This is a genomic window from Phormidium sp. FACHB-592 (assembly GCF_014695795.1).
In the GTDB taxonomy this organism is placed as follows: domain Bacteria; phylum Cyanobacteriota; class Cyanobacteriia; order Leptolyngbyales; family Leptolyngbyaceae; genus Stenomitos.
The window spans coordinates 57,672-115,342 of sequence record NZ_JACJOZ010000011.1 but is presented as its reverse complement, the minus strand read 5'-3'; the positions used below and the strand labels follow the sequence as shown (position 1 = coordinate 115,342).

The window sequence follows — 57,671 nt, the reverse complement described above, 5'->3', positions numbered from 1 at the left end:
GGGCAATCTGGGGGCACTGAAGGCAGAGTTAAACAACTGCCCACAAGTTGAAGGCATAGAAGTTTTGGCAGATGCCCAGAGCCTTTGTGTTCACTTTTCTGGTGATGTACAGGAATCGGCTGCGCTGCTGCGATCGCTCATCACCGCCGGCATTCCTCTCACTGATTTTCACCGCACGCAAGAAAGCCTGGAAAGTATCTTTCTCAAAATGGGGCATCAGCAAACGTCGTAACAGTGCTTTTAGCAGTCAGAAGTTAGTAGAACCTTCAATCTCAACTCGAAACGTTCTTCTTTGTCCTTTTATCTTTTACATCAATGCTGTCTCACTGGCTGACGCAACTGAGCGATCGCAACCCCCAACTTCTGCGAGAAATCAAAGGGCGTGTCACACGGCGTCAGGTGCTGGTGACGTTGGCGCTATCGCTAGTAACGCAGCTTCTGATTATGGGCTACAACTGGCGACGTCTTGGCTCAGCTTATGCTGAAACGAGCGAGAGTAACATGATGTGGCGCCTTTGGTGGTTCGACATTTGCAATACAACGACTTGGATTGCACTACTGCTCCTACTGTTCTTGGGCAGCTACTTGTTAGTGAATGACATTGCACAGGAAGAGCGGCGAGGCACACTAGACTTTGTGCGCTTAAGCCCAGAGTCTGCTCAAAGTGTTCTGCTGGGTAAGCTGCTGGGTGTGCCGATCTTATTGTACGGGGCGATCGCTTCTGCCCTTCCTTTGCACCTCTGGGCAGCAAACAATGCAGGATTATCGCTGTTACTGATCGCTAGCGTCTACCTACTGGCAGTCGCTTCTTGTAGCTTTGTCTTTAGTTTCACCTTGCTTCATAGTTTGGGTTGGGGTGCTCAGGCGCAATTCTGGTATGTCTTACCTGTTCCCTGCATCATCTACTTTTTGCTCTCGCTACTAAGCGTTTATGGAAGTTTCAAGTATCAGTATCATGCACACAGTCAATTTATGGCTGCAACGGGTTACTTCAACCTAGGAAGCGGCTTTTTCATTGCTGTCAGCGTTCTAGTGACAGCAATGGTGGTGCTGACGTTCAGCATGTGGTGGGAGAGTATAAAGCGCTTTCATCACCCACCGCTACGCCGCTGAATTTTACCGCTTTTGACATTTATTGCTTCATCTAACTGTCTTTACTTAAACCTCAAAGCTCAAAACTTTCTCTTACCCTCATTGCCTTTTAACCTGGAGCATTCATCGTATGACACTTAACTGGCTGCATAAATTCAGCGATTGGAATCCCCAGGTCTTCCGGGAACTCAAAGGACGCTTGAAGCGCCGTAATGTTCTTCTCACTGTTCTAGGATCACTGACAACTCAGATCTTCGTGCTGCTATGTTTTTGGAGCACGCTGCCTGTTGCACGACCAGCCGTGATAGGGGATGACCACCACAACGCGTACTGCACAGGCAAGGGGAGCTATCGCTGGTTTGAATGTCTTTACGATTCACTGGGTAATCCCATAGTGAATTGGCAACGCTGGTGGTTCGATGTGTTTCAGGCAATCTCCTGGGTCTTGCCCTTTGTGCTGCTGATTGCAGGGGTGTATTTGCTCATTGGTGACTTAGGGAAGGAAGAGCGCCGCGGCACGCTGAACTTCATTCGCTTAAGCCCACAAACTAGCCAGAAGATTCTGCTTGGCAAGCTATTGGGAGTGCCCGCTGTACCTTATTTGGCGGTGTTGTTGGCGTTGCCGCTGCATGGGCTGGCTGCGATCGCAGCCGGAATGCCAATTAGCGATGTTCTCAGCTTCTACCTTTTAACGACGGCTGTTTGCGCCTTTTGCTACACAGCCGCCTTGCTGTATGCGCTGATGGGTGGCGTGCAGGGTTGGACAGGAGCAGTGGTGATTTGGATGAGCTACACGCTCTTCTATCAACTGTGGCACTCTTGGGCATCGTGGGAATCTTCTTGGTCAAATCCGACTCTGCGCCTGCAATGGTTTTACTTCTTAATTAACGGCAGCCGTACCACTGCGCTTGCCTTTGCATTGCTGACGTTGGGAACTGGCACCTACGGGCTGTGGCAAGCGGTCAACCGTCGCTTCCGTCATCCTGAGCTGACGCTGTTAAGCAAAAGACAGAGTTACGGCATGACACTTTGCTTAGAAGTTTGGCTGATTGGGTTTGTCTTCCAGAATTTTACAAACTACGATCGCCCTTTTGAGTATTTAATCTGGTTGGGCTTTTGCAATCTGCTGTGGTTTATGGTGCTTTTTGCAGCACTTACCCCGCAGCGGCAGATGCTAATCGATTGGGCGCGGTATCGGCGGGAGCGAGTTACCAGCGCCAAGCAGTTTTGGAGTCGCTCGATTGTCAAAGACTTGCTGTGGAATGAGAAGAGCCCAGCGCTGGTGGCGATCGCACTCAACCTGCTGATTGCGGCTGTAGTGGTCGTACCCTGGATACTTAGTTGGCAACGTTATAGCAGTCCACGACAAGGGCTAGCGACCATTGTCCTGGGTAGTACGTTCACGCTTATTTGTGCTGCGATCGCTCAACTAATGATGTTTATGAAGTCGCCGAAACGGGCAGTCTGGGCAGCAAGCACGGTTACCGCTGTAGTGATTCTGCCGCCAGTCGCGCTTACTGTCTTGCAGTTTTCCTACACCGAAGTACCGCTAGCATGGCTGTTCTCCATCGGTGCCTTTACAGTGTTTCAGCAAGGTGTCTCAATAACGACTGCCTTCACTGCCTTCCTGGGTCATCTTGGCATCTTGAGTTTGCTGTCTTTGCGCCTCACTCGTCAGCTAAAGCGGGCAGGCGAGTCAGAGATGAAGGCATTACTAGCAGCAAGTAGGGGCTAGCTCCAAAGTAAGTAGCTGGGCGTAATGATTGATAAGCTGCATTTCGACCCCGCGTTCGACTGAGCGCTCACGCCGAAGTCTCAATGCTCTTAGCCCTATATGTCAGCGAGTTGAGCGCAGTCGAAACCCGGTCCCTCAGTAGTGCTTAATTTAGCCCTCCTACTTATCTAAACTCAAAACGTTCTTGTCCTTCAATCCTTGACATCAATGCTGTCTCACTGGCTGACGCAACTGAGCGATCGCAATCCCCAATTCCTGCGGGAAATCAAAGGACGTGTAAAGCGGCGTAATATGCTGGTGACGCTGGCTCTATCGCTAGTAACTCAGCTTCTGATCGTGGGCTACAACTGGCGACGTCTTGGCTCAGCTTATGCTGAAACGAGCGAGAGTAACATGATGTGGCGCAGTTGGTGGTTTGACATTTTCAATACGACGACCTGGATTGCACTACTGCTCCTATTGTTCTTGGGCAGCTACCTATTGGTGGGGGATATTGCCAAGGAGGAACGGCGAGGTACTCTAGCCTTTGTGCGCTTGAGTCCAGAGTCTGCTCAAAGTGTTCTGCTGGGTAAGCTGCTGGGTGTGCCAATCTTGTTGTACGCAGCGATCGCGCTTGCCATCCCTCTTCATTTTTGGGCAGCTATTAATGCAGGGCTGTCGCTGTGGACGATCGCTAATGTATACGCACTTGTAGCCACTTCTTGTAGCTTTGTCTATGCTTTTGCAACTTTTCATGCCTTAGGTTGGGGAGCCAAAGCGCAAATCTCTTACATCTTACCCATTCCCTGCTTCATTTACTTTTTGCTCTGGCTGTTTAGCTTCTACGGAAGGTACTTCAATCTACACGAAAATGTTCCTCAAGATAGCGTCTTCATCGCGTCCTTCGAGCCATGTTTTTTCTTCAACTTTTTGTTGGTTACGTTTGCCTTACTGTCGTTTGGTTTGTGGTCGGGCTGCATTCACCGCTTTCACCTGCCACCGCTGCGTCGTTAAACATAAAACTTTTTAATCCAAGCTGTCACACCTACGTCAGTAACAGTCTCCTTAAAACATCCCCTAGCACATGGACAGTTCTAATGATATGAAGCCCGTTTCATAAACAGTTTTCTCTACCGATAGCTCAAGACCGTGCTATTTCTCTGAAACCAACTGTCGTACCTTCTAGACCCTCGCCTTTTAACCTGGAGCATTCATTTGTATGGCACTTAACTGGCTACATAAATTCAGCGATTGGAATCCCCAGGTCTTCCGAGAACTCAAAGGACGCTTGAAGCGCCATCATGTTCTTCTCACGGTTCTGGGATCACTTATAACTCAGCTCTTCGTGCTGCTGTTTTTTTGGAGCGTACTGCCTGTTGCACGGTCGTCAAATCTCAACACTTATACAGATGACTTGTATGTTGATCACAACGCGTACTGTACAGGCGAAGGGAGCTACCGTTCGCTCAAGTGTCTTTACGATTCACTGGGTAATCCCCTAGTGAATTGGCAACGCTGGTGGTTCGATGTGTTTCAGGCAATCTCCTGGGTCTTGCCGTTTGTGCTGTTGATTGCAGGGGTGTATTTGCTCATTGGTGACTTAGGGAAGGAAGAGCGCCGCGGCACGCTGAACTTCATTCGCTTAAGCCCACAAACTAGCCAGAAGATCCTGCTTGGCAAGCTTTTGGGCGTACCTGCTGTACCTTATTTGGCGGTGTTGTTGGCGTTGCCGCTGCATGGGCTGGCTGCGATCGCAGCCGGAATGCCAATTAGCGATGTTCTCAGCTTCTACCTTTTAACGACGGCTGTTTGCGCCTTTTGCTACACTGCCGCCTTGCTGTATGCGCTGATGGGTGGCGTGCAGGGTTGGACAGGAGCAGTGGTGGTTTGGATGAGCTACACGCTCTTCTACCAACTGTGGCACTCCTGGTCAGACTCCAGTCTGCGCCTACAATGGTTTTACTTTTTAATTAACGGCAGCCGTACTACTGCGCTTACCTTTGCATTGCTGACGTTGGGAACTGGCACCTACGGGCTGTGGCAGGCAGTCAACCGTCGCTTCCGTAATCCTGATTTGACGCTGTTAAGCAAAAGACAGAGTTACGGTATGACGCTTTGCTTTGAGGTCTGGCTGATCGGGTTTGTCTTCCGGGATCTTCAAACCTACGAGCACCCCTTTTACGATTTGATCGGGCTGGGCTTTTTCAATCTGCTGTGGTATATGGTGCTTTTTGCAGCACTTACCCCGCAGCGGCAGATGTTAATCGATTGGGCGCGGTACCGACGGGAGCGGGTTACCAGCGCCAAGCAGTTTTGGAGCCGCTCGATTGTCAAAGACTTGCTGTGGAGTGAGAAGAGTCCAGCATTGGTGGCGATCACGCTTAACCTGCTGATCACAGCCATTGTTGTCACTCCTTGGGTGCTTAGTTGGAGCCGTCCTAACAGTTCCCCACGGGAAGGGTTAGTAACAATTATTCTGGGTAGTACGTTCACACTTATTTGTGCCGCGATCGCTCAACTAATGATGTTTATGAAGTCGCCGAAACGGGCAGTCTGGGCAGCAGGTACGGTTGCTGCTGTGGGAATTCTGCCACCAGTAATGTTTGCCATCTTGGGAGTTTCCTACAGTAAAGTGCCGCTAACGTGGCTATTCCCATTTGGTGCCTTTGCAACGTTTCAGCAGGGTGTCTCAATGACGACTGCCTTCACTGCCTTCCTGGGTCATCTTGGCATCTTGAGTTTGCTGTCTTTGCGCCTCACTCGTCAGCTAAAACGGGCAGGCGAGTCGGAGATGAAAGCATTGCTAGCAGCAAGTAGAGGCTAGCTCCAAAGTAGAAAGCTCTAAGGTATAAAGGCTGAAGGATAGAATCCATCTTCTACCCTTCAGCCTTTATACTTTCAATTTCAGCTTTTTCTCGTGGTTAGCTTCAGCGCTTTCTTCACCAGATCAGGAATTTGCCAGGGAAGATCAGCGACCGGAATTTTGGCACGCCGAAAGGCATTGATTTTGCTATCGGCTGTACCTGTTTCAGGACCTAGTTCAGAAACCTGGGCGTTAATAATGGCTCCAGCGTGCCCCATACGTCTACCTTTGGGCGCAGTACGTCCAGCAACATAAGCAATTACAGGTTTGTCGATCGCCTCAGCAATATAGTGTGCAGCAGCTTCTTCGCTGTCGCCACCAATTTCGCCTACCAGCACAATCACTTCTGTATTTTCATCTTCGTCCAAAATCTGGAGCCACTGTGGAAAAGATGAGCCGACGATCGCATCGCCGCCAATACAAACGCCGATCGACTGCCCTAAGCCTGCTTGCGTTAGCTCTAGCGCAATTTCATACGTTAGTGTACCGCTACGACTAATCAAACCAACAGGTCCAGGTGTATAAAACTCGCCCGGATGAAGCCCCATTAACAGTTGACCCGGAATAATGATGCCAGGACTGTTGGGACCAACAATCAATGTTTCTGTGGCTTCGGCTTTGCACAGCAAGCTAACCATATCCAGCGGCGGAATGCCTTCTGTAATCAGCACAATTTGACGAATGCCAGCCGCGATCGCTTCTAGTGCTGCGTCTAGTGCTGCATACGGCGGCACAAAAATGACGGTCGAATCAACCGGACCGACGATCGCCAGCGCTTGCTCGACCATGTCGAACACACGAATGTCTTGCTGCACTGTGCCGCCATAACCTGGGCTAACCCCTGCAACTACATTGGTGCCGTACGCCCGCATAAGTGGCGCATACGTCGCACCCAATGGTTCGACAACACCCTGTATCAAGACTTTGCTGTCTGGTAAGAAATTCATAACCGATGATCACTGAAACGATCGCAGCACAAGAAAACTAATACTAGCCAGAATGCAAGAGAAAAGCGAATGTTGCTGCTACTCAAGTAACAGTACAGCAATTTTGCTGAGGGGAAATCACTTGGGAAGGAAGGGGCAGGGGTAAGGAGGGAGAGGTTTAAGGATACAAGTTTTGAGTAGCGCTACGTCCTTTAGATTCGCTTCGCGTTTCTGATCTGCCAAAAGCGTTAAGTGCCATTAGAGCGTTTAAGTTAATTCTGCCTTTTGTCTTTTATGAATTGCGTACTGCCGCTTTCGACAGCGTTACAGCTTGAGTAACAGCCTCGTTAAGGCTTTCAACTAACGGAATTTGCACTGCTTCTAGACGTGCTTGTGCACGATCGCGATCGCGCCCCACCAGTCGTACAACCAGTTGAGGAAAGCGCACGGTGTGAGCAATCAGCGCTTCGGGACTGATCTCGCTTATGCTGCGGGGCTTCCGTACTCGGCTCAGCAACGATTGAGCAATAACGGCCGCAATCTCATCACAGGGAATCAAACCACTGACCAGATTAATCAATAATACCCGCACCTGTTTCGTCTGAAGCATCTGCTCTAGACCATGTTCTAACTGTTCACGCAGGGTCGTAGGCGACGCATCCCATTGGGTTTCACCACCAATGTTAAGAAAGATAGCTGGTTTGCCACCGGCTTGAGCTACTGCATCCATCGTTGCCATTGTTAGCCCTGCCCCATTACACAAAAGCCCAATCTGACCATCTGGTTCGATCGTGACTGGCGATCGACTCAGATGACCAGGCTGGTTACCGTCTGACTTAGCAATAAGAGCCGCTAAGGCTGGATGTCGCGCCAGTGCATCATCATTCACAGTAATTTTGCCGTCTAGTGCCATCACATCACCAGTGGCAGTCACACCAAGCGGATTAATCTCTACTAGATCTAAGTCATGCTGCACAAAAAGCCGATACATCTTTTCGAGCATGGCGCTCACTGATTCAATGAGTGCACCCTGCAAGCCCATCTTGAGCGCTAAGCGGCGGGCATAAAAGGGCGAAAAATCTTGATCGACAACAACATGCTGCATTTGCTCCAGCGCTGTCTGCACATCAATGCCGCCTTGCTGAGAACCTAATAAGACCGGACGACAAATCGATCGATTCAAGACAACCGCTAGATAAAACTCGCGCTCCGAATCATACTTTGCTTCGGCTAGCAGCACCTTTGGGTACTCGCCCATAATCGGCAGGTTGAAAATAGTTTGCGCGGCAGCGACAGCATCGATCGTGTTTTCTACAAAACGCACGCCGCCGACTCGCCCACGCCCACCAATATAAACCTGCGACTTCAGCACTACGGGATAAGGAATCGTCAGACCTTTGAGATCTTTAGGGCGATCGATACGCTGAGAGGGCAGTACTGGGATACCCATCTCGCGAAACAATTCCTTTGCTTGATACTCCAACAAGTCCATGCTGACACCTTTCTTTTGAACAAAGCCCTGACTCAAAGATAAACCGTTGTCTCGATTTCTCTCTATTGTGCTGACAATTCAGTGCTTGTGAGGGCGATTGGTCAGCATCTGCCAAGGCAATGAGCCACTCTCGTTAGCCAAACGCGATCTCTGCCCCTCAGGCACAACAAAACAGATAGATGGACAAAGTGACTAACTTTTCACTATCAGGCTGCATGACTCACAATCCAGATTTACCTCCTCCGAAATAGGCGGTGTTTCTCCATTAGCAGGATGAGCTTCATTCGGCTTAATTCTAATGTGGACGGAGTAGGTAAAAGAGGTTACGTCATGAATAACGATTCCAAGGTGAACGACAACGATACGGGCATTAACCAGCCTATGACTCCTGAAGAAGTTGATCCCGCTCAAAAACGGGCACAGCAAGAAATACTAGATAAAAGCGAAGCGCCACTAACAGTGAATCCGGGCGATCGCATTGATGAATCTAAAACATTAGAGGAGAAAGCGCAGCAGGTCGCGGTTGATGCACCTGATATTACGGGTGATCATATCGTTGTCCCAACATACTTTGTGGTTGACGAGCCTGATGGCACTCAAAAAGCGCTGCATCACGTCAAGGATGCTGAGGAAATCTCTGACGTAGTGCGTCAAGCTGGGTATGGCGGTTAAGCACCCATGTCCAGTGGTTCGTACAGTTTAATTAAAGCTTAGGCAAGGTGAAAGGGTATATCCCTTTTGCTTTGTCTGAGTTTGTGTGAGAGGGGATCAGCAACGGTTATAAACGATTGCGCTAGCAATTACCCTTAAAAAGCCCAAAGGGGTCAGCGATCGCCGATAATTCCCTTGTGAAGCTGTTTGGATACAGATCGCCCGCAGATAGTGTTTATGATTGGGACATAGCATTGTTACCGATTATTCGTCCAATCGCCTCTGTTCGCTATTGTTTCTCTTTGATTGTTTTCTAAACAATGTAGACCACGGTAGCGGCAGTCCGTCTTATGGTAAATACAACCTGCAACTATGCAAACTAGCCACGCACAGTCGGTAGTTCAGCCCTCTCTTCCGATCCCCTCGCCCCTTTCTAGACAAGACGCTTGGTCTCGCACAGTGCGCCCCTTAGGAGCCTATGCCATTCAGGGCGTCGCTGTAATGGACAGTGCCCTCCTCGTGTTAGATTCCATCCGGGGCTATCTGCTCAAAGTTGACCCGGCGACAGACAACGCGACGATGGTCAACTCGTGCCAGGTCGATAACTTTGTTGGGGCAACTGGGCTTGCCGTCTGGCAAACGAGTATTTGGTTTGCTCGCGAAGAGAATGTCTACGTTTGCAGCCTAGACAATCTTGAACCGCAACTTTTTATCACCATGCCCTATGCGGTGGATGGTGTTGCGGTGTGGGAGTCTACGGTTTATATTTCGAGCCAGAAAGAGGGCTACATCTCAATTTTTGAGCGCCAGTCGCGTCGGTTGATTACTCGTTTTCCTATGCCAGGGGTAGGGGCTGAAAACCTGACCGTGCGGGGTGAAGAGCTTTGGGTCTGCGATCGCTTAGAGCAAACAGTTTATTGCCTCGATCGGGCGACTGGAGAGCAGCAGTTTTGCGTACTAACACCCTTTGAGTTTCCTACAGGGCTAACATTCTATCCGCATTCTGAGAGTGGTCATGACGTTCTCTATGTGTCTTATGCGGGTGAGGAACCATACATTCGAGATAACCCGAATAATCTAGAAGAGCCTTTAGAACTGACCTTTCGCGATCGCACCTTCATCCATCCGCTTTACATCCAGCACCATCCTCACGATCGTTACACGCTCTCTAACGGCTACCTGGTTGAGATGTCCTATGCGGAAGAACTACTGCCCCTGGAAGAGGTTGAAATCCACAAGCTAGAATGGCGCATCGCGCTACCCACTGAAACCCATCGGCAAAAAATTCTGCGGATCGAGCCGATCGGTCTGCCATTTACTGAAGAGATGCAAGATGGGCAGCGTGTAGCAGTTTTTCAGTTCGAGAGGCTGAAATCTTATGAGCGACAGATTTTTGGCTGGAAGGCTTTGCTAGAGGTGCGCGGCATTAAGTATGCTTTGACACCAGATGATGTGGATGACGTCCCAGCGCTACCATCCGACTTTCACGCCCGCTACCTAGTAGATGACGATGAACTGGCGATGGATACTCCTGTAATTCAGCAAGCGGCGAAAGAGGCGATCGGTACCGAAACAAACCTACTGCGAAAAATCTTAAAAATTCGCAACTATGTGTACGATCGCCTTTCTTACAGCCTCACACCCCACATTGATGCACCGGACGTTGTGTGGGAACGGGGCGTTGGCTCCTGCGGCGAATATGTTGGAGTGCTGCTAGCACTGGCACGGCTTAATGGCATTGCCTGTCGTACCGTGGGACGCTATAAATGTCCTGCAAAAGCAGATCAGCACCATGTACCGCTAGAGCCGGACTACAACCACGTCTGGATTGAGTTTTATGTACCGGGCTATGGCTGGCTACCAATGGAGTCGAACCCGGATGATGTTGTTGAACGCGGTCCCTATCCAACCCGGTTCTTTATGGGTTTGCCCTGGTATCACGCCGAAATTGGTAAGGGGATTCCGTTTGAAACCATGTCTACTCAAGATGATGGCGTTGATGTGTCGATCGGGGAACTAGCGATTAATCACGTTCGCTTTACCATTCTTGGCGAACTGCCCCCATCTGACTAACACCTGCCTTTAACGGCTCAAACCCGTTTGTGGGAGAGTAGCAACACTTGATACATTGTGAACCCAGCCATGACCGTCAAAAGCGTTAATGAAAGCATTGCTCAGACCTTAAACTCTTGCTGTAACGTGCCCATAGGGAAAGTGTAAACTTTCATGACGCAGTGTTTTTCAGCCGTTTAGCTGAGTTTTCTAGTCTTAAGTGTCTGTGCTGGTTTCCTGCTTTTCACTGCGATGAGTCGGCAACGTTTCGATCAGCAGATCCATTTGTTGCTGACGTTGACCCAAAAATTCCTCGCACTGGCGCAAATGTTTTACAGCAACGGCGAATTGGTCGAAAACATCTGCCAGATCTAACTCTCCAGATTCGATCTGCGCCATGATTGCTTCGATCTGCCTTACCGTTTCTTCGTAATTCCAGTTTGCCAATGATGAGTCTGTAGCTGACAGGCGATCGCCATCCATTTGACGAGGCATATAGGTTTCAGAAAGGTCTCTAGGAGTGGTCACAATAAGTTAGAGCAGAGTCTACAACATTAGTATATTCCAGAGGTTTTTATACCAATGCAAAAACTGTTGGCTACAGATTTCTGCGCTCGAGCTTAAGACCAGCAAAAAGCCCCCGGATGTAGTATCCGGGGGCTAAGTCACTCAATGCTACGCAGTGAGGAAGCTACTAGCAGTCACGCTGCTGGCTTGAACTCCAGACAGAAACGCTAATTTTCCGTCGCCTGCACTAATTAGGGTGCGGCTGCCATCTTGTACGATCGTCAGGTCGTTGAACGTCAAGCCCGCGCTTAAGTTAAAGCGAGTTGACCCAGCAGAGTAGCCGTTAATGGTATCAATGCCGTTGCCGCGTGTGAGGACGATCGTATCCTGCCCACCATTCAGGTTAATAGTGTCGCTACCGAGTCCGCCATCAATGAAGTTGATACTAGAGCCAACCGTAACGGTGTCATTGCCATCACGACCAAAGATAGTGTTGTTGCCATCATAGGCATAGATTTTGTCATTGCCAGAGCCACCATCAAAGTAGTCATTGCCAGAGCTACCAAATAGCTCATCGTTACCATCTTCACCAAAGATGATGTCGTTGCCGCCATTACCGTAAAGCTTGTCATTGCCATGACGACCCAAAATGGTGTCAACGCCAGTTGTGCCTTGAATGGTGTTGTTACGAGCATCGCCAAAGATTTCGTTGATGTCGTTGATGGCAATGGTCAAGACGCTATCTAAACTCAAGCCACCCTGGTCAGTGGTTTGCACTCGAATGCTGTAGCTAGAAGTCGTTTCAAAATCGGGCGAAAGGTTGATTTGCAGTTGATTGCTGTTGATTGTGAAGGCACTATTACCGCTATCGCCTGCACCAGCAACCAAACTATAGGTGAAGGTATTACCTGGATCAGGATCGGCTGTGGTGAAATTGCCAATCAGCGTATTGGCTGGAACATTCTCATCAATGCTGGTGGTGCTCAAAGCAAGAGTAGTCGGGGCACTGTTAAACCGGAACCGGGCAACAGAGGGATCGTGGTCGCTAATCTGGTCAGCAAACTCTGAGTTGAAGTGAACGACATCATACCCATTGAGTTGATTTAACAAATTGCCGCTCACTAGAATGTGGTCAAGCGTCTGAGCGTTACCTTCAAAGTTGTAGGTATAGCGCTCATTGGCAGGCAGAGTTTCGATCAAATTGGCCAGACTGGCGCTTTCTACCAGGTTGACTGGGGCGGAAAACTCGAAGTCATTCAAGTCACCTGCTACGACGACGTTAGCGTTGGGGTTTACAGCCAGCACGCTTTGCACAAAGTTTTTGACGATCGCCGCCTGCTGAAGCCGCTGGGCTTCGCTAGTGAGAGTCGGTGGCTGAAAGCGCCCAAACAATGGCTGATCGCCGCCTTTGGAGTTGAAGTGGTTGGCAACCACAAAAACCGTTTGTCCGTTGAAGACGAACTCACCGACCAATGGTTTGCGGCTGGCGTTGAACGCAGGGTTGGTTGGGTCGATGAGACCAGGACTGGCAGAGAGTAGAGGATTTCCGCTGTCGTTGGTTACGGTTGTCCCTGTTGTAGAAGCACCGCCCGGGCGATCGACAAAGGAGACGCGATTGGGATTGAACAGGAAGCCCACGCGAATATTGCCGCCTGGTTCGCCTCCATTCGTGTCATCCACCGGATTGATCTGACGGAATTCGTACCGGGGACCACCTGCCGCCACGATCGCGTCAATCAAGGTTTGATACGTCTGACTGGCATCCACAATGGCATCGTTTGTAGGACCGTTGTTATCCTGAATTTCTTCCAGATTGATAATATCTGGCGCTTTCAGGTTCGTGACGATCGCGCTGGCAAGGGCATTAAACTTCGCGGCACCATCGCCTGGATCGAGGTTTTCCACGTTGAAGGCGGCGACCGTCAAATCGGTGGCGCTGCCAACCAGATTCGTCACTTCTTTTTGCAAGGGCGATGCTTGTACAACCGTTGGTGCCGTAGTAACCAGGACTTCATAGTTGCTGAAGTCATAATTCACGACTCCAGCAATCGTGCTGAGTTGAGCACCCACATTCACCTCAGGCAACACCAGCGCATTGTCCAGATCGTCAATCTGAATGCGTTCAGGGTTGAAGTCGTTAGCTGTAATCAGGCTACCGCCACGAGCCGTACGACTGGTCGCGTTGGCACCGTTATCTGCCAGCACCCAAATTTCCTGCGAGGTGCCAAACGTTGCCGTGGGTGAGGTCGCAAGCGGGTTATTGACCTGCACCAGCATTCCTTCCAGGCTTTCGTAGAAGTCGATGCCATCGGTAGCGGAGTCAAACACGCCGCTGGTTTCCATATTGCCCGTTCCATCATCGTTGATCACGCTGGTAGGGATGGTACGTCCACCGTTACCCACGATCGTGGCAGTTGGCAAAGCATTGTCGCTCGACACAACGGTGATGACAGGGCTAGAAATTTGCGTGGTTGATAAGTTGGCACTGGATGCACCCCCGGCGCGAAACTCGCTGACGATGCCGCTAACCTGAATGGCATCGCCAACCTTTACGGTCGGTGCAGACGAGGTGAAGACAAAGATGCCTTCAGAGGTGGCATCGCTGCTGTCAGGGTTGGGGTCTTGCAGGTAGAAGCCATTCGATCGCACCACCGTCACGATGCCAGCAACGCCTGTCACGGTTTGACCATTGAGCGGCGATGTATGGCTGGTTCCCTGAATATCGCTAATGCGCACGGGGGGCGTAATTTCAAACAGCGCTACGGTTTTACTGGCTTCGTTTACGGTTGCCAGCAAGGGCTTCCCAGTGGGGCTGTCTGCTGCTGAGATGAACGTCAGTCCTTCTGGTGCTACATCTTCAGGCGTGTTGATGTATTGCACAAAGACGGGCTTGCTGGGATTGGTGACTTCGTAAATGACGACATCGCCAATGCGCTCTAGCCCAATAAAGGCATAGGTGCGGTTGTTGATCACGCCGATCGCCACACCTTCTGGTTCGGGGCCTTTGTTGTCACTGCGAGTATCAAATGTGGCGGCGGTGCCATCAGAGTTAAAGAGCGTGGGTGCCAGGGTTGCAGTAATCTGCTCTAGCTGGTCGCCGCTGTCAAACACGAGCGTACCGTTGGCATCTCGAATCGAGAACGATCGCGCCCCAATGACTTCAAGTCGATCGAGGTCGCCATCGCCATCTTTGTCGCTGGTGGCACGGGAAACGGTGAGCCGTCCCAGGTTCGCAGCGTTTTGCAAGGTCGCCGCATCCGTAAACACAGTGGGATTGAGCACCGCAGCACCGACTCGCACTTCTTCCGCAAAGCCTGTGTAGTCGCGGGCATCGCCTTCATTCGCGGTGATGTAGTAAGTCTGACCATTCGCTGTAAAGCTGGCGATCGCGTCTGGCTGATACAGACCCACCACAGGCTGTGTGCGAATGTTAATACCGCCGTCGCGATCGCTTGTATCCAGCCCATTAACCGGTTGGCTATGGTCTTTCACTCCCATTGGGATGATTTGGGTGATGGTGGCGCTGGCAATGTCGAGGATGGCGATCGCGTTGTTTTCTTGGAGCGTCACCTGTGCAGTCAGACCATCGGGCGCAGCGGCAATATATTCTGGCTCCACATCCTGAGCTACTGTTGCCCCTGGACCGATAATCCTCACCCCTGCTGCCTTCAGCGCGTCAATCTGGCTGTTGAAGCTGGTAAACGAGGCATTTCTCACCGTGGCACTGGCAACGCCACCTGCTAAATCAATGACGCTCACCGACCCTTCAGGGTCAACGGAGGTCGCTTGACCGTAGCTATTTGGTTCGCCTTCGTTGGCAACTAGAACCTTCGCGCCGTCGGGTGTAAAGGTCAGCATATCGGGCAAGAAGCCAACCGCCACCGAATTCAAGAAGGTACCATCAGCCGCATTGTAGAAGCTGACCCGTCCCGTTTGCTGGGCGTTGGTGGTTGCGTCTACCACCGCATAGGCGACGGCAACAATACCGTTTTTGACCGCCACACTGTTGGGAATTACATTGGTGCCAGCGGAAGGCGTAAAGCCTGGTGTTAAGGCACCCGTCAAAGTGAGTGCCCCAGTGTTGCTGACGCTGAAAATTTCGACGGTGCTGCCGGCAACGGTAAAGAGCCGATCGCTCCCTGGATCAAACGCTGGAATTTCGGCACCATTCGCGCTGGTAAAGCCACCCACCTTCTGTAAAATGCCGGATTGGGTCGGGCTGGCATCATTGTCTGCGATCGCAATGCTTTGGGAGGTGGTACTGCCCAACGTCATGCCTGCGGAGGGATTGCTGAGGGTCAAGACGGCAGTTTCAGGACCTTCGGCGATCGCATCATCCACTACGGTAAAGGTGACAGTGCCCGTCGTTGCACCATTCGGAATTGTGATCGTGCCTGCACTAAGCGCATAATCACCAGCAGTAATTCCCGTGCCGGACACGCCCAAGCTTACCGTCTGATCGCCCGTTACAGCGCTGGAAGCCGTTGCTGTCACCGTGATCACTGTCTGCCCTGCTTCCGCGCCCGTACTGGAACTGACTGCCAAGCTAACAGTGGGATTACCGCCACCGCCAGCACCCAACGTAAAAGCAGTGGTACTAAAGGGTACATCTGGAGCTGTCCCATCGATCCCTTGATCGCCTGTAGCATCCTGAGTTTGCCAATTTGCGGCGTTGTTAATGGAAGCCAAATAACCGCTAAAGCTGGTTTGTCCACTGCGCAAACCGTTATACGCGCCAACATCGGCATCATCAACAACAGTGCTGAGATCAAGAGCCGTTGTGCCAGCCGTCAGCCCGGTTTCAGTCAGAAGTCCATTCGTTGCACTGAAACCACCATTTGCCACAGCAGTTAGAAACGTGGTTGGTGTACCTGGCGTACCCTGATACGCATAAAGCACCTCATCGCCAGCCGCAAGCCCTCGATTGCTGCCTCGTCCAGTAACGGGAGTGACGACTGTGCCTGTGCTGGCTGTGATCGTGCCCGTACCAATGTTATCGATGCTGACGACCGTGCCCGCCGTGATAGGAGCCGTTGAAATCCAGCTAAAGGCTGACTCGTTTGTATCAACGAAGCTAGTGCCATTCCACTCGTTGTCTTCAAAGTAAATGGTTTCACCAGCCGGAATGTCTGCCAGCGACACAAAGGCTAGATTATCGTTGCCATCAGCGTTGAAACCAATGATCGCAATACTGCCAGTACTAAGCGGCATCAGAAGATCTCCTAGTCATGTGTTGGGGAGGTGCGGGTAATCAGAGAATGTGCAGAAGTACAGAGGCACAGGCATCAGGAGTTAAAAGAACGGTTCATGCTGTCAGCAGCGATCGTGATACCACTCAGATTGAGAGTGGCAGGTGCCATAAAACAGGTAAACCGTGGAATAAACGGGAATATGTAAGCGCAAAAAATGACCCTCAAATCGAGTTTGAGGGGATGCCAGAAGGCTAAAAGCGCTTAAACCTGTTTATCAGAAAAACGTGATGTTAAGTTCCTCGTACCACGAAGCCTTAAAGCAAAGCTCATGGTTAGAAATCTGAGCATATTTACAAGATTTGAGTAAGGCGTAGTGCTCTTTCTAATTGCTCGCATACGTACATTCTTCGTTAAGAATGTAGCATCAGTACTAATGCGAAGCTATGTGGTATAGAAGACATTCAATATCAAGATTGTGTAAAGTAATACAAATCTTTGCAGTAGGGCTCGGTTTCAGCCGTTTACCATTGGCACTACTTCTGCTGCCATCTGTATTAGTGATCGACTGTCATACGTTTCAAAGGTTGCAGGGTTCTGCTGCCGTTCTAATACCAATTTCCTTTTTACACGTTACAAAGCAAGATCCTCTGCCTATGGCTTTCCCCTTCATTAAGAGATTGAGATGGACTAAGAAGGGAAAGCTGTAGCCAGCACTTTTTGAATTGATCTAAATCGCAGACGTTTATGAGGATATACAGCTAGCACAAACTAGCAGATCAGTGCCCAACTCTCACCTGCCCCCACTGTAAAAGCGAATAGTATTTCGTAAACGCCTTGTCACTACACAGTGGCACTACCGTAAGTTGATGTTACTCTCGCTGCTGAAGTTCGTTGAGATAGAGTAGGTCATCCTGGCTCAAGTAACTGGCAGCTTGCATAGCGTAGGCAAGCTGTTGCTCCCGCTGTCGTTGCTGTTGGGCAAGCTGGCGATCAGTCCAGATCAACCCAATTAAAACAGCAGCAGAGAGCATAAGCCCCGGTTCTTCCATAAGAGTAAAGACGAGGCCATTTACCAGAATATTAAGGACAATGAACCTGGACAAACTATCTGGACAAAGCCGCTGCCATACTATACGCCAAAGGTTGAGAAAGGCGAGCAAACCCACAAATCCCAAATCGCCCCAGATTGCCGCCCATCCCCAAAAAGGCGAAAACATACTTGAGTTTAGATAGGAACTCAGCCATTTATCCCAAATAACTTGAGTAACCGAATTGGTGGTTGCGCCTAATGGTCCTAGAAGGTTCCAATAGTCTCTAATCATCCATCCCCCCAGCCGTCCGATCGTGTGCCCTGGTCCCAGCCCAAACAGCCAATTTAGAGGAGATTCAAAGTACGTTGGAATAACTTGAAGTGGGGACAACTTAAGAACAGTAGCATCGCCATCAGATGTATAGATTTCTGGTCTAATCCAACCTCTATAGTATTGGAAAAAATCTACATTCCAAATACACCACCAAAAAATAGAAATTACTATGCCTGCTAATACTAAATATTGCACAGTGAGACCAATGTTTTTGAAGCGGCTCAAGATTGTAAGAACCCAAGCTGCAAATGCTACTAACATGACCTGTTTAGCATCAGCAAACTGAATTTGCAAAAATCCAGCAGTCACAATAAAAAATCTAAGCCACAGTGGTGCAGTTTTAGCGCTGATGAAGTAATAAAGACAGAAACATAATGTAACTGTTGCAGCGACGACATGACCACCACTAGCTAGATAAAACACGCCTTGAACATTATCTTCTATAGTCAATCTAGTATGCTTAAGAATACGTAGATCTAACATAATTTTTTGCGCTAGAGCAAGAAAGAGATGTGAAAAGCCAAAGCCTAATATCCATCTCCTGAATTGCTTTAAACCGTCTGGTGAGAACGGAACACATAGGATCATTAACAACAGAACGAAATGTTCGGTTAGGAGCAGGAAATCTAAGATTATATTGATAATGGCTGCTCCATTTAACATTGCACTCGCCGTAATCGCTGCTAGGAAGATCACTAGTCCGCCCGATAGAGACATTGCTACCGAAACTTGTTGTTTGTCTTTAACCCTAGTTTGGGTAAGCACAATGCCGCAGGTAAGAGGAACAACTGCAAAATGGACAAAATTGATGGGAGCAGGCAACCCCATTGCGTTTAAGATGCGGGGGAAAAATGCTGTTGCATAGGCAATGAGAATAAGCGTCGCTCCTTTGACAACACCTTTATTCTGTTGATAAGCTCCTGTCACCATGTAGATTTGTTACTCCCTATGTACTTAATTTTTTGTTAACTAGTTAACACTAAGCGTCAGGAATCTTGAGTGTTATTTTAGTGGTATTCTCATGTTTTTTGCATACAATAGAATTAATCGTATGTATTTCCGTATTACAACCAGAACTGAAGAATGAGGAATTTAGTTTTGAAATAGAAGTTTTTTTTAGAGACATGTATTTTGCGACCTCGTTATAAAGTATTTCTCACAAATAGAAATTAATTTGGAGGCGAACTGAAGCCACAATTTGAATACCCAGCGATTACTATGAACTGTGAGCAAACTGCGTCTGCTTGTAAATCTCAATCAGCCTTTTATAGTTTCTTTCGGCTGTATACTTTGCTTCAAATTCGGTTCGTGTCTGTTGCCGCATTTGAGCAAGTGTAGTTGGATGACTTAAAAGCCAGTTCACCTGAGCAGCTAGATTATCAGGATCACTAGGATGAAATAGCAACCCAGTTCGACCCGCATCCACCAGTTCTGCGATCGCGCCAATATTAGCGGCAACCACTGGGGTTCCTTTGGCAAATGCTTCAACCGCTACACGACCAAAAGTTTCATACCATTTTGATGGAAAGACTAGAAACATCGCTTCTCCCATGAGGGCATGAACTTCTGACATTGGTTTACGCCCCAACCACTCCACAGAAGACATCCGTTGTGTGGCTTCAATAACTTGCTCTGCTAAAGGACCATCTCCAATAATTTTGAGTGGAATGGGCTGATCAAGGCGTTCCCATGCAGCAAGTAGCGTATCTAAACCCTTCTCTACAGATAGCCTGCCAACGTAGAGCGCATACCCGCCTGTTCCAGTGCCAATGCCAGGGTCAGGATGGACAAAGTTTGGCTTGACCACAATTTTCTCGGCGGGGAAACCACCCTCGATAAATTTCTGACGCGCAAACTCAGTGAGGGCAATAAAACGGTCTACCGCATTCGTCCAGGTGCTCATAGTACGATGTACAGTTAACATCGCTACCACAGCCGCACTGGCAGTTCGGCTTTCGCGGTAGCAGCCATGGAGCACGCCAGGGTAAGGGATAGATTTTCCTAAGCAGTCTTCACACACTTGTCCATCTCGAAAGAACAAGGCATTGGGGCAGAGAAGACGGTAGTTTCTCAACGTTTGGATGACAGGCACTCCAGCAGCTTGCGCCGCGTGGTGAACTGAGGGAGAAATCAACGGAAAGAAGTTTTGTACATGAACGACATCGTAAGTAGCGTTGCTTAAACGCTGTTTAACAATCTCATGGGCTTCTGTAGACCAGATGGTTCTTAGTGCCATTTGAGTATTACTCAAGGTGGCAATGCGATCATTATCTTCCTCATAAACATCAACGTCATGACCCATTTCGCGGAGCAGTCGTTCCTCCGACTCACGCGATTCATCCTCGCCGCCACGAATTTGATAGCTGTTGTGGATGCTTAAAACCTTCATGAGCGTAGGAACCTACTAGATTGTTGGAGCTTCAGGCTGAGACCAGGTTAAGTAGAGGATTCTGTAATTGCTCTTTCGCCATCCTGTACACTCTCTTTGTCACTGGCAATGTCTTTATAAAGCTGGTTAAAAAACTGACCCTTGGCATCCCAGCCATATAGCTCGCATACTCGTTTCCGCCCAGCGTCTCCCATGCGAAGACGTAAATTAAAATCGGTTGCTAGACGCTTCATAACGTTTGCCATATCCTGGGTTACTTGCGCTGGAGCCGTTGCAGCGATTTTGAACCCAGCTTCATCCGAGATTTGGATGGCTGGACCACCCAGATTTAAGCAAATGACGGGTCTGCTTGCTGCCATTGCTTCCAGGCAAACCGTTGGCGAGAAGTCATGTAGGCTGGGATGCACTAACGCATCACACTGTCCCAAGTAGTGAAGTGTTTTGTCTCTAGGAAGATTGCCATAGAAACGGACGCGATCCCTCACTCCAAGCTCATTAATTAGTGCCTCTAACTGCTGACGCTCTGCACCATCTCCTATAATCCAATACTCACTATCTGGTATGTTGGCGTGGGCAAAGGCGCGTAAGCCCAAGTGGAAGCCCTTCCAATGCAGCAAGCGTCCAATACTGACAAAGCGGATTCCTTTTTTTTCTGAGACTTGAGGCAGGTTTCCCAGCTCTTCTAGCTCTTGCTGGTTAATCCCTGTTTGCCCAGGAATCACTTCAATGCGCCGAACACCTAACACCTTGAGTCGCTCTGCTGTCTCTGGCGTGGAAGTAATCGCGACTGAGCTACGAAATGCCGTTAAACGAACAAAGGGGTCAAATTCTCCTACGGTTCGGGCTAGACTACGCAGTGTTTCATAGATTTTGTTCGTTAAACTGAAATCTAACCAGAGAGAATGAGGGACTGATTCACCACCGCCTAGCGGACCCCAGACAAACGGTATAGGTAATAGTGATAGAAAACTTGGAGCGCTGTAACGACCGTAGGTAACGTGATGGACTAAATCGAACTTAACTTCACGATGGAGTTTGCGAGCAGCAAAGTAAATGGCAAACTGCCACAGATAATGATGAAGATGAACCCCCCGCTGATCACGCTTCCACCAGCGTAACCACGTTGGTAAATCGTAAAAGATCACACGTAACCGCGAATTTGGGCGCTCAGACAGCTCTTTTTCAATAGCTAATCGATTTTCTTCACGAGTAAAGACACAAACATTGTGGTATCTTGCTAGCTCTTGAGCCATATTCCAGCCAACCCCAGGCTCAGATCCTTTATCGGGTCGGCACGCATATGCTGACAGTAGAACGGTCAAAGGTCGCCCAGTATTATCCAATGGGGTTGCTTCCATTTTAGTTACCTCAAGTGATCAACCGTAGATTGAAGTCCGATTTGACTTCTAGATGCGTTAGTGGCTGCATGATGCTTAGACGATCGCTGTAATGCCTGGTCAGGCATTAATGATTCATAAACTTGAGCAACTTGCTCAGCCGTTGTTTCCCATGTAAATGCTCGCACTCGTTCTAAGCCTTTCTGACGCAGGCTGGTGCGATAATCCACATCATTCTGTAAGTGATGTACGGCTTCAACAATGGCGTTGACATCTGTTGGCTCAACCATAATTGCCGCGTCCCCAGCAACTTCTGGTAGCGAAGTGACATTTGATGTAATGACGGGAGTGCCACATGCCATTGCTTCTAGAACTGTCATACCAAACCCTTCATAAAAGGAAGGAGCCATAAGAATGTCAGCAACGTTGTAAATTTCAACCAGGGTTGCTCGGCTTGGCTTACCTAAGTAGGTAACGCAGCTTTCTAAGTTGTGAGTTTGTAAGAAGGTCTTCTGCTCTACAGTAAAATCGGCACCCGTTTTCAGCAGGTGTACTGGAAGCTCTTTTAGCCTTAAAGCTTGCAGGGTATGCAGAACTGTAAAAACATTTTTGCGGGGATGGTTAGAACCTACATTGAGTAAGCAGATTGTGTTGGGTGAAATTCTGTAGCGTTGGCGAAACTTTACTAGCTGTTCTGGTGGAAACGGCTGAAAAAGAGGCTCTACGGCATTGGGCGCGACTGTAATCTGCCCTGGCTGTACGTTAAGCAGTTGCGTTACATCTTTTGCGGTATAGGCTGAAACGGTAACGATATGATTCGCTTGACGAATACCCTGTACTGCATACTTCCAGATAGCAGCACTGATTAAGGGAAGCTTTGCTTGGTCACTAATATTCTCAGGCTGTAGAAGGTTGATTAAATCATGGCAAGTGACAACGGTTAACTGATTAGCCTTTTTCAACCAGTAAGCAATGTGTCCATCACTATGGTCAATAATATGGAAAATGTCTGCTTTACGGCTTTTGACTTTAATAGGGTATTGCCAGTAGCGCTGATAGTATTTCTTCAATCCATTTAGAATTGTATTTCCCTCGTTGGTTGGAGTGCTACTGGGGATTAGTTCCACAATTTCCCAGTCTGGTCGAATGGTCTTAAGACCACTGACTAAACCATCGGCATAAACATCCATACTGAAGGATGCACTGGGCGCTCTACGGACAATTGCAACACGCATAGTCTTTTTTCTACTGCTGTATTCCCTATACCAATGAGCTAATTGATTATCCGGAGTGCAAAGGAGGTTTTGGTTAGATGTGCCCTTTAGCTTCGGATGTTGAGTATGGCTCTAGCTGATATACACCCTGGTTATCTTTAGGTTTTAGGATTTGTTGCCATAACTGAATTAAGCGTTGGGCGATGCGTTCATGGGTGTAATACTGATGCACTCGATCGAGGCTATGTTGCCCTGCCTGTTGTCGCCACTCTGGTTCACAGATTAAACGTTCTAACACCTTAGCTAGAGCACTTGCGTCCCCTTCAGGAAAAACGAGATCGGGATGACCAACAACATTAGGAATTTCTCCACAGGTTGAGCCGACAACAGGGATTCCCATTGCCATTGCTTCAATCAAGACATGACCAAATTGTTCTTTCCAGGTTTCAATGGTGCGGGAGGGAAGCACCAAAACATCAAACTGAGCCATTTCTTGAGGTACTTCATCGTGGCGGACTCCACCTCGCCAAACAAATTGATCGTTCAGGCTGTATTGATTGACCGTTCCTTTAAAGGTTGCTTCGTCTGATCCCGAACCGCAAAGAGTAATTTGGAAGTCGTAACCGCGATCGCGCAGAATGCAGGCTGCTTCGATGAGTAAATCAATGCCTTTGTGATGGGAGAGGCGACCTACGAAACCGATGGTTAGTTTAGCGGTGGCTGATTTAGGACTGGGTGGGGCAAAGACGGTTGTATCTACTCCCATTTGAGGCATGACTTCAATGGGTTTCTTGAAGCCCCACTGTTTCATAATTTCTGCGCCTTCATGATTACCCGCAAGAATCAGTTGGGTTGTATTAAAAACAAATTGACGAATCCATTGCCGGAAGGGAGACAGTTGGCGAGCCATATTCTCCCAGCCAAACAGCACTAATGGTTTGCCAAATAGTTTTGCAAACAGGGCAATCTCAAAGGCAGAAAGTGAAAAGACTTCTTGTTCAACCTGAATAATATCTGGGCGAAAATCCCTGATAGCCTTTAGTACAGCTAGAGGAGAGTAGAAGTAGGCTCCGGCACGCCCACCAAACCAAATTCGGGTAGCATAGGCTTGAATGGCTGGATAGGGCGTTTCAAGTTCAAGCTGTTTGTTCCATTGGGGAGCATCCCACTTTGCAGGGACGAGTAAGCCAACATCAACCACTCCAGTTTCAGCGATCGCGTTCAGCTTGCCCTGGTTTAAGCCAACGATATAAGTGTGGCTGACGAATAGAACACGTAGAGAACGACCATCTAAAATTTGGCTCTCCTGAATTTGGGAGACCACATTAACACAAGTCATGATAGTCTCCTTTTTGCATCTTCAATACCCTCTAAAATTGCCTTTGCAGTTTTTTCCCAAGAAAATTGTTGAGTGACTCGTTCACGTCCGGCTAGCCCCATCTGAAAAGTTCGCTGAGGGTCTTGCATCGCTTCAATAACTGCATCTGCAAGACGATCAGTTTGTTTAGGTGGCGCTAACCAGCCTGTAATCCCTTGCTCTACGATCTCAGGAATAGACCCAGTATCGTAGGAAACTACGGGAAGCCCTGCTGCTTGTGCTTCTGCGATCGATCGTCCAAACGATTCAGCTTGAGAGGGGAGAATTGCCAGGTGTGCCCATTCCAGTTCTCGCACTAATTCTTGAGGGTTCAAGCATCCTAGAAACTGAACTTGATCAGCTATACCACATTGATGCAACGCTTGCCATAAAGCCTCTTCATCACCCCATCCTGCAATTTTTAGTTTCCAGTTTCGGTATCCCCGTCTAGCAACTTCACCCAAAGTTGTAACAACATCAAAGACTCCTTTAATAGGAGCAAGGGAACCATAAAAGATAAAGTTAGAAATTTCTTCTATATGTTGTAATCGCGGGATGCCACTGAAGATTGATTCAATGCCATGACGTGTATTATCAATTCGATTGGGTTGTAGATGAAAAAGACTAACAAGCTCTTTTTTAGTGAAGTTAGAGAATGAAAAAACAACATCTGCCTCCTTAAAAGTACGCCAGCGGAACCACTCATCTACCCACCGCTTAATAAAGCGGAACTTAGTCTCACGGTTTGCCCACTCTGTATATGAAGGCATCGCTGCAATCATGCCAAAAACAATCTGCTTAGATCTAAGCAAAGGCGGTAAGAATGCGGCTTCGTAACCCCAACTAATTACAGCATCCACTGAATGTCTATCAGCAATACCACGAATTGTTTGAGCAACTGCAATTCCAGAAAGTAAATACTGAAATCGATTCGGTGCAACTGAAACAACTCGAATAGTCTGTCTGTCTGAATCTAATGGTGGCGTAGACATTAAAGGCAGCAGAATTACTTCGATGCCAAGTTTCTCTAAATTATGAGCAATTTCTAGGCAAGTTCGTGTTCCGCCACCAGGCGCATCAAGAGGATACGGATGAGTAATAATGACACGTTGTATTGACATATCGCTGAATTATGTTCGGGTAGTTAGGATTTTCAGGCAGTCGATAGCAGCTTTAACCAAGAAACAGAGAACTAAACTTCCCACTAAAAGCAAAATGCAGCACTTTAGCAGACGGAGTTTACCCATTCATAGGCTCTCTTCCCAAAATCATGTATAGGTTCAATTGCTACTGAATCAATTGCAAAATCAGACATTCTACCACTTTTCAAAACATCCTTAAGTTCGTCAGCACTGCTGACACTTAAACCATTCTTAAATTTTTTATGAAAAGCTTTAATTTTGTCGGTTTTAGAAATAGAAATGTAGGGAATTCCTAGTCCGTAAGCAGTAATTGCGCCATGAAGCATAGCTGTGACGACAAAATCACTTTTGAGATAGTAATTTTGAATTATATCTGTAAGCCCTCTAAAGGAGTATTGATAGTTTGTGGTCAATCTTGTATTTGAGGTTGCTTGACGGAGAACTTTATTGATTTCTATTGTTTCTAAATCAGTATAAATCTGAGGTTGATAGTAAACAAAGGTTGCATCATCCCCAATTTTGCTGTTCTTATCCAGCTCTTTCTTAAAATCTCCTAAGTAGGCAACTGTTGGGCATGCACTAATGTGAGAATTTGTGAAATTAAAAGTGTCAGCCGTTAGCTCATCTCGAACGTTGACCAGATCACATCTTTGACCAATTTTAGAAACCACTTCTCTATAAGAGGGGCTAATTTCCTCAACATTATCTGTTCCCACGCCCCAAATAACAGTCGGAAGCTTACAGTGACGCAAGAAATTTGTCCAAAAACGCTCAAACTTTCCATTCCCTTTGACCAGAAGACCTGCGCCTCCTATAATGACGCATTTATAGTTTTTGTTCACAAACTCAAAATCAATATTGCTATCGTGGATACACCATGTGTCAGGGGCTTGCAGAATCATTTTTCTAATCCCTAGAACTGGCAGATAATTACCAATATTGTCAATGGAGGAGTAGAACTGTATTACTGGAGATTTCGCTTTGCGGTTTTCAGGTTTGACTCTAGAAAGATCATAAAATTGACATCTACGATCATCAAGAACAGACTTAAAAATAACATGTGCTGCTTTAGTCGAAAGACGATTAAACTCGTACTTCTGCTGTGCTTTGATAAACATTAGAATGCCTCTATTTGAGTTTGAGTTGGTAGCAAATGGACGTATTTTCAAGAAAGTAATATGACTGCTAGAATTAGAGAAATCTAATCGAGTAGCTTCTGGTAATTCTTTAGGATATTCGATAAAATTTCACAGCTCTCAATTGATCTAGGCAAATTAGTTAGAATATAATCAACGGCAATTTAATACACTATCGTTCGCTCCCAAGGGTAACAGGTTTGATGCTTAAAACTAATCATTAAGGAAGCACCTTAATTAAGTTAATAAAACGTACTCTAACCAATTGTTTTTAGTTTAAAATCCTTTAGTTTCCTTGCAACAAAGTACCTGTAAATAAAGAGGAGAAAAGTTAAAGACATTGAGGTACCTAAGCTTACACCAATAGGTCCTAGCCAACGACCGAAAAAAATTGAGGCGGCAAAATTCAGAATGCTTGACGGAGGAGCTACTAATGCTTGCAGTTTAGCCTCCCCCAAACCATTCAGAAAAGTTCTGACGCTAATTGTAATTCCATTAAGAATTACAGTGAGAGACATTGCCAATAGCAAGTAATTTTCTGGAACTAGGCTTTTACCTATTAAACCGTGAATAATTTGCTGACCAAAAATTACTAAGAAGAGGCTTGCTGCCACAGTAAAATATAGAACAGTCAACGTAGACCGTCTGAAGGTTTTTGCTGTCCATATATAGTCCTGGCGCGCTGCTGCTTCAGCGTAAGCTGACCATAGAGGAAAGACAAAAGACATTTGGACTACACCAATCAAAGAAAATAACTTTAATGCAATGCCATATTTTGCAACCTCAACAGCACTGAATAGTTGAGCAACTATTATCAAATCAGTTTGCAAAAGTAGAATGGCGGCTACTTGAGCTATCCAAAACTGAGAACCAATCTTTAGTAAGGCGGAGGCTTCATTCCATCTAAAGTAAGCGATATTTGGACGTAACCAAGGTCGTTTCCAATAAAAAATATGAATCGCAGCAAAAATATTACCTAAAAGATTTGTCCCAAAAACTGCGACTACTAAAACTGTAAGGCTAGCTTGATAATGAATCGCAACAATCAGTGAACCAATAGATATAATATTCGACAGACCAATCCAGAGGCTAGACCAATATCCTTCTTGATAGGCGTTATAGATCTCTAGGGGTATGGTTAAAACTAGTTGAGCTAGAAAGACAACTGCAATTGCCACCATAGCTGAATTTGCATCATCTATAGCTAATGAGGATCTAACGTTGAAAACTCTTGACCAATCAATATAAGGAAAAGCAACCCAAAATATTAGTCCTAGCCCTGAGGCAATAGTGATTGATAAACATACAGCATTAGATACTGCGGTTTTAGCTAAGGTCTCATCTTCTTGTCCGTCAGCCGTTGCTAAAGTATTCTTTAAACTCTGAGCCAAGCCTAAATCTGCTGTAGCAACCCAACTTAAGAAGGTGCTCAGTAAAAGCCATAAACCATATCGTTCTGCACCTAGGTACTTCGCTGTTAGCGGTACAGAAACTAAAGTAATTGCCATTCTTGTGAATCGAAATGATAACCCTGATATGCCAGATAAACCCGCTCTAAAGATTCGGCTTTGTCCTCGATCTGATGGCTTAAATTTCAGAATTAGATCTTTGAATACCATAGTTGTCAGATTGGAGATTGCTGGATCTTTGACGAAAACCTTTTCAATATCTCTATCTTTAAAGATCTAGTAAATGTATTTAGAAAGCTAATCAATACATTTGGCAGTGGTAATCTCTACAGAATTGTAATTAGCTCTCAGATAAATCTTTAATCCTTTTTGCTGGTATGCCTGCATAGACTCCATTTGATTCACAGTCCTTGGTTACTTCTGCTCCAGACAAAATCCAGCAACCAGAACCGATTGTTACTCCTGGCAAAACTCTAACGCCAGCGCATATCCAGCAGCCAGACTCAATGCGAATTGGCTTTCGGTTAAGCTTACCAGCTCTTTTTTCACTAGAGCCAAGACTATGTGTTGCTGTAATAAACTGAACGCTCATGGCAATATTACATCTGTCTCCAATTTCGATTGCCGCTCCATTATCGAAAAAGGCATAGTGATTGATCAGTACGTTATTGCCAATTTTCACCGTGGATAGATTTGGGTGTGTAAAAAAGCAATGAGAATAGACAGTTATGTTTTTTCCCATCGTTAAAGCAGACATTTTGTATAGCCGCCAGCGGAGACGATTTGGTATCACGTCACTTGCTGCAATTGCGTTGACTAGCTTCAACATTGCGGTCTAATCCTTTCTAAGTTTTCAAAGCTCTAATCGTTAGCTTTTAGCCTCTTTTCATCTGCTATATGTTGCAGTATAAAAAAGTGTAATCAGGATGTTTACTAGGGCGATCGCTCATCTTCATGCATTCTTTAAGTTACTAATTCATCTAACAATTCACCACAGAGTTAGCGAACGGCTACACACATTAGAGACAATGCAGCCGTCGCAGAATAAGGATTAATTCCAGATAACAATTGCCCAATTGGATAACGCCAATGTGGTGGAGCACCATAAATACCCTGCAATGCTGCCGCCCCAATCGCGTTGTTATGAGGATATATATTGACGCTAAAACCCATTGGCTCAAGCGTTCTGTAGAATAATTCTTGCGTTACACCGTCACCGGGTTTGTGATGGACTTCGGTAGCTAGTGCCGTTAGTCTTTCCTCATCAGGAACATACAAACTACGGAGAAAGAAACGGTAAATGATGCCTAAACGAGCTTTGTAAAGCAGCAATCCTAATCCTTTATAGTTCCAGGCTGTAAGCTGTGGATCATGATCCACAATTAACATCCCACCAGGATGCACTAACCGTGCTGCCTCTGCTAACACTCTGGGCATATCATCGCAATGATGCAGACTAGCATTGATTGCCACAATATCAGCGAATTCTGAGGTTAGTGGCAGATTATGAGCATCCGCCAGCACAGGCATATAGCCGATGCTTTGTGCCATCTCCAATGCTCCTCGCGCCACATCAACCCCAATCAAAAGTTTTGGCTTGCCGCCCAAAGTGGCATACAAGTTCCCTGGACCACATCCAATATCCACCACAATCTTGTCGTCCCAGCTACCTGCTGCTGCATACCACCGCTCTCTAAACGCTGCATCACGGTGGCAGGCTTCAAAATAAGTGTTTGCCCAGACTGGATGACTGAAATAGACGCTATTGGCTTGAATTACAGGAGTCTCAGGGAGAGGGGATAGCAGAACGCTGTCGTCAAAATTGACTTGATGATCCGGAGCCAAGAAAGATTGCAAGCTTGCATATACACTATGATTCATGTCTCTACGTAAGGCAGGTGAATATGCAGATGTGAAAGGGATTACTTGAATGAAACTTCTTTACAGAAGCGCACCAAATGACCGTTTCTAACCATTGTTTTAGAGAGAGTCGGTCAGGTCTAGTTTTGGTTCTACTTAGCTACTCAGGTCTATTTGAATACGTAGCACGAGCCAAATCTCAGCGTTGAGCCAAAGCTGTAACGTCTTTACCTAATCTCCTTGTTATTACAGCGTAATAAAACGTAATCAGGATATTTACGGCGCGATCGCTCGTCTTCATCCCTTCTTTAAGTTATTGCGCTAGCAGCAGCCGTAGATTCTCGCATGCCTCTTGCTGCAGGACAAAGACTTTTACGCTTCTAATACTGATACGGATAGGAGTTTGGTGACTAATTGGCTTGAGCGTGGAGCCGTAAGCCGTTGAAGCTTTCCGGCATTTCTTCCGGTTCCGGCCACTTTTACTTGAAAAGTGGATATGCCACGCGTTGTACCTGCATTTGAACGTACGGCATTCGATAGTTTAATTGCCTACGAGTAATTAAAGTATGTGTAGGGCTTACGTGAAATCGCAGAACTTTATCCGGTGTTCGTCGGTCTACAGAGTAAGTAGTTTTACGAAGTAACAATTTAGCAAAGCTTACTGTTCCTTGATTGTTATCTCACACGTCTACTTCATTGCCGGAGCGTTTGCATGATTTTTATGCGTCATCAACTTATCACACCAAAAGCGGGTTTTGCTGTCCTGATGCTGGCGCTTGTTGCTTCTCCAGCTTTAAGTGCAACTCCCACCTTTTTGCCCCCTGTTAGCCAAGTGCAGCCAGGCGTGGTTCCTTTTGAAGAGAGTTCTTACGTACTGGGCGCAGGCGATCGCCTCCAGATTGATCTCTTTGATGTACCTGAATATAGCGGTGAGAATGGCAGACGGCAAGTGTTAGTCGATGGCACAGTCAACCTGCCGCTTTTAGGCTCTGTCTCTGTACGAGGGTTGAGCTTAAAGCAGGCTGAGTCCGAACTGTCTAGACGGTATGCCCGCTTTTTCAAGCGATCAGCGGTGACCGTGACGCTGCTGACTCCGCGCCCTTTATCCATCGGAGTCTTGGGCGAGGTCAGCCGTCCGGGTACTTATACCATTCCGCTAGCCAGCGAGGCAGGCGGCACCCAGTTTCCCACACTGACCAAGGCACTACAAACGGCCGGCGGCATCACTCAGGCAGCGGATGTTCGGCAAGTGCAAATTCGCCGTCCGCAGCGCCTTGGTGCCCCCCAAATTATTACGGTTGACCTGTGGAGCTATGTGCAAAACGGGAGTTTACAGCAGGACGTAACGCTGCGAGATGGTGATTCAATCTCGGTCGTCGCTGCCACTAATCCCAATCCAGCCGAGTCGTTGCTATTGGCAGACACAACCTTTGCTGGTGAGAAAGGCAGACCCGTCAATGTGGCGATCGTTGGTGAAGTGTTTCGCCCTGGCTCCTATCAGGTGATTGGTACGAATGCTCGAACTGGAGCCGCTGGCGCACCGGGTACAACACCTGCCAACACAACCAATAATGCTGATAAGCCCCCAACGATTACGCAGGCGATTCAGGCAGCAGGCGGCATCAAACCGCTGGCAGACATCCGGCGCATTCAAATTCGGCGACCCACGCGATCAGGGGCAGAGCAAACCATCAACATCAACCTGTTGCAGCTTGTGCAAGCAGGCGACCTCAAACAGGATGTTATCTTACAATCGGGTGACACAATTTCGATTCCGACTGCAACCGACCTCACTCCAGCAGACGCTGCTCAAATTGCCAGCGCGAGCTTCTCGCCCGACACCATTCGGGTGAACATCGTCGGTGAGGTGAAGCAACCCGGTGTTGTACAAGTGCCACCCAATACACCGATGAATCAGGCGTTGCTAGCATCGGGCGGGTTTGACAATCGACGGGCACGCAAGGGTCGCGTTGAATTGATTCGTCTTAACCCGGACGGGACAGTGGTGCGTCGAGATATATCAGTTGACTTTGCTCAGGGCATCAATGAGCAAACCAATCCGGCAATGCGAAATAATGACATCATTGTGGTTGGGCGATCGGGCTTAACCAGCGTCACTGATACGCTTGGCACTGTTCTTAGCCCACTATTTTCCTTATCAAACTTCTTAAGAATCTTTGGTGTTCCCTAAGCAAACCTGTTGCCAATGGTGCATTAGTTAGCGGTGCTTTTGGTACAACGCTGGTTAAGTTGAAACGCTTGCAATGATGCGCCTTCGTGTCGCTGCCTCTGATGTGAACGCAAGAATGCATACGGTGCCCATGGAAACTGAACACTCCTCTCTCCATTCCTCTAGAACGTCTGGTCGATTGCTACAGCCAGCCTCACTGGCTTTAGAAACGGATGAATCGACGTTTAGCATGACTCAACCCTTCGATATCATTCGGCGACGGCTGAGCATAGTGCTGGGGGTGTCCATCGCGGTCGCAGCGGCAACGATTCCTCTAAGCTTGTGGGCGGCAGGTCGCAAGCCACCCCAATATGTTGGCTCGTTCCAAATTTTGGTCGAGCCTGTCACCGCCGAGGAGCAATATAAGCGCCTGCTGCTCGACCCGCAACAGCAACCAGGGGAGTCTTTGCAAACCGCACCAACTGCACTGGACTACTCAACCCAAATTCAAGTGCTGCAAAGCCCTAAGCTATTAGTTCCGATCGTTCAGCAGACGCAAGCAAAGTTCCCTGACGTTGACTACAATCGCATTGCATCTCAGATTGCTATTGATCGACCTCAAATCAAAAATGCTAAGAAAGATGCACCTGGCTCAAAAATTCTGCAAGTGACGTATCAAGATGCTGACCCCGAAGTGGCAGATTATGTCTTGAAGCAGCTCTCAGCAGCCTACTTAAAGTACAGCCTGGAACAGCGACAAACCAACATTGGGCAAGGGGTCAAATTTATTGACACTCAGTTGCCACAGTTGAAGGAGCGAGTGAATACGCTTCAACGGCAGCTACAGAGCTTCCGGCAACGCTATGGCATCATTGATCCAGACACCCAGGGGAAGCAAGCGGCTGACCAGTCCGCCAATCTAGAGCAGCAGCAGATGGACAATGCGACCAAGCTTGCCGAAAGCCGTGCTCGTCGCTCAGCCCTGCAACAAAACGCGAGTACTGCCAATACGGTTTCCATACTGGCTGAAGCGCCGCAATATCAGGCGTTGTTAGCCAAGTATCAGGAGCTTTCGAGCCAAGTTGCCCTGGAAACCGCTCGATCGCGCGAAGAAAACCCAACGTTGCAGGCAATGCGCGATCGCCAGCAAAATTTGAAGGCGCTGCTGGATCAAGAAGCCCAGCGAGTCTTGGGTAAGGTCAACGACGACATTCAAATTCAGCAGGCACGTGATCGCGCTGTTGCTCAGTCCAAAAGTGCAGTAGACGCAAAAATTCAGCAATATCCATCATTAGCGCGGCAGTACACCGATATTGAGCGAGAACTGACCATCGCCACCAACAGTTTGAACGAATTTTTGGGGAAACGGGAAGCACTGCAAATTGATGCGGCACAAAAAGAAGTGCCGTGGGAGTTATTGTCACCCCCGCAACTGGCGCGCGATGCTGACGGTCAACCACGAAATATAGCCGCTAACCTCGCGCTGAACTATCTGGGTCTCGCGGTCTTCTTAAGTCTCGCGCTGGGCATCCTCGCTGGTTTTCTTGCCGATACCAGCAGCAATGCGTATCACACGACCAAAGATATTCGGCAGGCAACCCGCCTACCCTTGTTGGGCATCATTCCACTCGACAGCGATCGCGCGAATCCTCAACGATCGTGGCTCTCAAAGCTACCGTTCATCAAGCGCAAGCGCCGTCTGTCTACCCATGTGCCGCCTGTTGCGCCATCCCCGTCATCCCTGGATTTACCAGAGATTCCGGCTGCATTTACACCCGCACAAACCTCATCCAGTGTTGGTGCGTCACCCTTTATAGAGGCGTTTCGATCGCTCTACAAAAACATTCGTTTGCAGCGTGTAGATGCCACGGTGCGATCGCTCACCGTTAGTTCAGCCGAACCAGGCGATGGCAAATCGACGATCGCGGTTAATTTAGCACACGCGGCAGCAGCAATGGGACAACGGGTACTGCTAGTGGATGCCGATCTGCGCCATCCACAAGTGCATCACATCATGGAGCTGTCAAACCAGTGTGGGCTGAGCGATGTCATCACAACCAACATCAATGTTAGGACTGCCCTTCAGCCATCACCAACCCGCGATAACTTGATGGTGCTGACAGCAGGACGAACCCCGATCGATCCGGTTGAGCTACTGTCATCCGGTAAGATGCGCGTCTTGATGGAACGCTTTCAGATGGTGTTTGATCTGGTCATTTACGACACCCCACCGTTGGTTGGTTTGGCAGACGGCAGCTTAGTCGCTTCGCAAACGAACGGGCTAGTGCTGATCGTGCGGGTGGGTAAAACGAAGCGTCCCTCAGTCGCGCAAGCCATGGAAGAGCTGAAGGTTTCGTCTACCAATGTTCTGGGCTTGGTGGCAAATGGTGCTGTTGAGGCAATGACCCCTTACAGCTACCACTATCAGCGTTATGTCAAGCCGTCAAACGGTGCGGCTCCTGTTGAACACCTTTAACCTCGGCTCCTCAAACTGTCTTTTAGCCTTCCGATCGTTCCCTGCTGCCAGATGACTAACACCTGAATCGTCCCCTGATTTGGTAAGACGTATGCGCTCAACCTCCATTGCTACCAACGATTCCACCGACTGGCTTGATTTAGCGATCGAGGCGAGATCGTTCGACCAGCCTGTGATCGCGCCCGTATCGTCGCTGGAACTAGTTGCAAGCCCAGAAGCAACACTAATAGAGGCAACACGAGAACGTCCCAGCTTGTTCAATCGGCGTACCGGGGCACTGGCAGGAGCCGCGATCGCCCTGGTGGGAGGCACTACTTTGGTGCAGCTAGCCAACCAGACAGACCAATATGAAGGCAAGTTTCAGCTTTTGGTCGAGCCAGGTGCTGAGACAACGGTTCCTGCCGCGCAAGCTAACGCGCAAGCCACGCGATCGACCCCTACCGTCGATTACGCAACCCAGATTCAGGTGTTGTGGAGTCCCAAGTTGCTCGCGCCAGTGGTGCAGCAGCTCCAGACGCAGTATACCGACCTCAACTACGACACGCTGGCGCAGAAGCTAGACATCACGCATCGCGACGACGACAAAACGCTAGAGATCCGTTATCAAGACCCTGACCCGCAAAAAGTGCAGGCAGTGCTCGAAAAAGTGTCGCACGCCTACCTGCAATACAGCCAGCAATGCCGCACGAACCTCTGTCGCGAACTAAAGTTTGTGGAAAAGCGACTACCCCAGATCCAAAAACAAGTGGTGGTCGCACAGCAAAACCTTCAAAGGCTCCAGCAGCGGCATGGCATCACTGAACCGACAGCACTGGGGCAACAGTTGTCTCAGCGAAGCAATGTGCTGGTGCAACAGCGCCAAGCCTTACAAGTTCGTCTAATCGAAGCACGCACGCAGCTTGCCATTTTGCAGCAGCGATCGGGGCAACCGCGTCTGTCATCAGCGGATGCAGATCTGGCAGAGCAAACGCTGACCCGAAACGATCGCTATCAGTCACTCCTCACACAACTGCAGACGATCGCAGATCAGCTAGCCGTCGAGCTTGCCCGTCCGCAGCCAGATAGCGCCACGCTGCAACCTCTCAAACAGCGCTATCAGGTGATTTCAGCCCAAATGACCGAGGCGGCACAAGCGCCAATCGCCCGCCAACTCGCGCAGGCGATCGCAGATTTCCAAGTAGGGAAAACGACTGACTATACCGCGATCGTGCAGCAGCAAAACCTGTTGGAATGGGTGACAGCCGCAACTCAGGTGCGGGTGCTAACCTTGACCGAGCAGGTAATTGCACAAACCGAAGGGCACGTTCAGCAACAAATCAAACAATGGGCAGTGTTAGCCCGTCAATATGCTGAACTTAATCTGGAGTTAAAGTTTGCCACTGATAATCTAAACCTGTACACAGCTAAACGTGCTGAACTTCAGCAGTTCATTACCCCCCGAACGAACTGGCAGCTAACGAACGCGCCCACGGTTGAGCAGGTTTCCTCTGGTGCTCTTTCTGATCTAGAGCAGCGTTTGAGTTTGGGGCTGTTGCTCTCGTTCATGCTGGTGATCTTGGTCATGTCGATCGCTGACCAGACCAAACAAACCAAACCGACCGGGCGACAGTTACCGGCTATTCAGCCAGAGTCGCTGCCTCAGACCTTCTATCAAACAGCCTCCTATCAAACAGTCTCCTACCAAACAGCTGTCATCAATCAAGCTGCGGCCCTTTTCATGCCTGCCGTAACGGCTCTAACGGAACGAACAGCCCAACACCAGCGCACAGCCCTGTTTCTCTTGACGGCTGCCGTCCGTCTTGAGACGGTAAAACGGACGAAACTCACTGTCTAAGCCAACTGCCACGCTACTTTAAACAACTGCTAGCCTGAAGGTACTCTGCTAAATGAGCGTATGCATAGACTCTTGACAGGTCCCCTGACAGTCGAACGGTTGCAGTTGCCGATCGCCGACTTACCTACTTCGCTCAAAGGCGTGACGCTGACACAGTTCTCAGATTTTCACTTCGACGGGATTCGGCTCTCTGAAAAACTGCTTGAGGCGGCGATCGAAGCCAGCAATACACTGGAACCGGATCTGGTTGTCCTCACAGGCGATTTTGTCACCGCTGATCCTGCTGCTATTCATAACTTGGTGCCCTGGTTAAAAGCGCTGCAAAGCCGAGCAGGCATCTATGCCGTGTTGGGCAATCACGATATTTGCTATCGCCGCTCACGACCGGAAGTGACAAAAGCACTTACTAGCATTGGCATTCAGGTTTTGTGGAATGAGGTTGCTTACCCGCTTGGTCCTGAACTGGCGATCGTAGGGTTGGCTGATTTTTGGTCGCCATCCTTTAATCCTCTGCCCGTGCTGAAGGCGATCGATCCCAGCATTCCACGCATTGTCCTGTCGCACAATCCCGATACGGCTGTCCCGTTACAACAGTGGCGTGTAGATCTGCAACTTTCTGGGCATACCCACGGTGGTCAAGTCGTGCTTCCTGGCGTCGGCAATGTGTCGCAGCTTATTTCAACAACCTATTGCAAACTACCCAAACAAGCCAGACGCTTTGTACCCTGGATGAAAGAATGCGCTCGAGTTTCTAAACACTGGGAATGGGCACAGGGATTGCACAATGTAGGCAACAATCGTCTCTATGTCAATCGCGGTCTTGGTACTTACCTGCCAGGTCGCCTCTTTTGCCCACCCGAAGTAACCGCTATCACACTGCTTTGATAGCTGGGTGGCGATCGTTTAGTTGAGAGCAACGCTCATCTTAAGAGAATCTAACGATTTAGCTGCCTGAAGCGGAAATACATCCCTAGTTAGACCTCGACGGTTGGCACTACCGAGTAGAACTGTATACATAAGCAAAACAGCATTTGTATAATCAGGTTCCCTCCGTATGTCTTCGCAAGTCTATCGTCTCCTTGCCGTTGATGACGTTCCAGATAATTTATTTCTACTGCAAACAATTTTAGAAATGGAAGGGTTTGTAGTCGATGTGGCAACTAGCGGTAGTATTGCACTACGTAAGATTAAAGCGGCACCACCCGATTTAATCTTGCTGGATGTCATGATGCCTGGAATGAATGGCTATGAGGTAACACAACAGATCCGGCAGGATGACACCCTCCCGTCCATCCCGATTTTGTTGATCTCTGCACATGATGAAGCCAGCGCAATACGCGGCATTGAGCTAGGGGCAAATGACTTCATCTGCAAGCCAATCGACTTCAACGAGTTGCTTACCAGAGTCCGTACCTACTTGCGCCTGACCCACAGCGTTGAGCCTGGTAAGGTTGAGCTAGCTCCTGTTGAGCCTAATAATGCCGTACAACCGACTAGGCAAGTTTCGCACCTGGGGCAGATTCAGTAGTAGTTTGTCTCTTAATAAAGCAATAGCGCCTGATACTCTGCCTCCAAACCCTGGCATTCGGTAGACACAGTGCTTTTCACACTGTTTAGACGAGATAGTTCCAGTTCGCGATCGATCTCCCGCGATTCCTTTTGCTTCAAAAGATTATCGAGTTCAGCCTTACGCGCCTGAATGTCGTCGTTGATCCGCTTGATGACTTCGCGTTCGTACGCATCAAAACACTCTTGTACAGCGCTATAAATCGGTTGCCATTGCGCTTGCACGACTTGAGGCAACTGCTTTACCAATTCAGTTTTGATGGCTTTGGTAAACTGCTTACGGGCATGATCGGCTTGTAGTGCACCGACACCGAGACCAATAAGCACAAAGCCGATTGGACCCAGCATGGCACCAAAGACAGCAGACGCCACGATCGACACGCCTGCCGTTGTAAAGAAGTTTAGTAAGATACTTTTGAAGTCAAACCCAGATGCCGCCAGTGCCGCACCCGCGAAGTTACCTGCTGCCAGCGAGAACAAACCCATTGCCCATTTTGCCCAGCCAGGGCTATCGTCATCGGGCGTAGACCCAAGGCGGGTCTCAATTTTCTGCCCCGTCAGCTTCTCTGTAATTTGATCCGTCACTTCTACGTAAGACGAACCATAACGGGCAGCACTTGTAGACAATTGGGCAAACGCTTCGTTTAACTCTTTTTCGGCAGTCAGCGTCCAGGCAAAGAATTTGTCGTTGACATACTGCTGAAAGCCCTGTTGCGCGGTAGCGGTGAACTGCTCTCGCTTGCTTTCGTTAAAGAAATCTAGAAACTGAAGCTCGGTTGGCTGATAGCGCTGAAAGTCTTGCTCAAAGGTATTTTCCAGATTTAGAACGTAGGTTTTGAAGGAATCAGCGATCGCTCGTGCCTTCCGATCTCTCATTGTCCGAATCTCGTCTCGAAATTCATCCCGAATGCCGCTCAATTGACCAAACTGCGGCTCGACTGAGGCAATCCGCTGCTTGAGTGCCTCTACATCTTGATCTAGTAGGGGAATGCGCCGCGCGATCGCCTCTTGCACCCGCGCAAAAGCTTGACGAGCCAGTGTGCGCGCCTGACGGAATTCGGCGATCGCCCGCTCCTGCGTCAAAAACGTGTTCAGTGACCCCATAAATTCAGCAAAGCCTGTGCCTTCGAGTGAAGCAGCAGGATTTTTGATCCGTCGCCGCAGTGCTTGAATGGCGGAGACTTCAAACACCCGTTCTTCGTAAAGATCAGCACCATCCACCTGGCAATAGTCAATCAGATTGGCGTGAAACACCTTTCGCAGCTTTGTTTCTGCCTCTGCCATTTCGTCTGCATCATCCGGATCAATTAGCCCTTCTCTGACCTGATCCCAAGCGTTGATTAAGAAGAAAACGGATAGCCCTCGATCTTTAATGTAGTTTTCTAGATAGCGCCGTTCTGCCAGCGTACAGGGTTGCGATGCCCGCAAAACAAACAGAATAGCGTGGCAGTTGTTGATGTAGCCTAACGAAAGCTCATTCCGTGCTTCGGTATCGTTTAAGCCGGGGCTATCTACAATTTCTACTCCCTTCTCCAGAAGTGGCAGCGGATACTCTACAACCGCATGGCTGACATCAGGAAACGCTTGCTGTTGCTTTTGTTCCAGTTCTTTTGCTTCTTCTGGGGCGATCGTATACCGCTGCTTAAAGCTCTTGAAGTCGATCGGCTCTGGCGGCTTACCATCGTTAAAATACACCGTCACCGTCTTCTCAGCACCGTACTTGAGAATCGTCAATAGTGCCGTGCAGGGATTCACATCACTGGGCAGCAAGTTCTCACCAATCAGGGCGTTCAAAAACGTGCTTTTGCCCCGCTTCATATCCCCTAGCACCAGCAACCGGAAGGCACCCTGCCGCAAATTTTTGCTGGCGACCGCTAGATCCTCAATCTCCCGCTCTAGCCCCAGCTTGCCCGATGCCTTCTCGCTAGCAGATTCAGCTTGGGCGAGTGTTTCAGCAACCTTATTAAGGTGCTCTGAGATCTGTCGTCGCGCTCTAACTACGCGATCAAGGTCGTTGAGAAAGCCATCTGTTTCGATTTTGTAACTCATGGTGCGTGACGGTGAGAAAGGGTATGGATGGGGATAGAGGAAGACACAGGCAGGGGGATCTCGATTTATAGCGTTTATAGCGCGGAAAAAGAGAATCGGTATGCCACTACTCTCAGCATCCCTAGAGAAGCAACCCGTCAAGCCTTATTTAAGGTAGAGCAGCGATTGTCAGCAGCACCAGATTATGAGAATCATCTACGCAAATACATTCAACCATTAGCAAAACTTAACGAAATGCGTTAGCTTTATTAACATATGTATCGTAAATTTATCCATTCGCCATCATCACAAAAATCAAACCATGCCTAAAAACTCTCTTCTAGCCGCTGTTTTCAAGCCCAATGTGAACGTTAATCTGCTTTCGCAAACATCCTTTGCACTGCTTCGCGTAGTAGTAGGCATGATGATCGTTCATAACGGATTAGACAAACTCTCTAATATTGAGAGCTTTTCTCAGGCATATGTTCAGGTCATTGGCTTGCCATTCCCCCTTTTCTTTAGCTATGTTGCTGCCTTAACTGAACTCATTGGCGCACCGTTATTGGCACTGGGCTTACTCACTCGTCCTGCGGCGCTGGGTCTGTTTTCAACCATGTGTGTGGCAATGTATCACCACATCCTGGTCGCTGGTTTTAGCATTCCGTACCTGGAACTATCAGCCGTTTACGCAGCTTGCTTCCTTTTCTTTGCCATTAATGGTGGGGGCTTGTTTTCTACCGATGCACTGTTGGCAAACTGGTTGGATGCCAGTGCGCTGTCTGCTCAGGCAAAGCGGGTGATGAATCTGGAGAAGGTGTACGAAGCAACCAGTATTGTGGAGCCGAAAGTTAACGCTTAAGAATAAGCGAACCGAATTAACGTCTACTCTGGATAGCAGCAGTGAGCCCTGGGGGAAACTTCAGGGCTTTGTTTTGCGTACTTGTTTTGCGTACACAGCTACCTGGCGATCGCCCCAGTATCCATGCAACAAGTGCTGGCTGTCACTTTCCCCTCTGGATCGTCCTTAATCCCGCTTCATAAAGGGGAAGCCGCAGGTAGGGGAAGCTTGATTCGCAGCGTGCAAAAAGGGAATTTATACAATGCAACTGTTACGAGTGTCAAGCGCAGCGACAAAAGACAGTCGCCAGCAAACCGGAAAAAATAGCAAGTCTTAACTCAGAGTTTAGGTTTAGCCCTGTCGCTTGAAGGTTTGGTAAACCTATGTTAGAACGGAATCCCGACGACTCAAGCTGAAAACCTATGCTAGCGGTGATTGTGGCGATCGTACGACTCATCTAAAAAGAGGCTTAGGGTAGCTGAAGGGGCTGTTCTACGCATACACTCAAATGGCAAGAATCACAACGAACATGAGGCTGTCTGTCCATGAATCACCCTTCTCCAACGTCAGTCATGTCAAATCCGATCAAGTTTGGTACAGATGGCTGGCGGGGGTTAATTGCCGCAGACTTCACCTTCGATCGCCTGACGTTAGTAGCACCATTAGCGGCTCATGTCTTGGCGAACGTCTATGGCAGCACGACTGCCAAGCGGTTAGTGATTGTGGGCTACGATCGGCGCTTCCTGTCCGAAGACTTTGCGCTGGCAACGGCTGAAGCAGTGAGAGCGGCTGGCTTTGATGTGCTGCTGTCAGATGGTTACGCGCCCACACCTGCCTTTAGCTGGGCTGCAAAAGAACACAATGCCTTAGGCGCACTGGTTATCACTGCAAGCCATAACCCTGGCAGCTATTCCGGCTTAAAAATTAAGGGTGCGTTCGGCGGCTCTGTCTCACCTGCGGTAACGCAGCAAGTAGAAGCGCTACTGGCAGAGGGCAAAACTGTGCAGGGCACACCGGGTAAGCTACAGACCTTCAATCCTTGGGAAGGCTACTGCAAAGGGCTAGAAACAAAGGTAGATATTGCAGCCATTCGGCAAGCCATTCAGCAGGGCAAGCTGACCGTTTTTGCGGATGTGATGCACGGAGCGGCGGCAGGTGGTCTGGAACAACTGCTCAAAACACCCATCCGAGAACTGCATAGCGATCGCGACCCGTTGTTTGGTGGCGGCGCACCCGAACCGTTACCGCGGTATCTAACCAGCTTTTTTGAGCATATTCGCGCCTATCGGCAGGAAAATCCGGCTGGCTTGGCAGTGGGGCTAGTGTTTGATGGCGATAGCGATCGCATTGCGGCTGTAGATGGACAGGCAAACTTTCTCAGTTCCCAAATCCTCATCCCAGTTTTGATTGAGCATTTGGTTGCTCGTCGTGGCTTTAGCGGTGAACTAGTAAAGACCATCAGTGGTTCTGACCTGATGCCCAAAGTAGCGGCACTCTACAACTTGCCGGTCTTTGAAACGCCCGTTGGCTATAAATACATCGCCGATCGCATGTTGGAAAGCCAGGTGCTGCTGGGTGGCGAAGAATCAGGCGGTATCGGCTACGGTAACCACATCCCCGAGCGCGATGCCCTGTTATCAGCGCTGTATGTGCTGGAGGCGATCGTCCATTCTGGATTAGACCTGAGCGACCTCTACCGCAAGCTACAAGAACGAACGGGCTTTTTCTCTAGCTACGATCGCATTGACCTGCCCCTTGCCAGCATGGATGTACGGGCAAAGCTGCTGAACCAACTCCAAACCAAGCCACCAACTGAAATTGCCGGGCATCGCGTCATTGATTGCCTCTCTGTTGATGGCTACAAATTTCGCCTCGATGACCAAAGCTGGCTGTTGATCCGCTTTAGCGGCACAGAACCAGTTTTACGGCTCTATTGCGAAGCGGCGACCTTAGAGCAAGTGCACAAAACCCTTGCCTGGGCAAAAGATTGGGCAAATTAGCGCAGTAACTTAAAGGCGGTACTTCGTGCCGCCTTTTGTCCCTCAGCCCTCTAAACAGGTAGCGCTGGCTCAACCTGATTGGGAATCGCCGCGCCCGAATAGACCAACCCTCGCTGTAGATCGAGGGTGACAATTTCGCCATCGCGGATGGCTGAGGTCGCATTCTTCACGCCGACGATCGCGGGTACCCCCAGGCGCAACCCAATCACAGCCGCATGGCTGGAGAGGCTACCGTCTTCAGTGATAATGCCAGCCGCTTTGCGAATGGTATCAATCAATTCAGCGCCCGTATGTTGTGCCACTAGAATTTCGCCGGGATTAAAGTGGCCCATATCCGTGCTGCTATGGATTATCCTTGCTCTACCGCTAATCATACCCTGACCAATGCCCACACCCTTACCACGTACGGCTGTGACCATTTCTACCTTAATCAGGTCGGTGGAGCCAGAAACACCCTGCAAGGTGCCAGCAGTCATGACAACGAGATCACCTTCACACAGAAGATTTTTCTCTTGAGCCACATTCAGCGCAGCTTGAAACGTCTGTCCCGTTGAGGGCAAATCCAGGACAAGTAGTGGCTTGACACCCCAAACAAGCTGAAGCTGCCGCGCGACATCGACGTGAGGCGTAATCGCTAAAATGGGTTTAGCGGAGCGAAACTTAGAGACATTGCGGGCAGTGGCTCCTGTTTTTGTGAGGGTCATAATCGCCGCTGCATCTAACTGGTCGGCAATTTGACTCACAGCATGGCTGATCGCATTGGGAATCGATCGTCCACTGTCTTCGATCGCCTTCTTCCATTTTTCCTGTTCGATTCGCACCGCAATACGTGCCATGGTTGCCACCGCCTCAACGGGATGTTTACCCACAGCAGTTTCGTTCGAGAGCATCACCGCATCCGTGCCGTCCAAAATGGCATTCGCCACGTCAGAAATTTCAGCACGAGTTGGGCGGGGGCTATGCACCATGCTGTCTAGCATCTGAGTCGCGGTGATGACTGGGATGCCCATGCGATTTGCCGTCAAGATCAGCCGCTTTTGCAGCACGGGTACATCTTCTGCAGGGAGTTCTACGCCCAAATCACCCCGTGCCACCATCACGCCATCGCTGATAGAGAGGATCGACTCCATCTCTTGAATCGCTTCATGTTTTTCAATTTTGACGATTACAGGCACATTTTTGCCCGCACTGGCGATCAGTTCTTTGATTTCCAGCACATCCTGCGGGTTTCGCACAAAGCTGAGGGCAACCCAATCAACGCCCTGGTCAAGCCCAAAGGTCAGGTCTTTGCGGTCTTTATCCGTCAGTGCCTTAATGGAGAGATAAACGCCCGGAAAGTTGACCCCTTTGTTGTTAGAAAGGGCACCACCAACGACCGTGATGCAGTGAAGTTCGCGTGTGGCGCGATCGACCTTCTCGACAAACATTTCCACCTTGCCGTCATCCAGCAAAATGACCGAACCCTCTGGCACTTCATCTGCTAGCGGTTCGTAAGTAATAGAACTAATGGTCTGAGTGCCTTCTAGAAGCTTGCTGGTAAGGGTGAAGCGATCGCCCTTGTTGAGAATAATCGACCCATCTTTGAACCGTCCCAGTCGAATTTTTGGTCCCTGCAAATCTTGCAAGATGCCGACTGGTTGGTTCAACTCAAACGAGGTTTGGCGAATGAGACGAATGCTGCGCTGGTGATCCTCATGCGTTCCGTGGGAGAAGTTGAGGCGTAGAGTTGTTGCACCTGCCTCGATCAGCTCGCGCAGAACCTCTGGACTGCTAGTTGCTGGACCAATGGTGGCAACAATCTTGGTTCGGCGATGGGTATTGGAAAGCGGCATTTATCTTCATCTTGAGGAGTAAGAAGGGTGCCAGGGGCAAACTGGCACGGGCGGAATCAGTCAATGTATCTGACTAGCGTCAGTTTGCCGCATTCTACAGTGTCCGTGCAAGTATCTGGGCAAAAAGGCGCTGTTAAAGGATTGCTGATGAGTCGTTAGTTTTAAGCCTAGTAACTGGTAAATGGCTATAACAGCCACTTCCACTCAAAAAAGCTACGCTCTTTCACCTCTTCATCCCTTCACCCTTCCCATCTACCACTCTCGCAACGCGATCGCCACACCCTGTCTCAGCGGCTCCGGCAAGTCACTATGTGCCAACTGTTCTAGCCGCTGACGGGCAGTTTGAGCATCGAGAGCTTTAAGAGCCGCAATAGCATGGAGCCGTACACCCATCGCTTCATCTGCCAGAAGCTGCATCAGAGTTTCGAGCGCGTCTGGTTGCTCTAATTGACCGAGACCAAGCGCGATCGCTTGTCTGAGCGTAGGCTGATCCACTACAAGCGGGGTGGCAAGGGTAGCCATTAACAGTTGAGCTGCCTGGGGCTTGGTTTCGGCGACTTCCCACTGCCCAACAGCAGTAATGAGCGCCTGACAGAGCGGTTGGGCTGCTGGCTCCTGCAACAGAGGCAGGGCTTGTCGAAGATAATCTAGGGCGATCGCGCTGCCAATCCGGGTGAGTGCCCAAACAACCTCGATTTGCAAGGGTAGTGGCGTTTGCGGAGACTTGAGCACAGCAAAAAGCGCCTCTGCGGCAGCATCGGTGCCCAGCCGTCCCAGCGCGATCGCCGCTTGCTGGCAAACTGCCGCATTGGTATCCCGCAGGCGTGGCGACAGTAGCGTGACTAACGCCAGTGGTAGAGTCAGATCGTGGCGAAAACCTAACGCTTCAACCGCAACCTGTCTGACTGTTGCATTCTCGTCATGAAGCGCGTTTACCAGCACGGGCGGCACACGAGAATCATGAAAACTGCCCAAGGCTTCGATCGTGATCGCTCGGACTGCCGGATTAGGATCACGCACCACTGTCAGCAGGGGAGCAATTGTTTCCGAGCGACGAATGTGTGCCAGCGACCGCACGGCAAAGAGGCGTGTATCGTTGATCGCCAGGAGGTTTGTTAGGGCAGTGATCGCTGTCGTACCCAAATTTGCCAGCGACTCGGCTGCCATACTGCTGAGTTCTTCACTGTCAGTCGTTTGCAGCAAATCCATTAATGCCCTGATGACATCAGGATGGCTATAGCCACCGAGAATCCGGACAGCAAACCAGCGTGCTTCCAGATCAGCCGTATCGTCCTGAAGTAGGGTGATGAGCGGTGCGATCGCGCGATCACCAAAGATAGGAAGCACTTTGGCAATCTCCCAACGGTCTTGAAAGTCGCCCGCTTCAAGAGCGGCGATCGCCAGTTCCAGCAGCACCACCATCTCAGCCGCTGTGGGCAGCGACGGGTTGTGATCGACAGTTGCAGGCACATGAGCGGGAGCCTTGCTCAACAACTGCTGTAAACAATGCGTCAGTAACGACCAGTTTTCCTGGCGAAACGCTTCCTGAGCTTGCTCTAGCACGTTTGACATTCGTTCAAGTTTACAAAGTTGCCCCATTCTGACACAGCGCTGTCACTCAGCACACCGATCGTGCCGCTAATTCACTGAAGAAGCACAGCCCATCTATTCTCTAGGCAAAAAGTAAGGAGCCGAAAAGACTCAAAAGCCCCTCTTTTTGGAAGAAGGGCTGGAATGCAGGTTTTAGTTGTACATCGCATGACTAAAGGCAAAATCAAACATGGCAACCCAAAATGGTAGACCTTTTAATTTCGCACTTTGCACAGTTCTAAAGCTAATAGCTAACCGCTGGACGCTTTAGTTCTCAGTCACTGGGTGAGTTGCAGACGGGCGACGATCGATCACCTGATCAACCAAACCGTAATCTCTTGCTTCTTCGGCAGACATAAAGAAGTCGCGCTCGGTATCTTCTTGAATACGCTCGATCGACTGCCCGGTATGCTCTGCCAACATTTCGTTCAAACGCTGCTTGTGATACAGGATTTCTTTTGCCTGGATTTCAATGTCGGTTGCCTGACCTTGCGCGCCACCCAATGGCTGGTGAATCATGATGCGAGAGTGGGGTAGGCTCATCCGCTTGCCTTTCGTACCTGCACTGAGCAAGAACGCGCCCATGCTGGCGGCCAACCCAACGCAAATGGTCGAAACATCTGGACGAATGTGCCGTAGCGTATCGTAAATGCCCATCCCGGCTGAAACCGAGCCACCAGGGGAGTTGATATAGACATAGATATCTTTCTCTGGATCTTCAGCATCCAGAAAGAGCAACTGAGCCACAATCAAATTTGCCAGGTCGGCATCAATCTGCTGCCCTAGAAACACAATCCGCTCCCGCAGCAGCCGCGAGTAGATGTCAAAGGCACGTTCGCCTCGACCAGATTGCTCAATGACGGTAGGAATCATGGTGCTTGCTCTCGATTCGTTTTCCTCATTCTACCGATTTGAGGGAGGAAGAGGTGAGGGGAGAGGGTTTCTCACAGGAGCAGAGAGAACGGGCTAAAAAGCGGCAGATAAACCGACGCGAAAGGTCAAACCCGGTTGGTAGATACGGTTCACTCGTTCGTAGCTGACATCGGCTAAGTTTTCGAGATAAACCAGAAAGGCAACATTTTGGACGATCGGAATTCGCGCATTCAAATCCAGGTTGAGCCACGAAGACGAAAAACTACGCGTGTCTACGCCTGTCTCGGCAAATAAAGCACGTCGAGAACCACTGTTGTAATTGGCATAGAAATTCAGTTGCCACCCGTTCCAGTCGTAGCCAATGCCAATTTGAGCGACCGAGAAGGGAATGGTACTTAGCTGTAAGCCCTGCTCCACACCTGATTCAATCCGAGCATCGGTGTAAGTGTAGTTGAACAGTGCCGAAAGTTGCGGCGTTAGTTCCCAGCGCACACCTGCCTCAAACCCATTCGTATTGACCAGACCAATGTTTTGCCAGCGTCCACCCACGACGCTAAGGCGATTCTCCAAACGGTTGCCAAAATAGGTGAGTTGGGCAGAGAGACCGGACGTCACCTTAAAGTCAATCCCGGCTGTCCACGCGGAACCTGTCTCTGGCTTCAAGTCTGGGTTTGGCAACCAGTTGTGAACGGTGTCAAAGAGATACAACTGGTCTAAGCCTGGGTTACGACGCACCGAAACCCAACTGCCTCGCAAAGCAATGTTTGGGGTGATGTCCCACCGCGTACCAACGCTAGGGTTAGTTGAACTGTCGTACTCAGTGTTGAAGTTCTGACGTAGACCTAGTTCAAGCTGCACATTAGCAAGGATTTTGAAGGTGTTGAGAACGAACAGGGCTGTATTGGTACGATCGCGCTTCTCTGCCGCGTTGAAGCGAGTCAGGCTCGGCACAGTACTGAGCGTTTCGCCCTCAAAAAACTCACTGCGTAGATCAAGCCCGTAGCGCAGGTTGTAGAAGGTTAGAATTTGCCAATTGTGCTCAACTCTAGCGGTCAAGCCCTGAGATTCTAGGGTGCCCCGACGGAAAAAGACGCTTTGCGTCGGACCAAAGGTGTTGAAGTTGTCCCGGTTGTAGCCAATGGTTGCGGTCAGAATCGAATCATCACTACCGCCAATCAGGGCATTCCATGACAACCCGATATTTAAGCCGTCATGCTCCAGGCGATCGCGCTGGAGCGGAAACCCAAAGTACAAAAGCCCTTTACGACTGGTGTTTGCGTAAGCATCCAGCCTCAAAGTATGGCGGGAATCAACTCGATAGGTTAACCGACCAAAGTAGTTGTCAAACTTGGTATCCCCGTTAAACAACCGTCCATCAGGTCCCCGGTTTGCTGCCCCTCTAGGCACTGGGTAATCATTATCAGCCTGAAAGCGCTCATAGCCAATGGCATAGCTCAGCGCATTTAGCGTTCCTGCAACACCCGCGCGATAATTCTGCTGCCCATAGGAACCACCCTGCGCCAGTGCACTGAGCTTAATAGGTGCAATTTCTTCTTTAGTGAGAATATTGACTACGCCACCAAACGCCTCTGAGCCATAGAGTGTGGATGCTGTGCCGCTAGAGAGTTCAATGCGATCGATGCCACCTGTCAAAAATGTATTTAGGTCAGTAGCACCGTGGTAAGTATTGACATTGCTACCGGTCGGTCTACCATTCAACAAAAACGTATTCTGGTTAGTCGTTGTGCCCCGGTAATAAAAGCCAGTATGAATGTCTGCGCCAAACCCAGCGTCATTGATGGCAAATCCGGGTAGACTCTGCAACACATCTGTAACGCTGGTTGCTCCCTGTTTGTCAATTTCCTCACCAGTGATGGTGTAAGTAGGAGCAGTGTTAGCAGGTGCCTTTTTACCCTCAACTACAATCTCTTCTTCTGCTTCATCTTCTTCTGCTTCATTGCCAGAGGGTGTCTGCTCATCCAGTTGTAATGATTGGCTAATGGCAGTTGAAACGGTTGGTTTTGCCAACAGCCATACAGCACGGGTTAAAGGGCGATCGAACTCTTTCAATCGCAAGATCGTTTGTGGCTTATTCACAGTCTGTCTTAAGCCCGTGCGTTCTTCATTGGCAGCAACGGGCATTGCAACCGCTTGAGCGCTTGTGCCCAACAGAATGCTTCCGTGCAGAAACACGGTGGGTAATAGTAAGCGTCGTTTCATATGTTAAGTTGACTCACTCCTCACACACCCTGCCCCGACAAACAGGCATGGTGCAAAACCTCAAATAATCGCTCTTATTGTTGGAACAGCATTCACCTTGATGTCAAAAGACACGTTGTCAAACTCATCCAGGTACGTGCTCGAACGATCGCACGCATAGAACGCACAACTAGTTACATCGGTTCGGCGAAAGTCTTGATTGCCAAAACCCAACCCTCCACCGGAGAACCCGGTATTTTGACCCCAGAATTCGGATGTTACAGTTCACAACTTGATACCTCATGTTCAGAACTCAGCGTTTCAACTTCAGAACTCAGACTTTCAAGCTCAAAACTTAGTGCTTCAAGTGCAAGGTTCGAAAATTCATCTGTGAAACTTCCGACTTCCGACCCTCTGCAAAATTCTTAAATTAAAAGTTTTCAGAGAATGGGAGATTCGCAGGCGTAGGCAGTATATTGGCTCCAGTAGTTACCTCACCCCTCGCAAATGACGAATTTGCCAAGTCCGGGGAGCGATCCCGGCTCTAATTCCAACAGACGCTCACGGTCACGTTTGCTGAGGCGAATTGGTCTGCCGCTGGGCGTTGCGTTGCTGGCAGGAGTGGCGGGAGGAGCCTGGTATGGCTGGGTTTTTGTCAACGAGAGGTTGGCTCCGTTAATTGAGGCGAATCTGAGTCAGTCACTAAGGCGTCCCGTGCAGTTAGGCGGGGTGGAACGAGTTTCGCTGACCAGTTTGCGCTTTGGTCGATCGTCGGTGCCACCCACGGCAACTGATCCCGATCGCGTCACGATTGAAGCCGTTGATGTCGCGTTCAACCCTATTCAACTGCTGCTTACCCGCAATCTCAATCTAGATATCACTCTCGATAAACCAAACCTTTATCTAGAGCAGGCACGCGATGGCAGTTGGATCGCGGTGCAAATCTCGGACGAGGAGCGCCAGGGACCCGTTAAAACTGAGTTTCAAGCCATTCGCTTTAAGGATGCTAGAGCAACGCTAGTACCACTTGCTAAGACTGGTGGCGGCAAAGCGGCTCCTGTAAACCTTTCGCAGCTTAACGGCAGTGCCAGTTTTCTGGATCAAAATCAACGCATCACCTATGAACTCGCAGGGCGATCGAACACCGGTGGCAGCTTAAAGCTCAACGGCGAAACGCTACGATCGCCGTCACAAACTAATTTGCAGGTGCAGGGGCAGAATTTTACCCTGGCTGAAATTGATCGCCTGGTCAAGTTTCCTGTTAACCTTCCAGTCGGTCGCGTCAATGGCAACGTCAGTGTAGAGTTTCGTCCCAACCAAAAACAGCCGTATGTAATGGGCACGGCAACGTTTACAGGCACCACGCTGGCTATTCCCAAAGTCCCTTATACCTTTACCCAGGCAAAGGGTACGCTGCAACTTGTAGGGAGGTTGCTGACCTTAGAGAATACTACGGCATTCTTTGGCAAGGGCAAGATTCCTCTACTGGCAAACGGTACGCTGGACTTTGACAAAGGCTTTAATCTCGCGGCGAAAGTAAAGCCAATTAGTCTGGCTCGCCTGGTACAGACCTTTCAGTTGAAGCTGCCCGTACCAGTATCAGGCGAAGTACTGGCAGACCTGAAAGTAACGGGGAAAACTCAGCAGCCGGTGATTACAGGGGTAGCACGCAATACCAAACCGGGCAGGGTTGATCGTATTGACCTAAGCAAATATAGTGCCCAGTTTCAGTTGAATACGGCAACGTTGGCGCTGGCGATCCCAGACATTCAAGCATCACCCGCTGCGGGTGGACAGGTAGCGGGGGCAGGACGGGTTAGCCTCAGAGATCCAGTGCAACTGGCGTTCAGCCTTCAAGCAAGAGATGTACCCGCTGAACCAATCGCTAGCGCTTACAACAACGGCAGGGCACTACCAATCGCGATTGGTCGAGTTAGCGCTCAGGCAGTAGTGACAGGCACCACTGCAAATCCTCGTACCGCTATTCGCTGGCAGGCTCCCGAAGCAGAATATGCTGGCACTGGCGAAATCATTATTGCTAACGGCATCACGACGCTCCAGAATACGAACTTGGCGATCGCAGGCGGTAGCGTGAGCGCCCAGGCGCGGGCACAAGGAGGACGCTGGCAGGCGTTGGTGGCAGGTTCTCAAATTCAGCTCAATCGCTTTTCTCAAGACTTGCGCGGGTTCTTTAGTGGGGCGATCGCGCTCTCTGGTTCGCTGTCAGATTTTAGCCCAGCCAGCGTACGCGCTCAGGGGCAGGGACGTTTATCGCAGGGCATCTCGGTCATTGCGGCACCGATCGACGCTCAGTTTGGATGGGATGGACAAAAGGTGCTTTTGCAGAGAGCAACGGCTCCAGGCTTTAGCGCCAATGGTGCCATTTTTGCACGGTTAACGGGCAGACCAGCAGTCACCGGACTGGATCTGAACGTTCGCACCAGCAACTACAGCTTGCAGGCGATCGCGCTTCCCGTTCCTCGCAACATCGATTACTCTGGGCGCGTAGACTTTGCAGGACGGCTAGTTGGTAGCCCTGCCAGCCCCAACATTAACGGAGGCTTAACGCTACGCCAGTTTGTCTTAAATGGCACCGCCTTTGAATCGCTACTGCGGGGCAGTTTGCGGGTGGCGCAAGGTGTGAACTTAAACCTGACTGGGCAGCGTGACCGCATTGCACTCACGCTTGGTTCTGACTACCAGATTGTTGCCTTTGACATCAAGCGCGATCAAGCCATTGCAACAGGCAGAACCCAGGGCGATTTACTGCTGGTGGACGCGAAAAACTTTCCACTTTCGTTCCTCAATACGTCTGCTACAGCCGTCTTTTTCCCTTTAGGGGGTGAGCTAAACGGCACTGTAGCGCTGAGTCGGAGCCGACTACGAACCGGAGATCTCAGCCAGTTGAACGCTAATGGGCAGCTGACAATTACCAATCCGGCGATCGGCACCTACCGGGCAAGCCAATTTGGTGGGCGGATCAGCCTGAACAATGGTGTTGCGACGTTAAGCGGAGCCGAATTGCGACGCGGGCAAAGCATCTTTCAGTTGGATGCCAGTGCCAACATTGCTAGTGCCAATCCGCAGTTCAAGACAAAGTTAACAGTCGCGCAAGGGCAACTTCAGGATGTGCTGGAATTGCTTCAGCTCTTCGATTTATCTGATCTTGCACGGGGCGCAGACTTGCCTGCTTATGGTACTGCTGCTGACCTCCAGACTGTACCAGTTGAACTATCCCGTACCGCTCTGCTTAATCGAATCCGCCGCATCGCTGAAATTCAGACGCTGCAAGCACAAGCACAAGCGACCCGTGAGGCATCACCCTTACCAGAACTCAGTGAGCTGAAAGGGGCATTTAGCGGCGAAGTCACAGCCACAGGCTCGTTACGGACTGGCATCAATGCCCAGTTCAACCTGAGTGGACAAGACTGGCAGTGGGGCAGTGACCTGTCAGCCAAACAGGTTGTGGCAAGCGGCACGTTCGAGAATGGTGTCCTGACGCTGCTGCCCTTACGTTTCCAATCAGATGACTCACTGGTTGCGTTTTCGGGGCAAGTAGGCGGCGCAACGCAGTCGGGGCAGTTCCGCATGGAAAATATTCCGGTCGATCGCGTGACGGAGTTGTTGAATCTGCCGCTAGATGTGCAGGGCAACCTAAATGCAACTGCAACGATTTCGGGTAGCCAAAGTAATCCGCAGGTGATTGGACTCCTAAGTTTAGCTAACGGCGTGCTCAATGGCACTGATGTTCAGGAGGCACAGGGTAACTTTGGCTATAGCAATGCTCGTCTCAACTTTGGCAGTCGTCTGTTGATTAGCGGCACCGAGCCAGTCACACTCACGGGTAGCGTGCCTCAAAAGCTACCCTTTGCCTCTGTTGAACCGGATAACGACCAGATTCAACTCAGCATCAATGTGAAAGACGAAGGGCTGGCGTTGCTCAACTTGCTGAATAATCAAGTTGCCTGGGTTGATGGCGCTGGGCAAGTCAATGTAGAAGTGCAGGGCACGCTTCAGCAGCCGATCGCCACTGGTACTGCTAGCTTTGAAAAGGCGACGCTACAAGCACGAGCACTCCCCGAACCGCTGACAAATGTAACGGGTACCATTCGCTTTGACCGCGATCGCCTGCGGGTAGATAAAGTAACGGGGCAGTTCACGCGGGGCGAGGTCACTGCAGCTGGCGTGCTGCCGATTTTTGCCACTCTATCGCCAAACGATCCCGATCAGCAAACGCCTCTCAATGTCTCTCTCGATCAGGTTTCTCTAAATTTGAAAGGGTTATATCAGGGCGGTGTTGGTGGTGATGTTCAAGTCACAGGCACTGCGCTGAGTCCTGTCATTGGTGGCACGATTCAACTGTCAAATGGGCAGGTACTTTTGGCGAGTTCGGAGGGCACTGAAGCTACCAATAATGACGGCGCGACTACTAACGGGAATGCCGCCAGCGGGAATGCTACTAGCAGAAATGCTGTGTCGGGTAATAACGCGACTGTCATTGCGTTTAACAACTTGCTGATTTCGTTGGGCGATCGCGTCCGGGTTGTGAGTGCCCCCCTACTAAGTTTCGTCGCGACTGGAGACCTCACAATTAACGGCACATTGGACGAGTTGAAACCAAAAGGGCTGATTAGCCTTCGATCTGGTCAAGTTAATCTCTTCACAACTCAGTTCACGCTGGCGCGTGGCTACCCCCAAACTGCTGAGTTTGTTGAGAACCAGGGGCTTGATCCCAACCTAAATGTGCGTCTTATTACGTCTGTGGCAGAAGTGACCAGTAGCCGCCTGCCCACATCAACGCTGTCGTCCGAAATCAACGACTCAACGATTACAGCCTCTGCCTACGGCTCCTTGCAAACGGTGCGGGTTCAGGCACAGGTAGAGGGTCCCGCTAGCCGTTTGTCAGACAATCTTACGCTCACCAGCAGCCCTGCTCGTAGTGAAACTGAGATTGTGTCCCTGCTGGGGGCTGGCTTCGTGAATACTTTAGGGCGAGGCGACACGGCTCTGGGGATCGCTAACCTGGCTGGGTCTGCTCTGTTGAGCAATATTCAGGGTGTGATTGGCAATGCGCTGGGACTTAGCGAATTTCGGCTCTTTCCTACTGTGACTCGCCCCGATCGAGCACGTGGTTCAAGCCGTGGTACGTCCGCTCTTGGTCTAGGTGCCGAAGCCGCGATCGACATTACCCCCAGTTTCTCCCTCTCTGCCTTGAAAGTTCTTACGTCTAACGAACCCACCCAGTTTGGCATCCGCTACCGTCTCAACGATCAAATCTTGTTGCGCGGTTCTAGCGATTTCTCTGGTGATAGTCGTGCTTTGGTGGAATACGAAGCGCGTTTTTGAGCCTAGAAGAGTCTGAGCCGAAAGAGACTGAGATCGCGCTTGATACCCTTATTGACGCACTAGCTTGAGAGACCCCTCAATCCCCTTTACAAAGTGGGAAGCCGTAGGCAGGGGATCTTAACAGCGTGGAGAAAGGAAGCTGGTCTTAATCATCGGGAAATTGCCAGCAGGCAATATGCTCCACGCGATCGCTCCCGCAGGAACAGGATTCGTTAGTCGAAGCAATCCATTCACGATCGCACTGCCGACAGTGACAGAGAATATTGTTTTTGTTAGCTTCGTCGATGCCCTGCTGCCATGCGAGCAGTTCAGCTGGACTAAACTGTGGTGGTGGATCGGTCATTGCGGCTACGGGCAATTTGCTCATGGAGTGTGTCGGCAAGCGCTGGTAGATCAGCCTGAGCGATCGCCTGTTGCTCTCCGGTTGCCAGCCACTTAAGCTGCACCGTCTGATTGGCGGCTTCGGCATCGCCCAAGATAAAGCAAGCCGCTGCACCACTGCGATCGGCACGCTTAAACTGTTTACCAAAGGCACTGCTGCTGAGATCAAGCTCCGTGACGAAGCCTGCATGACGCAGCGTTTGCGCCAGCTTCAAAGCCTGTGCCTCAGCCGCCTCGCCTCTGGAAACGATGTAAAAATCGATCGCGGTTGGTTGGCTCGGTGCAAGCTGCTGCAAAAGCCCAATCAGTCGTTCCAGCCCGATCGCCCAGCCGATCGCGAGCGTTTCGGGACCGCCCAATTCAGCGATTAAGCCGTCATAGCGTCCACCACCACCAACAGTGCCAAACTGCTTAGACTGAAACTCAAACGCGGTGTGGCTGTAGTAATCTAGCCCTCGTACTAGCTTCGGATTCAGCGTGTAGCCAATGCCCAAATTGGTCAAGAGCTGCTGCACTTTTGCGAACCGCTCCTGAGACGCAACGCTAAGGCTGTGACCCAACAGCGGAGCCTCTTGCAGAATTGCCTGCGTTTTAGCATCTTTGCTATCCAGAATTCGTAGCGGATTGCGCGTGAGGCGATCTTGCGAATCGGGGTCGAGATCCGCTTTGTAAGGCGTTAGGTAATCCACCAGCAAACTGCGGTACTGGATGCGATCGTCGCGAGTGCCGAGCGAATTTAGCTCTAGCTGTAGATCATTAAGTCCAACGGCTTGCAGCAAATCGACCGCGATCGCAATGACTTCGGCATCCGCCCGAACATTGCCGCTACCCAGCAACTCCACGCCCAGCTGATGAAACTGTCGCTGTCGCCCTGTCCCCGGACGCTCATAGCGAAACATGGGACCCATATACCAGAGACGCTGTACGCCTCCTTGCGCGTGCAAGCCATGCTCGATAAACGCACGCACAACGCCAGCTGTGCCTTCAGGACGAAGGGTCAGAGATCGATCGCCTTTGTCCTGAAAGGTATACATCTCCTTGCCCACAACATCGGTTGCCTCACCAATGCCGCGCTCAAACAGATCGGTCTGCTCAAAAATAGGGGTGCGAATCTCCTCAAACGCCGCTTGATGCAAAATTGCCCGAGCCGTTGCCTCGACCTGTTGCCAGTAGGCAATCTCACCCGGCAGAATGTCTCGCGTGCCCCGTTGCGCTTGAATTAAACCCATGTGTTGTCTAAATTGACTGCTTCCCAAGCACCATAGCGATCGCTATAGTACGCCAAAATTCGTTTCACCTGCTCAGAATCGATCGAGTCTGCATCCACAATGCTTTGAATCCGCAGACTATCAATCTGGCTCAGGCGATAGTCAAACTGCTGTGACTGCTGCGGTAGCAGATCTACGGTAATGCCATCCACCTGGCAAAGATGGGCAGCCACTTCACGATAGACAGCCAGCGGCAGCCCTGGGCAACGAAGGCAATCGTCCAATCCATCTCTCCCAATGATTCAAAACTAAGCTTTACTAGCACTGCCTACGAGCATAAGTACTAACGCTGCACGATCGACAAAAGAGAGAAGCGTTTACCTTCATCCCTAATCTTTCGCCTTAGCAGGTCAGCTAAAGCATGCGATCACGATACAGCTTCATTACCAAGCTTGGGCAAATTGGCGTTTGGCAACGCGCAGCAATTAACCTCATCAATACAGACCTTACCCCACTGCAACGCCCACCGCACTAACGCCACACGGTTGTCAGTTTCGGTTTTCGTCAGGATGTTGCTGATGTGGTTATCGACGGTACGTTTGCTAATTTCTAGCTTTTCGGCAATTTCCTGGTTGGTTAAGCCAGAGGCAACCAGTTCAATCACCTGGAGTTCGCGGTCTGAAAGAGGACCTTGCACTTGAGATTCGCCAGCAGCCATAGCTTTCCCGTCTGTGTATATCTACTTACCACCCACCATTTTAGGGTAAGTTAGCAAAAATACTCATGACGGAAGGGGAAAGGCAGAAGGCAAAGGGTAGAAGGCAAAGGGCAAAAGGTAGAAGGCAGAAACGCAATTCAAAACTTAAAACTCAGAACTTCCTCCTCTCCATCACGCACTACGATAAATGTGACCTTTCTAAAACAGTCGATCGCCATGTCTAAAGCAGGCAGTGTCTGGACGTACAAACCGTGGTGGTGTCAGCCGTGGTCAATTTTGTTAACGGGTGCGGTGTTGATTTGTGGAAGCTGGGGCTTGATGCACACGATCTGGTTGACCGTGCTGGTAGCAGTGCCAGTGGTGGTCTGGATGGTCTTTTTTCTATTGATTTATCCTCGCTTGATGCAGGAGAGTAGCGCACTACCAGAGGCAACGCCGCCTCAAGGTGAATAGCGATCGCCCTTCGATCGCTGGGTAAATGATTGCTGGGTTAAGAGATGAGTAACCATAACGGTTTGCGTACGAATCGACTTGTACACCTCTGGCTGTTGCTGTCCCGCTGGATAAAAGGAATGACACGTACCCTTATGTATCGCTACCGACACACTTAAGTAACACCGACTTCCCGACTGGGTTTAACATGGGGAGAGCCGCAGTCAAGAAGTCAACAAAGCCGGAGACCAGTTAACGCGCTAGTGCAGGATGATGAAAATAGGTGATGGAAGGTTTAGTTGTGGTGTGGGTGAGTCAATGCTTTAACCATTGGCCGATCGACGTTTCACTGGCTGCCATCTCACTTCTCACCTATCTGGCATGGACTATGGCTGATCCATTGAAGAAACGCTGTAATAGGCGTAAATAGACCCGGCAAGGACGCTTCATGCACAGCGATACGGTAACAATCTACTGCCCCAA

Annotated in this window: 42 protein-coding genes and 1 pseudogene (2 of these 43 cut by a window edge); 19 read left to right on the top strand and 24 right to left on the bottom strand. The window is 49.6% G+C overall.

Going from position 1 to position 57,671, the window contains the following annotated elements; all coding sequences use genetic code 11:
* The 5 genes from H6F86_RS01900 to H6F86_RS01880 all read left to right on the top strand — a co-directional run.
* A protein-coding gene (locus H6F86_RS01900) for an ABC transporter ATP-binding protein (RefSeq protein ID WP_190446409.1) crosses the window boundary here: on the top strand, positions 1 to 232 show its 3' portion. 719 nt of this gene lie to the left of the window's left edge; only the last 232 of its 951 coding nucleotides appear in the window; its start codon lies off the left edge, out of view; it ends in the stop codon at positions 230 to 232.
* Between the two features lie 83 nt (positions 233 to 315).
* On the top strand, positions 316 to 1,113 hold the full coding sequence (locus tag H6F86_RS01895) for a hypothetical protein (RefSeq protein ID WP_190446408.1): 798 nt from the start codon (positions 316 to 318) through the stop codon (positions 1,111 to 1,113).
* 109 nt (positions 1,114 to 1,222) lie between these two features.
* Positions 1,223 to 2,827: a hypothetical protein gene (locus H6F86_RS01890; protein WP_190446407.1), complete on the top strand. Its 1,605-nt coding sequence runs from the start codon at positions 1,223 to 1,225 to the stop codon at positions 2,825 to 2,827.
* Between the two features lie 207 nt (positions 2,828 to 3,034).
* Positions 3,035 to 3,820 carry a hypothetical protein gene (locus tag H6F86_RS01885; protein WP_190446406.1) on the top strand — a complete coding sequence of 262 codons (786 nt, stop codon included), beginning with the start codon at positions 3,035 to 3,037 and terminating at the stop codon, positions 3,818 to 3,820.
* A gap of 205 nt (positions 3,821 to 4,025) precedes the next feature.
* A complete protein-coding gene (locus tag H6F86_RS01880; RefSeq protein ID WP_190446405.1) occupies positions 4,026 to 5,630 on the top strand; it encodes a hypothetical protein in 1,605 nt (534 codons plus the stop codon).
* An 80-nt stretch (positions 5,631 to 5,710) separates the two neighbouring features.
* Here the strand turns inward: H6F86_RS01880 and H6F86_RS01875 are convergent, their stop codons facing one another.
* Together H6F86_RS01875 and H6F86_RS01870 are read right to left on the bottom strand one after the other, a co-directional pair.
* Positions 5,711 to 6,616, bottom strand: coding sequence for a CoA-binding protein (locus H6F86_RS01875; RefSeq protein WP_190446404.1), 906 nt, complete (start codon positions 6,614 to 6,616; stop codon positions 5,711 to 5,713).
* A 271-nt stretch (positions 6,617 to 6,887) separates the two neighbouring features.
* Positions 6,888 to 8,087, bottom strand: a complete 1,200-nt coding sequence (locus H6F86_RS01870) for a succinate--CoA ligase subunit beta (protein ID WP_190446403.1) — start codon at positions 8,085 to 8,087, stop codon at positions 6,888 to 6,890.
* Between the two features lie 330 nt (positions 8,088 to 8,417).
* On the opposite strand from H6F86_RS01870, the gene H6F86_RS01865 reads away from it, so the two are divergent.
* Together H6F86_RS01865 and H6F86_RS01860 are read left to right on the top strand one after the other, a co-directional pair.
* Positions 8,418 to 8,759, top strand: coding sequence for a hypothetical protein (locus H6F86_RS01865; protein WP_190446402.1), 342 nt, complete (start codon positions 8,418 to 8,420; stop codon positions 8,757 to 8,759).
* A gap of 351 nt (positions 8,760 to 9,110) precedes the next feature.
* On the top strand, positions 9,111 to 10,811 hold the full coding sequence (locus H6F86_RS01860) for a transglutaminase domain-containing protein (protein ID WP_190446401.1): 1,701 nt from the start codon (positions 9,111 to 9,113) through the stop codon (positions 10,809 to 10,811).
* Positions 10,812 to 11,006: 195 nt separating this feature from the next.
* Here H6F86_RS01860 and xseB read toward each other — a convergent pair whose 3' ends face one another.
* Both xseB and H6F86_RS01850 read right to left on the bottom strand, forming a co-directional pair.
* Complete coding sequence (gene xseB / locus H6F86_RS01855) at positions 11,007 to 11,318, bottom strand: exodeoxyribonuclease VII small subunit (protein WP_347240064.1); 312 nt, start codon at positions 11,316 to 11,318, stop codon at positions 11,007 to 11,009.
* A gap of 147 nt (positions 11,319 to 11,465) precedes the next feature.
* On the bottom strand, positions 11,466 to 16,508 hold the full coding sequence (locus H6F86_RS01850) for a choice-of-anchor I family protein (RefSeq protein ID WP_199304936.1): 5,043 nt from the start codon (positions 16,506 to 16,508) through the stop codon (positions 11,466 to 11,468).
* 47 nt (positions 16,509 to 16,555) lie between these two features.
* Here H6F86_RS01850 and H6F86_RS01845 point away from each other — a divergent pair, with 47 nt between their 5' ends.
* Positions 16,556 to 16,744, top strand: coding sequence for a hypothetical protein (locus tag H6F86_RS01845; protein WP_190446400.1), 189 nt, complete (start codon positions 16,556 to 16,558; stop codon positions 16,742 to 16,744).
* A gap of 614 nt (positions 16,745 to 17,358) precedes the next feature.
* Here the strand turns inward: H6F86_RS01845 and H6F86_RS01840 are convergent.
* The 10 genes from H6F86_RS01840 to H6F86_RS01795 all read right to left on the bottom strand — a co-directional run bounded on the left by H6F86_RS01840 (position 17,359) and on the right by H6F86_RS01795 (position 29,718).
* Positions 17,359 to 18,783, bottom strand: coding sequence for a hypothetical protein (locus tag H6F86_RS01840; RefSeq protein WP_190446399.1), 1,425 nt, complete (start codon positions 18,781 to 18,783; stop codon positions 17,359 to 17,361).
* A 286-nt stretch (positions 18,784 to 19,069) separates the two neighbouring features.
* Positions 19,070 to 20,242 (bottom strand): glycosyltransferase family 4 protein, encoded by a 1,173-nt coding sequence (locus H6F86_RS01835; protein ID WP_190446398.1) that lies wholly within the window; start codon positions 20,240 to 20,242, stop codon positions 19,070 to 19,072.
* A 47-nt stretch (positions 20,243 to 20,289) separates the two neighbouring features.
* Positions 20,290 to 21,600, bottom strand: a complete 1,311-nt coding sequence (locus H6F86_RS01830; protein ID WP_190446397.1) for a glycosyltransferase family 4 protein — start codon at positions 21,598 to 21,600, stop codon at positions 20,290 to 20,292.
* Positions 21,601 to 21,605: 5 nt separating this feature from the next.
* Positions 21,606 to 22,814, bottom strand: a complete 1,209-nt coding sequence (locus H6F86_RS01825; RefSeq protein WP_190446396.1) for a glycosyltransferase family 1 protein — start codon at positions 22,812 to 22,814, stop codon at positions 21,606 to 21,608.
* A gap of 73 nt (positions 22,815 to 22,887) precedes the next feature.
* Positions 22,888 to 24,132 (bottom strand): glycosyltransferase, encoded by a 1,245-nt coding sequence (locus tag H6F86_RS01820; RefSeq protein ID WP_190446395.1) that lies wholly within the window; start codon positions 24,130 to 24,132, stop codon positions 22,888 to 22,890.
* Positions 24,129 to 25,271: a glycosyltransferase family 4 protein gene (locus H6F86_RS01815; RefSeq protein WP_190446394.1), complete on the bottom strand. Its 1,143-nt coding sequence runs from the start codon at positions 25,269 to 25,271 to the stop codon at positions 24,129 to 24,131. Before H6F86_RS01815 ends, H6F86_RS01820 begins: the two co-directional genes overlap by 4 nt.
* A 104-nt stretch (positions 25,272 to 25,375) precedes the next feature.
* Positions 25,376 to 26,410 (bottom strand): polysaccharide pyruvyl transferase family protein, encoded by a 1,035-nt coding sequence (locus H6F86_RS01810; RefSeq protein WP_190446393.1) that lies wholly within the window; start codon positions 26,408 to 26,410, stop codon positions 25,376 to 25,378.
* Positions 26,411 to 26,685: 275 nt separating this feature from the next.
* Positions 26,686 to 27,936 (bottom strand): teichoic acid transporter, encoded by a 1,251-nt coding sequence (locus H6F86_RS01805; RefSeq protein ID WP_190446392.1) that lies wholly within the window; start codon positions 27,934 to 27,936, stop codon positions 26,686 to 26,688.
* A 241-nt stretch (positions 27,937 to 28,177) separates the two neighbouring features.
* On the bottom strand, positions 28,178 to 28,594 hold the full coding sequence (locus H6F86_RS01800) for an acyltransferase (protein WP_190446391.1): 417 nt from the start codon (positions 28,592 to 28,594) through the stop codon (positions 28,178 to 28,180).
* A 242-nt stretch (positions 28,595 to 28,836) separates the two neighbouring features.
* A complete protein-coding gene (locus H6F86_RS01795) occupies positions 28,837 to 29,718 on the bottom strand; it encodes a class I SAM-dependent methyltransferase (RefSeq protein WP_190446390.1) in 882 nt (293 codons plus the stop codon).
* A 700-nt stretch (positions 29,719 to 30,418) separates the two neighbouring features.
* Here H6F86_RS01795 and H6F86_RS01790 point away from each other — a divergent pair.
* The 5 genes from H6F86_RS01790 (at position 30,419) to H6F86_RS01770 (ending at position 37,705) form a co-directional block, all read left to right on the top strand.
* The gene (locus tag H6F86_RS01790) at positions 30,419 to 31,888 is read left to right on the top strand and encodes an SLBB domain-containing protein (protein WP_242033314.1); all 1,470 of its coding nucleotides are present in this window, start codon (positions 30,419 to 30,421) and stop codon (positions 31,886 to 31,888) included.
* A gap of 73 nt (positions 31,889 to 31,961) precedes the next feature.
* The gene (locus H6F86_RS01785) at positions 31,962 to 34,343 is read left to right on the top strand and encodes a polysaccharide biosynthesis tyrosine autokinase (protein WP_190446388.1); all 2,382 of its coding nucleotides are present in this window, start codon (positions 31,962 to 31,964) and stop codon (positions 34,341 to 34,343) included.
* Positions 34,344 to 34,434: 91 nt separating this feature from the next.
* On the top strand, positions 34,435 to 36,177 hold the full coding sequence (locus tag H6F86_RS01780) for a hypothetical protein (RefSeq protein ID WP_190446387.1): 1,743 nt from the start codon (positions 34,435 to 34,437) through the stop codon (positions 36,175 to 36,177).
* 60 nt (positions 36,178 to 36,237) lie between these two features.
* On the top strand, positions 36,238 to 37,062 hold the full coding sequence (locus H6F86_RS01775; protein ID WP_190446386.1) for a metallophosphoesterase: 825 nt from the start codon (positions 36,238 to 36,240) through the stop codon (positions 37,060 to 37,062).
* A 169-nt stretch (positions 37,063 to 37,231) separates the two neighbouring features.
* Positions 37,232 to 37,705 carry a response regulator gene (locus H6F86_RS01770; protein ID WP_190446385.1) on the top strand — a complete coding sequence of 158 codons (474 nt, stop codon included), beginning with the start codon at positions 37,232 to 37,234 and terminating at the stop codon, positions 37,703 to 37,705.
* A gap of 11 nt (positions 37,706 to 37,716) precedes the next feature.
* Here the strand turns inward: H6F86_RS01770 and H6F86_RS01765 are convergent, their stop codons facing one another.
* A complete protein-coding gene (locus H6F86_RS01765) occupies positions 37,717 to 39,792 on the bottom strand; it encodes a dynamin family protein (RefSeq protein ID WP_190446384.1) in 2,076 nt (691 codons plus the stop codon).
* A 27-nt stretch (positions 39,793 to 39,819) separates the two neighbouring features.
* Between H6F86_RS01765 and H6F86_RS01760 the strand changes: the two genes are divergently transcribed.
* From H6F86_RS01760 to H6F86_RS01750, 3 genes are all read left to right on the top strand, one after another.
* On the top strand, positions 39,820 to 40,035 hold the full coding sequence (locus H6F86_RS01760; RefSeq protein WP_190446383.1) for a hypothetical protein: 216 nt from the start codon (positions 39,820 to 39,822) through the stop codon (positions 40,033 to 40,035).
* Between the two features lie 58 nt (positions 40,036 to 40,093).
* The gene (locus tag H6F86_RS01755; RefSeq protein ID WP_190446382.1) at positions 40,094 to 40,630 is read left to right on the top strand and encodes a DoxX family protein; all 537 of its coding nucleotides are present in this window, start codon (positions 40,094 to 40,096) and stop codon (positions 40,628 to 40,630) included.
* Between the two features lie 551 nt (positions 40,631 to 41,181).
* Positions 41,182 to 42,609, top strand: a complete 1,428-nt coding sequence (locus H6F86_RS01750; RefSeq protein ID WP_199304934.1) for a phosphoglucomutase/phosphomannomutase family protein — start codon at positions 41,182 to 41,184, stop codon at positions 42,607 to 42,609.
* A gap of 50 nt (positions 42,610 to 42,659) precedes the next feature.
* Here the strand turns inward: H6F86_RS01750 and pyk are convergent, their stop codons facing one another.
* The 4 genes and pseudogenes from pyk to H6F86_RS01730 all read right to left on the bottom strand — a co-directional run bounded on the left by pyk (position 42,660) and on the right by H6F86_RS01730 (position 49,124).
* Positions 42,660 to 44,441, bottom strand: a complete 1,782-nt coding sequence (gene pyk / locus H6F86_RS01745) for a pyruvate kinase (protein WP_190446380.1) — start codon at positions 44,439 to 44,441, stop codon at positions 42,660 to 42,662.
* 252 nt (positions 44,442 to 44,693) lie between these two features.
* Positions 44,694 to 46,013 (bottom strand): HEAT repeat domain-containing protein, encoded by a 1,320-nt coding sequence (locus H6F86_RS01740; protein ID WP_190446379.1) that lies wholly within the window; start codon positions 46,011 to 46,013, stop codon positions 44,694 to 44,696.
* 285 nt (positions 46,014 to 46,298) lie between these two features.
* A pseudogene (gene clpP / locus H6F86_RS01735) lies at positions 46,299 to 46,916 on the bottom strand (ATP-dependent Clp endopeptidase proteolytic subunit ClpP); the annotation flags it as partial.
* A gap of 81 nt (positions 46,917 to 46,997) precedes the next feature.
* A complete protein-coding gene (locus H6F86_RS01730) occupies positions 46,998 to 49,124 on the bottom strand; it encodes a TonB-dependent receptor (RefSeq protein ID WP_190446377.1) in 2,127 nt (708 codons plus the stop codon).
* 486 nt (positions 49,125 to 49,610) lie between these two features.
* On the opposite strand from H6F86_RS01730, the gene H6F86_RS01725 reads away from it, so the two are divergent.
* The gene (locus H6F86_RS01725) at positions 49,611 to 54,449 is read left to right on the top strand and encodes a translocation/assembly module TamB domain-containing protein (RefSeq protein WP_190446376.1); all 4,839 of its coding nucleotides are present in this window, start codon (positions 49,611 to 49,613) and stop codon (positions 54,447 to 54,449) included.
* A 145-nt stretch (positions 54,450 to 54,594) separates the two neighbouring features.
* Here the strand turns inward: H6F86_RS01725 and H6F86_RS01720 are convergent, their stop codons facing one another.
* The 4 genes from H6F86_RS01720 to H6F86_RS01705 form a co-directional block, all read right to left on the bottom strand.
* A complete protein-coding gene (locus H6F86_RS01720; RefSeq protein ID WP_190446375.1) occupies positions 54,595 to 54,792 on the bottom strand; it encodes a hypothetical protein in 198 nt (65 codons plus the stop codon).
* On the bottom strand, positions 54,767 to 56,059 hold the full coding sequence (gene hisS / locus H6F86_RS01715; protein WP_190446374.1) for a histidine--tRNA ligase: 1,293 nt from the start codon (positions 56,057 to 56,059) through the stop codon (positions 54,767 to 54,769). The genes H6F86_RS01720 and hisS overlap by 26 nt, the downstream gene beginning before the upstream one ends.
* Positions 56,050 to 56,322: a hypothetical protein gene (locus tag H6F86_RS01710; RefSeq protein ID WP_190446373.1), complete on the bottom strand. Its 273-nt coding sequence runs from the start codon at positions 56,320 to 56,322 to the stop codon at positions 56,050 to 56,052. Before H6F86_RS01710 ends, hisS begins: the two co-directional genes overlap by 10 nt.
* Positions 56,323 to 56,465: 143 nt before the next feature.
* Positions 56,466 to 56,756: a response regulator transcription factor gene (locus H6F86_RS01705; protein WP_190446372.1), complete on the bottom strand. Its 291-nt coding sequence runs from the start codon at positions 56,754 to 56,756 to the stop codon at positions 56,466 to 56,468.
* Between the two features lie 216 nt (positions 56,757 to 56,972).
* Here H6F86_RS01705 and H6F86_RS01700 point away from each other — a divergent pair, with 216 nt between their 5' ends.
* On the top strand, positions 56,973 to 57,209 hold the full coding sequence (locus H6F86_RS01700; protein ID WP_190446428.1) for a DUF6737 family protein: 237 nt from the start codon (positions 56,973 to 56,975) through the stop codon (positions 57,207 to 57,209).
* Here the strand turns inward: H6F86_RS01700 and H6F86_RS01695 are convergent.
* Positions 57,197 to 57,361: a hypothetical protein gene (locus H6F86_RS01695; RefSeq protein WP_190446371.1), complete on the bottom strand. Its 165-nt coding sequence runs from the start codon at positions 57,359 to 57,361 to the stop codon at positions 57,197 to 57,199. The genes H6F86_RS01700 and H6F86_RS01695 overlap by 13 nt on opposite strands.
* Before the next feature lie 275 nt (positions 57,362 to 57,636).
* On the opposite strand from H6F86_RS01695, the gene H6F86_RS01690 reads away from it, so the two are divergent.
* On the top strand, positions 57,637 to 57,671 hold the start of the coding sequence (locus H6F86_RS01690; RefSeq protein ID WP_190446370.1) for a protein phosphatase 2C domain-containing protein. The gene runs 2,467 nt beyond the window's last position; 35 of the gene's 2,502 nt are visible here — the first part of the coding sequence; it begins with the start codon at positions 57,637 to 57,639; its stop codon lies beyond the right edge, outside the window.

Bases quoted from the DNA above. Each gene is read 5' to 3' on its own strand.
- H6F86_RS01895 (WP_190446408.1), top strand. From the start codon at position 316: ATGCTGTCTCACTGGCTGACGCAACTGAGCGATCGCAACCCCCAACTT.
- H6F86_RS01890 (WP_190446407.1), top strand. From the start codon at position 1,223: ATGACACTTAACTGGCTGCATAAATTCAGCGATTGGAATCCCCAGGTC.
- H6F86_RS01885 (WP_190446406.1), top strand. From the start codon at position 3,035: ATGCTGTCTCACTGGCTGACGCAACTGAGCGATCGCAATCCCCAATTC.
- H6F86_RS01880 (WP_190446405.1), top strand. From the start codon at position 4,026: ATGGCACTTAACTGGCTACATAAATTCAGCGATTGGAATCCCCAGGTC.
- H6F86_RS01875 (WP_190446404.1), bottom strand. From the start codon at position 6,616: ATGAATTTCTTACCAGACAGCAAAGTCTTGATACAGGGTGTTGTCGAA.
- H6F86_RS01870 (WP_190446403.1), bottom strand. From the start codon at position 8,087: ATGGACTTGTTGGAGTATCAAGCAAAGGAATTGTTTCGCGAGATGGGT.
- H6F86_RS01865 (WP_190446402.1), top strand. From the start codon at position 8,418: ATGAATAACGATTCCAAGGTGAACGACAACGATACGGGCATTAACCAG.
- H6F86_RS01860 (WP_190446401.1), top strand. From the start codon at position 9,111: ATGCAAACTAGCCACGCACAGTCGGTAGTTCAGCCCTCTCTTCCGATC.
- H6F86_RS01850 (WP_199304936.1), bottom strand. From the start codon at position 16,508: ATGCCGCTTAGTACTGGCAGTATTGCGATCATTGGTTTCAACGCTGAT.
- H6F86_RS01845 (WP_190446400.1), top strand. From the start codon at position 16,556: ATGTGCAGAAGTACAGAGGCACAGGCATCAGGAGTTAAAAGAACGGTT.
- H6F86_RS01840 (WP_190446399.1), bottom strand. From the start codon at position 18,783: ATGGTGACAGGAGCTTATCAACAGAATAAAGGTGTTGTCAAAGGAGCG.
- H6F86_RS01835 (WP_190446398.1), bottom strand. From the start codon at position 20,242: ATGAAGGTTTTAAGCATCCACAACAGCTATCAAATTCGTGGCGGCGAG.
- H6F86_RS01830 (WP_190446397.1), bottom strand. From the start codon at position 21,600: ATGGAAGCAACCCCATTGGATAATACTGGGCGACCTTTGACCGTTCTA.
- H6F86_RS01825 (WP_190446396.1), bottom strand. From the start codon at position 22,814: ATGCGTGTTGCAATTGTCCGTAGAGCGCCCAGTGCATCCTTCAGTATG.
- H6F86_RS01820 (WP_190446395.1), bottom strand. From the start codon at position 24,132: ATGACTTGTGTTAATGTGGTCTCCCAAATTCAGGAGAGCCAAATTTTA.
- H6F86_RS01815 (WP_190446394.1), bottom strand. From the start codon at position 25,271: ATGTCAATACAACGTGTCATTATTACTCATCCGTATCCTCTTGATGCG.
- H6F86_RS01810 (WP_190446393.1), bottom strand. From the start codon at position 26,410: ATGTTTATCAAAGCACAGCAGAAGTACGAGTTTAATCGTCTTTCGACT.
- H6F86_RS01805 (WP_190446392.1), bottom strand. From the start codon at position 27,936: ATGGCAATTACTTTAGTTTCTGTACCGCTAACAGCGAAGTACCTAGGT.
- H6F86_RS01800 (WP_190446391.1), bottom strand. From the start codon at position 28,594: ATGTCTGCTTTAACGATGGGAAAAAACATAACTGTCTATTCTCATTGC.
- H6F86_RS01795 (WP_190446390.1), bottom strand. From the start codon at position 29,718: ATGAATCATAGTGTATATGCAAGCTTGCAATCTTTCTTGGCTCCGGAT.
- H6F86_RS01790 (WP_242033314.1), top strand. From the start codon at position 30,419: ATGCGTCATCAACTTATCACACCAAAAGCGGGTTTTGCTGTCCTGATG.
- H6F86_RS01785 (WP_190446388.1), top strand. From the start codon at position 31,962: ATGATGCGCCTTCGTGTCGCTGCCTCTGATGTGAACGCAAGAATGCAT.
- H6F86_RS01780 (WP_190446387.1), top strand. From the start codon at position 34,435: ATGCGCTCAACCTCCATTGCTACCAACGATTCCACCGACTGGCTTGAT.
- H6F86_RS01775 (WP_190446386.1), top strand. From the start codon at position 36,238: ATGCATAGACTCTTGACAGGTCCCCTGACAGTCGAACGGTTGCAGTTG.
- H6F86_RS01770 (WP_190446385.1), top strand. From the start codon at position 37,232: ATGTCTTCGCAAGTCTATCGTCTCCTTGCCGTTGATGACGTTCCAGAT.
- H6F86_RS01765 (WP_190446384.1), bottom strand. From the start codon at position 39,792: ATGAGTTACAAAATCGAAACAGATGGCTTTCTCAACGACCTTGATCGC.
- H6F86_RS01760 (WP_190446383.1), top strand. From the start codon at position 39,820: ATGGGGATAGAGGAAGACACAGGCAGGGGGATCTCGATTTATAGCGTT.
- H6F86_RS01755 (WP_190446382.1), top strand. From the start codon at position 40,094: ATGCCTAAAAACTCTCTTCTAGCCGCTGTTTTCAAGCCCAATGTGAAC.
- H6F86_RS01750 (WP_199304934.1), top strand. From the start codon at position 41,182: ATGTCAAATCCGATCAAGTTTGGTACAGATGGCTGGCGGGGGTTAATT.
- pyk (WP_190446380.1), bottom strand. From the start codon at position 44,441: ATGCCGCTTTCCAATACCCATCGCCGAACCAAGATTGTTGCCACCATT.
- H6F86_RS01740 (WP_190446379.1), bottom strand. From the start codon at position 46,013: ATGTCAAACGTGCTAGAGCAAGCTCAGGAAGCGTTTCGCCAGGAAAAC.
- H6F86_RS01730 (WP_190446377.1), bottom strand. From the start codon at position 49,124: ATGAAACGACGCTTACTATTACCCACCGTGTTTCTGCACGGAAGCATT.
- H6F86_RS01725 (WP_190446376.1), top strand. From the start codon at position 49,611: ATGACGAATTTGCCAAGTCCGGGGAGCGATCCCGGCTCTAATTCCAAC.
- H6F86_RS01720 (WP_190446375.1), bottom strand. From the start codon at position 54,792: ATGACCGATCCACCACCACAGTTTAGTCCAGCTGAACTGCTCGCATGG.
- hisS (WP_190446374.1), bottom strand. From the start codon at position 56,059: ATGGGTTTAATTCAAGCGCAACGGGGCACGCGAGACATTCTGCCGGGT.
- H6F86_RS01705 (WP_190446372.1), bottom strand. From the start codon at position 56,756: ATGGCTGCTGGCGAATCTCAAGTGCAAGGTCCTCTTTCAGACCGCGAA.
- H6F86_RS01700 (WP_190446428.1), top strand. From the start codon at position 56,973: ATGTCTAAAGCAGGCAGTGTCTGGACGTACAAACCGTGGTGGTGTCAG.